Source organism: Methylophaga sp. F-2 (assembly GCF_056859315.1).
The window spans coordinates 346030-403700 of the sequence record NZ_JBSXOF010000018.1 but is presented as its reverse complement, the minus strand read 5'-3'; the positions used below and the strand labels follow the sequence as shown (position 1 = coordinate 403700).

Genomic DNA, 57671 nt, shown 5'->3' with positions numbered 1-57671 from the left:
GCTTGTCGTACATCACTATCGAACCACAAACGATAGTGGATTTAGGGGCAGGGACGGGACGTAACTTAGCATTATTGCAAAAGCGATATCCGCATGCCCAATTAGTCGCTGTCGATATCTCACCACAAATGTTAAAGCAGGCTGAAAAGCGTTATCGGCATGATCAAGGCATCAAACGCTGGTTACCGAAACAGAAACGTTTACAGGTCTTGGCGGGCGATGCCGAAGCTATCCCGTTAGCAGATAACAGCGTCGACCTTATTTACGCCAACCTGTCGTTGCAATGGTGTGATCCTAAACGCTGTTTTAGTGAAATATTTCGAGTGCTAAAACCTCAGGGGCTATTAATGTTTACCAGCTTGGGGCCGGATACCTTGACTGAACTACGTCAGGCTTGGGCTGAAGTCGATACCTACCCACATGTGAATTTATTCTATGACATGCATGATGTCGGTGATGCCATGACAGCCAGCGGCTTAGCCGACTGTGTGCTGGATATGGAGCCTTACACTTTGAGCTACAACGATGCGATGAGTGTGATGCGCGATCTAAAAATCCTAGGCGCACGTAATGTGAATGAAGGTCGCCGTCGTGGTCTGACAGGTAAGAAACTTATGCAAAAAGTGATTTCCTCGTATGAAACATTTCGCCAAGCTGACGGTTTACCTGCCAGTTATGAAGTCATTTTTGGTCATGCATGGAAATTAGCTCAATCAGGCCAATGCCGAACGGATGACGATAGTGTTTATATTCCGATCAGTGAGATCAAACGATTATGACCAGCACCCATTTTTTTATAACAGGTACAGATACTGAAGTAGGGAAGACCTTCATCAGTGTGGGTTTGGTATCTTTACTGCAACAACAAGGCTATAAAACAGTTGGCATGAAGCCGATTGCCAGCGGCTGTGAGTGGTTAGATGGGCAGTGGAAAAATGAGGATGCACTCGCATTAATCAAACAAAGCCAGACAGATTTAGCTTACTCACTGATCAATCCTTATGCCTTTGAACCAGCTATTGCCCCGCATATTGCGGCGGAGCGAGAAGGAGTAACACTCTCTCTTGCCAACATTAAACACAGCTATGAATTGATTGCTGAACAAGCAGACGCAGTCATTGTGGAGGGGGCCGGAGGCTGGTATGTACCACTAAACTCAGAAAGCACCATGGCCGATCTTGCTGTTGAGCTTCAATTGCCGGTGATTTTGGTGGTGGCGATTAAACTCGGTTGTATTAATCATGCCTTATTGACCGTGGCCGCTATTGAGCAACAAGGTCTCAAACTGGCTGGCTGGGTAGCGAATCATGTGGCTGAACAATCAGAATCAACTGAAATGATAGAGACCTTAACCAGCCGAATAGATGCCCCCTGCTTGGGAGTGGTGCCTCATCTTAACAACCATCAGTCGGCGGCCAGTTTCCTGCGACTACCTGAATAAAATCATTAAATTACTTTACACAACCTTCTTCCCAAAATAAGTAATGTCAGTCACTATTTTTCATTGCTAGTTCAAAAAATTGGCTTCATAAAACAGACTGTTAGGTTTCAAGGAGAGTTCGTGGAAGATTTTTACGGAAGTAAAACAATCAAAATAATCACCTTATCTATTGTGGTGCTTTTATTTGTTGCAATTCCCTTTGTGCAAAACCTAATAAATAAAAGACTTCCTGAAAATATTAGAGGGGCTCATGCAAAACTTACAAAGGACGTTTGGGTAAAAACTATTATCCTATTTGCAGGATCCGTAACCGCTGGGATGCTAGCATTCTTTAATGGTGGTTTTGATAAAGCCATTACGCAGGCATTTTTTGGAATATGTTTCTTTTCATCCCTTGGTTCAGCTTGGACCATCCGCAAAACGATAGTATTAATTGAAGAGGCGAAAGAGCTTTCACTAGATGGTAAGAGGGAATTAAGAATAAAAGATGTAGAAAATGTAAACAAAGAAAAAGCTATAAAAGCTACATATATTAGCTTTTTTGTCGGCTTATTGGGTTTCCTCTATGTGGAGCTATTGTTCGATACATATAGCTTTAGTTGGGTATGGTTTGTGGCCTTGATATCAACTTCATTCGCAATTCAATCTGCTATATGGAGTGAGATGGCAAATTTCGCTATTTCCAAATATGCCGCAGATCCAGAACATGGAGAATAAATCGCCTTAATCAGGACGCTCGCAAGCTCTCGCTATTACGCGGGCGTTACATGACATGAGTATGCTGAAAGATTTAACTGGTAACACTGCCACCGTTTCAAACGGTCATCTTAGCTACGAAATATATGATGCTAGATCGCAAACTTATTAATTGGATTAGATGTTCCATTGCAAATGAAATGGGAATTTCAGGCAATAATAGATAATTTAATCATTGAGAAAAATACTTCTAAAAGTGTTAAATGCCTTAGTGTTGACGGTTATCATTACTCATGTTTGAAATAAAAAATATAACAAGCACATTAATTCGTTCGCTATCGCTCACTGGGACGCTCCTTACGTCGCGCCCATTATGTATACGTTAGTGGGTATGGCAATGGACAAAAGCTGCACGCAAATAGCTTCGCTGATAGAATATGACCTAAATAGGGAGGGTAACATGGCTACAGCACTCGACGTCGCTCAATTCTTCATTGCCCATGGGGCGAATTCTGAAGAGGGTGGAGTTTCAAATCTGAAACTTCAGAAATTGGTTTATTACGCCCAAGGCTTTCATTTGGCTATTTTTGATGAACCATTATTTGATGAAGAGCTAGAAGCTTGGACGCATGGTCCGGTTTCACCGAGTGTCTACCATAAGTATAAGAGTAATGGCAGTTCTCCCATTCCAGCAGCTGAATATGAGCCAGGTGAGGCTTTCTCCGAAGAGCAGTTAGAATTCTTGGCTGAGGTACATGAGGTATTTGGGCAGTTTAGTGCCTGGAAGCTACGCAATATGACGCATGAAGAACGGCCTTGGTTGGAAAATGAGGAGCTTGCCTCACAAATTCCCAAAAACACAATGCTTGAGTATTTCAAGACGCGGTTAAAATAAAATGGCAAAAAAAAGACGTCGCATCCAAGAACCATCGAAAAACTCAGGTTCGAGAGTCTCCGCCCCAGAAACGCCTAACTACGATAATATGCCGCCAGTTTTTTCTTTGGAAAGGCTCCAAAATGGTACGTATTGTCTCTCAAGCTTGGATCAAGAGCATAAGGCTAGCTTTGCAGATGCAATGTACCGTCGTAGGAAGATGTTGTGGCGTGATATGAAGCAGGCAGATCGTCATGGACTTGGCACAGAAAAAATTCCGAAGAACCAGATCAAAGCGCCTATCCCAAGTTTTATAACCGAGGAACAGGAAAGTTTTCTCGCGCTTCGCTTCAATGGAAAAGCCCCCATGGTGGGCTACAGGGTGCGAAATGTTTTTTATGTTCTTTGGTTTGATCCGACTTTTGACCTATACGACCACTAACAAGGTCGGTCACGCGACGTTAGGAGGGTAGATGGATCGATTGAGAGAGCAATACCAAGAAAGAATTAACAGTGTCCTTCTTGATGGCTTTGATAAAGTGTTATTGGACTCTGCTTTTGTTAACCTTTTGACACCAAACCCACTTAGATTAAACAACTTTGCCTATGCTATGCGCGAACTCACAAGGCATGTTTTGCACCGATTAGCGTCAGGTGATGAGCTTCATAGCAGACCAATGGAGCAGACCAATGGGGTCTGTTAAAGCATCTCATCGAAATTGGAGTTCTAAATGAGCGAAGGTAAGTCAATCGAAGAAGTTGAATACGAACAAAGGCTTCGCCGACGTTTGAAGATTCTTCAAGAGCAATTTAAAGAAGGGAAGATAAGAATTGCTGAAGGGCTTGATGTGGAGAAGAGCCTTCTTGCCGTTCGCAACGGCCCAGATGGTGAGGTAGATCTAGACACTGTAGACGGTCTTGTAAGATCTATGGCTCTAGCAGTCACTGCCATTCATGATCGTGGGGAGCTAAAAAAAGAAGCTTCATTGAGCGAAATACAAAATATGTATTTTAAATTCATTGAAGACAATTTTGGACATTTTTTTAAGCTCATGAATCAAAGAGGAATGACTCCTCATGATGCAGGGATGGCAGCACAAAATAGCGAAGGTTCGATAAAAGAAATAACAGAAAATCTCGATAAATTTCTTGAGGTAATAGATCAGTTTTGGGAAGGCGTTGGCGAAATCGCACACATCCATGTCGAAGACATGCATCACAACGTAAAGGGTATTTTTGGCGGTGACCTTTTTCCTTCACATGATGAAAATATCGCATCTAAGTGCGGTATTTATACCGATACGATTGTTCTTCCAGATCCTTTCTTAAGATCTAAAATAATTTTCGAACATTATAGTCTCGCGGACAAAGCCTACTACTTCATGAAGCACGCAATGAACATCCTGCAATACAAGGAGCTGGCGTGTGCAGATGTAGAATATCCGATTATTGTTATATTGCCTGATATGGGCGTTTTACAAGAAGGCGAACGAGAGTTTTTCCATCGTTTAGGAAGAGAGGATTCATTAGTTCACGCGGGTAAATTGTTTGGTCGAGATTTTGAGTCTTTCGAAGAGCTAATGGACTTTTGTGGTTCATTGGACTCAATTGAAAGAACCGTCGCTGAAATATCAGACGGCAGTAGAGTCTTATTCGACACCGATTGGGATGAAAATATTGGAGACCAAATAGAAAAGGCAATGAAAAGTGAGCATATGCAGCCTTTAGGTCAAATTACTCCCGGAGTAGCGTTAGCGAGTCAAGCTCTTGGCCGCATGTCTGTAAGCAACGAAATGCTTGTTAAAGCAAGGCGCTTAAATGGCACTCCCATAATAGATGCTCCTACATCTTGGCAGTACCTAGTATGGAAGATGGAATACGATGCTGAAAGAGCTGAGTCAGAATTAAAATCTCAAGACCTCCATGTCGTTAGAGGCCTTAGTGATCTTTCGACTGGTGAGATGCAATGGATTGGAAACATCCCGCCAGAAGCACTAATAGAAATACGAAAAGAAGGCGCTATGGAAGAGATTAGAGGGATTTTAGGTAAAGGAGTAAATGATTTAATTGAAGTCAATCCTGACAATTTTCATCGCAGTCGAGATCAGATTTTCGACAATATAAATTCAGCATTTAGCCAACATCAAAAAAATCTAGATGATCTCAGTAGTAAAAAATGGAAGTTTGCTGGTAAAGACATTGGTTCGTGGTTAGTTGTTGGCTCACTTGAAGTGGCCGCTGCAGTCACTGGAGCTCCTGTTTGGGGTATGGCTACAATAGCAGCAGATCAAATGTTTGATGTGCCGAAATTAAAAGACATTCCAAAATCAATTAGAGATCTCGCAGAAGAAAACAAAAAAGTGAAGAAATCACCAGTAGGTCTTCTTTTCGATATTCATAAGAAAAATGCTTAACAAGATGTTGTTGTCGGACAAATTTTCCGCTGCGTTCAAAATTTGCCGCAAAGCGCGGCGTTCTATGAAATGTTCAATATTACAGATCTGCTCGGAAATGCCTTCATCAGCAACAGCTAATCTAAGAAGATAAAACAATAATTTAGTGTTTACTGGCGATTGAAATAAACACTTTTAAACCGTTATCGTTAGTTTTTTTGCACCTCAATATTATTCAACAAAAACAGGCTAGTTTTTGTAACTATCATCTTCAAAGTCATCGAGGCTATCGTAGTAGATGATAGCTAAATACTGAATCGGCATTTTGAGTTTTGTTTCTGGTCGATGCGGTTGCTCTGCATGAAACGTTAACGAGTCGCCTGGTTCAAGAATAAAACGCTCGTCTCCGACGGTGTATTCCAGTTTGCCTTCCAGCATATAAATGAATTCGGTGCCGGCATGTTCAAACGGATCAAACACTTCACTTTCTTCATTTAAGGTAATCAAAAACGGTTCAAATAGTTTTTTCGGACCGGTGTCATACGCCAGCAAATGGTAAGTATGACCACTTTTGGTGCCACGGCGAACCACTTCCATTCCCTCACCATTCTTCACATATTGAGCACCACCCATGGGCGTGTCGTAGTCGTGAAATAACCGCGAAAGCTTTACACCCAGAGCATTAGCAAGATGTTCCAGTTTCTCCAGGCTGGGTGACGTCAGTCCGTTCTCGATCTTACTCAGCATGCCACGGCTGACATTGGCTCGCATAGCGACATCCGCAATGGTTAATCCATTTTCAGTACGAATATGGCGCAGCGTATTTCCCAGGTGTTTATCTAACGACTGATGTGTCGCAGTTTCAGTCGTCACGATCGTTTGCTGTTTGCTCACGGCAAGAATACTCCGTCTTCTTTAAGGCTGTTTTGCCTGATTATACCTGAGGTTTTTTTATTTATCCCCACTAAATGTTTCCTATTGTGAAAAAAAGTTTACAAGGCTATTGACATGTTTTTTTCGACATGAGTAAATAGAACCATGTTTCATCACATGAAATATTGTTTACCTAGTTAGAGGTAGATTCGCATACTACTTAAGTAGTATTGAGCATTATGAGTGGAGGTTAAGAATGCCATTAGGGCTATTAAAATATGGTCTGAGTAGTGAACACCCGGCACCACGTTTTTTTAGGGACTGTACCGAGCCTAAGAAATCGTACGATGCCGTTATTATCGGTGGCGGCGGACATGGTTTGGCTGCGGCGTATTACTTAGCCAAAGACTATGGCATTACCAATGTAGCTGTATTAGAAAAAGGCTATATTGGTGGCGGCAACACGGGCCGTAATACCACCATCGTACGTTCAAATTACCTGACACCAGAAGGCGTTAACTTCTACGATGCCAGCGTCAAACTGTACGAAGATTTATCAGAAGAATTAGACCTGAACCTGTTTTATTCAACTCGTGGGCACTTCACTTTAGCCCACACCGAATCTGCAATGAGAACCATGCGCTGGCGTGCAGAAGTGAATAAACATGTTGGGGTTGAGAGTTATGTCGTCGGTCCTGAGGAGATATCCAAAGCGTGTCCGCAACTGGATATCTCCTGCAGTGGCCAAGCTCCTATTTTAGGCGCTTTGTACCATGCACCAGGCTCTGTAGCTCGTCATGATGCCGTGGCATGGGGTTATGCCAAAGAAGCGGATCGCATGGGTGTTGAAATATTCCAAATGACGGAAGTCACGGGTATTGATACCAAAGGCGGCAAAGTCGTTGGTGTAAACACATCTAAAGGCTATATCAGCACAAATCGTGTTCTATCTGCTGTGGCAGGGTTTACACCACGTATCACTGAGATGGTGGATTTGAAAACACCGATTGTGATTCATCCCCTGCAAGCTTGCGTATCAGAACCGATGAAGCCCTGGCTCGATACTATTTTAGTTTCCGGTAGTTTGCATGTGTACGTGAGTCAATCGTCTCGTGGTGAACTGGTCATGGGGTCATCACTGGATCCTTATGAATTCCATTCAACACGTTCATCACTGGATTTCGTGGAAGGACTCACCACACATATCACCGATATGTTCCCGTTTTTATCGAATGTCAAAGTGGTACGCCAATGGGCGGGTATGGCTGACATCACGCCTGACTTTGCACCGATTATGGGTAAAACACCACTGGAAGGGTTTTATCTGGATGCCGGATGGGGCACATGGGGATTTAAAGCCACGCCAATCAGTGGCAAAACCATGGCCGAGACAATAGCCAAAGATATGGCTCCTGATCTTATTAAATCATTCCGTTTATCACGTTTTGAAGACTATGAGCTGACCGGTGAAAAAGGCGCAGCTTCAGTTGGTCACTAAGTTAAGAGTAAGGCTATGAAACTACTTGAATGTCCCGTTAATGGTATCAGGCCGATGAGTGAATTCACCTACGGCGGAGAATATCGAAATATGCCCAACCCTGACACATGTTCAGATTCTGAGTGGGCTGCCTATGTGCACTATCGTAATGGAGCACCTGGTTTGAAAAAAGAATGGTGGTATCACACCCCCAGCGGTACCTGGTTTATCGCTGAACGTAACACGATGACTGATAAGGTCAACCGTACTTATCTTCTGGGTCAGGAGGAAGCTAAATGACCAGCCGTATTGCTAAGAAACGAGGTGAGTGGATTAACCGTGACAAGCCACTGACTTTTCAATATGAAGGTCAGACAGTGCAAGGTTACGAAGGCGATACCATTTCCAGTGCCCTGTGGGCGGCTGGTATTAATGTGCTGGGCCGTAGTTTTAAATATCACCGTGCACGTGGTGTATTGAGTTTTGCCAATCATGATGTCAACGCCATGATGACAGACGGCGTGGATACCAATATCCGTGCTGATGTCTGGCCTGTTGCTGATGGTATGGATATTAAAGCCGTCAATACGATTGGTGGTGTATTAAAAGATAAAAACAAATATATCGATTATTTATCACCGTTCCTGCCGGTCGGTTTTTATTACAAAACGTTTTATAAACCAAAAAGCCTGTTTCCGTTCTGGGAAGACAAAATCCGTAAGGCGGCTGGTTTAGGCGAAGTTAACTTTAACTACCCACGTATTATTAAACCGAAAAAGTTTGCCCACTGTGATGTGTTAATCATCGGTGCCGGTTTGTCTGGTTTATCAGCTGCGGTTAAAGCGGCTGAGCAAGGCCTGGATGTGATTGTTGTTGATGAAAACAAGCAGGCGGGTGGCAGCCTGACATACGACTATGCCGGTGACCAAACGACGACTGATACGCTGACAAGCCTGTTAGGTAAAGTGGAGTCAAACCCGAATATTCGTTTAATTACCGATGCTTATGCTGGCGGTTTTTATGGCGATAAATTGGTGCCATTAGTCGGTAAAGACGGTATCACTAAAGTCTGGGCGAAAACGGTGATCGTGGCTGCTGGTGCGTTTGAGCAACCACCTGTATTTCGTTACAACGATCTACCGGGCGTGATGATGGGATCGGCAGCACAACGTCTGATTCATCGTTATGCGGTTAAACCTTTTAATAAAGGCGTGGTGGTCACAGCGAATGACTATGGCTATCGTACCGCACTGGATCTGGCCTCAATTGGCGTTGAAGTCGTTGCTGTTATTGATATGCGTAGAAACGGCGCACCACGTGAACTGGCTCAGAAAGTCAGAGATCTAGGTATTCCTGTTCATATCTCAAGCTGTATTTATGAAGTGATCCCGACCTCAGACAAGTTAGGCGTTAAAGCTGTTGCTGTTAGCCCTTATGACGATATTAGTGCAGGCGCCGATAGTGGTCACACTGTGCGTTTGAGTTGTGATGGTGTAGCGATGAGTGCCGGTTGGGCACCAGCAGCTGCGTTGCTGTATCAGGCTGGAACAAAAATGCGTTATGACTATAGCGTCGAGCAGTTTGTCCCTGATGAGTTACCGGAAGGGGTATTTGCAGCAGGTAAGGTCAATGGCGTATTTGATTTTAAAGCTCGCCAACTTGATGGTCAGCGTGCAGCTGCAGAAGCAGCCGCTTTCCTGGGCAAAACGGTCGATGTAGTTACTGTGCCAAAAGTTGAAATGGCATCACCCAGTCATCCTTATCCGATTGTTGAGCATCCGAAAGGCAAAAACTTTGTCGACTTTGACGAAGATATTCAAGTCAAAGATTTCATCAATGCCGCCAAAGAAGGTTTTGACAATATCGAGTTGATGAAACGCTTTACCACGGTGGGTATGGGGCCAAGTCAGGGTAAACATTCCAATATGAATGCGATTCGTATTCTGGCTCGTATTCGTCAGTTACCGGTTGAGAAAATTGGTAGCACCACCGCACGTCCATTCTTCCACCCAACACCGATTGGTCATCTGGGCGGACGCGGATTCCACCCTCATCGTTATACCGCGATGCATGAATGGCATGTTGAGAATGGTGGTGTGATGATGGATGCGGGTATGTGGATGCGTCCTGCTTATTATCAATATTCGGGTCGTTCAATGACGGCCATGGAAGCGGTACAGCAAGAAGCGTTAGCCGTCAGAAAACAGGCTGGCATGATTGATGGCAGCACCTTAGGAAAAATTGAAGTCTACGGTGCCGATGCCACTGAATTTCTGGAACGCTTTTATACAGGCAAGTTCAGCAAACAGAAAATCGGCGAAAGCCGCATTGCTCTGCTGCTGGATGAAGCAGGTGTCATGCTGGATGACGGGCTGGCTGTTCGTGTCGAAGCTGAAAAGTTCTATGTATCAACGAACTCATCCAATGCCGCGACGGTTTACCGTGAAATGCAACGTAATGTTCAGGCATGGGGATTACAAGTCACTTTGGTGAATCTGACCGGCGCCATTGCAGCGATGACACTGGCCGGACCGAAGTCACGTGAGATTTTAAGTTCACTGACCAATGCCGATTTGAGTGAAGCCTCGTTACCAGATGGAAACATGATTGAAGCTGAGATTGCCGGTGTGAATGCCAAAGTCATGCGAGTGAGTTTTGTTGCTGACCTGGCTTTTGAAATTCATGTGCCTTACAAAGCGGGACTGCATGTTTGGAAACAAATCATGGCTGCCGGACAAGATCATGGTATTCGTCCATTTGGTACAGATGCACAGCGTCTGCTACGTCTGGAAATGGGACATCACCTGATTAGTCACGATACCGATGGTCTGACCAATCCATTTGAAGCGCATTCCGAAGCGTTACTCAAAATGGATAAGCCGTTCTTTATCGGCCAACGCAGCCTGAAAATCATCGCTAAGAAAACGCTGAACAAGAAGTTAGTGAACTTTGTACTGGAGAAAGGCTTTGCCAGGGAAATGCCGAATGAATGCAATCTGGTGATTGATAACGGCAACAACATCAAAGGCCGTGTCACCAGTATTGCATACAGCAGATATCTCGACAGAGTAATCGGTTTTGCTTTTGTTGCACCAGAACAGGGCAGTGTGGGCTCAACGTTTTCCATTCGTACCGATAGCGGTGCAATGGTTGAAGCGACTGTCGTCGAAGCCCCTTTTTTTCACCTACTTGATAAAGACGGAGAGTAAGCATGCAAGACGGCATTTTTAAAAGCCCGGTCGCTTTTGCTCAAGCCCCTTTGAAGCCGATTAGTGGCATTGTGAATGGCATGGAGACTGCAATAACCATGGCGGACAAGGCCATTGAATCTTCACGTTACGAGTTATTAAGTATTTGTGATGTGAGTGCATTAAATCGCTTTGGCGTGAAAGGACCTAATGCAGCGGAGTGGTTAGCCTCTGCCAACTTGACACTGCCAGAAGCAAAAAACAGTTGGACATTACAAGGCAAAAGAGAGCTGGTCTTAAGATTGGGGGGAAGTGAGTATCTGATTGAAGAGCCACTGAACTCTCATCTGGTCGCTCAGTTAAATGCCTTGCCTGTGAACAAAGCAGGTGTCCACAAGGTAATTCGCAATGATGCGTCGTTTATTGTCAGTGGCAAGCTGACATCAAAGTTATTTTCTGAAGTCTGTGCTATCGACCTGTCAGGAGATGCACTTGAAGAGAATCGTCTTGTCATGACTGTCATCGCCGGTGTATCGGTAACGTTGCTGAGACAGATGCTGAATGGCCAATCTGTTTATCGCATTTGGTGTGATGGTACGTTTGGACCCTACCTGTGGAAAACACTATTGGGCATCACCGAAGAATATGGTGGCGGTGCTATAGGGTTCAGTTTTTATTACGAGATCAATTGATACGACCAAGTGTTGATCATTCAAACAGAGGAAATGTTATGAAGTATGAATTCGACCCTAAGGCTTCGCCAGCTGACCAATTAGCCTATGCGCAGAAGTTTTTGGCTGAAAACAATGTGAAATATGTGTTGGCCCAGTTTGTTGATATCCACGGTGTGGCTAAGGTCAAATCTGTGCCAGCAGATCACCTGGAAGACATCATTAAAACTGGTGCCGGTTTTGCTGGTGGTGCTATTTGGGGAATGGGCATTAAACCTAATGGTCCAGATTACATGGCAATGGGCGACTTAAGCACATTGAGTTTATTGCCATGGCAACCTGGTTATGCACGCCTGATCTGTGATGGTCACGTTAATGGCAAACCCTACAGCCATGACAGTCGTGTTGTACTGAAAAAACAAATTTCCCGTCTGACTGAAAAAGGCTGGATTTTATACACCGGTTTAGAGCCTGAATTCTCTTTACTGAAAAAAGATGAGTTCGGTCATCTGCATCCATTTGATCCAACCGATACACTGCAAAAACCGTGTTATGACTATAAAGGCATCACACGTCAGAGCGCTTTCCTGGAAAAACTGACAGAGTCATTAATTGAGGTGGGTTTGGATATTTACCAAATCGATCATGAAGATGCGAATGGTCAGTTTGAAATCAATTACACCTATGCTGATGCACTGAAGAGTGCGGATGACTATGTCATGTTCAAAATGGCAGCCAGTGAAATTGCCAATGAAATGGGCATGGTGTGTTCATTCATGTCTAAACCGTTCAGCAACCGTCCTGGTAACGGCATGCACATGCATATGTCGATTGGTGATGGTGAGAAAAGCTTATTCCATGATGACAGTGATGAAACCGGCCATGGTTTATCCAAACTGGCTTATCACTTTATGGCGGGCATTTTGGCTCATGCACCTGCGTTATCAGCGATTGCAGCGCCTACCGTTAACTCATACAAACGTTTAGTGGTCGGTCGTTCATTATCCGGTGCGACTTGGGCGCCAGCCTATATCTCATATGGTAATAACAACCGTTCGACCATGGTTCGTATTCCTTACGGTCGTATCGAATTACGCCTGCCAGATGGTACTTGTAACCCTTATCTGACAGCGGCGGCAGCGATTGCAGCGGGTCTGGATGGTGTGGAGCGTCAACTGGAAGCGGGTCCAGGTTATGACATTAATTTATATGACTTAAGCCCAGAAGAACTGGAAGAAAAAGGCATTGGCATCCTGCCACAAAATCTTCATGAAGCTTTGACTGCGTTAGAAAAAGATGACGTGATTAAAGGGGCTTTAGGCGATGAGTTTGTTAAAGAGTTCTTAGAACTTAAACACATGGAATGGGTGGAATACATGCGTCATGTATCTGATTGGGAAATCAATCGTTACGTTGAATTTTATTAAAAGAGTCCCTTCCCAGGGAATGATGTTAGGAGAATAGTTATGTGTGGAATCGTTGGCCTGTATTTGAAAAACGATAAATACCAAGACCGTCTGGGTGAACTGTTTGCGCCAATGTTAATTGCGATGACAGAACGTGGCCCTGACAGTGCCGGCTTTGCTGTCTATGGTGATGAAGTGGATCAAGGTGTGAAGTTAACGCTTCGCAACGAAGATGAAAATTATGATTGGGCTGCATTGGCAAAAGACATTGAAGCCAAACTGAATACAAAAGTCGACTGGTTCCAAAACAGCAAAGTGGCGGTATTCAAAGTCGATATCGATGCTGAAACCGTTGAAAACTATCTGATGGAAAATCATCAGGACGTGCTGATCATGAGCTCAGGTAAATCTATCGAAATCCTGAAAGAAGTCGGTTTACCAGAGCGTATCGTCAATCTGTTCCACCTGGAAAACATGAAAGGCAGCCACATCATCGGTCATACACGTATGGCAACTGAATCAGCTGTAACCATGGCGGGTAGCCATCCTTTCTCAACAGGTATGGATCTGTGTCTGGTACATAACGGTTCTCTGTCTAACCACAACCGTCTGCGTCAGGAACTGAAACGTGAAGGCATTCACTTTGAAACTGAAAACGATTCAGAAGTGGCTGCGGGTTACCTGACATACCGTTTACAACAAGGCGATAGCCTGACAGAAGCGTTAGAGCATGCTTTAGACGATCTGGATGGTTTCTTCACCTTCACTATCGGTACTAAAGATGGCTTCGCTGTCGTGCGTGATCCGATTGCTTGCAAACCTGCGGTGATTGCAGAAACAGATGATTATGTGGCCATGGCCTCTGAGTATCAGGCTTTAACAACATTACCTGGCATTGAAAACGCCAAAGTTTGGGAACCAGAGCCTTCAAAAGTCTATGTTTGGGAACGTACCACGCACTAAGCAATGGTGTATGAGGAGAATATAAATGAGTACTAAATCTGTAGCAGAATCAGTGACCACATCCGGCGGCAAGCAAACGGTGGATTTGGCACAACAAACAGTTCGTGATTTGAATCAGGCGCTGCATGATCAAAACAAGGAACTGACCATTGCTGAATGGGAAGTATTAAACCCAAAAGGGGAGCATAACCTGGCTGTTGGTCTTGATCAGAAGCTCAAAGTCGATATTCATGGCCCAGTCGGTTACTACTGTGCGGGTATGAACAAAGAAGCCGACATCACTGTTCACGGTCATGCTGGTCAAGGCATTGCTGAAAACATGATGTCAGGCAGTGTCCGTGTGAAAGGTAACGCTTCATCAGCAGCCGGCGCGACAGCCCATGGCGGTTTGTTAGTGATTGAAGGTGATGCCGGTTCACGTTGCGGTATCTCGATGAAAGGTATTGATATTGTGGTGAAAGGCAATGTCGGTCATATGAGCTGCTTTATGGGCCAAGCTGGTTCACTAGTGGTCTGTGGTGATGCCGGTGATGCGTTGGGTGACTCGCTGTACGAAGTGCATATCTATGTCAAAGGCGCAGTGAAATCACTGGGTGCTGACTGCATCGAAAAAGAAATGCGTCAGGAACACCTGGATGAACTGTCGGCTTTATTAGAAAAAGCCGGTGTGGATGAAGATCCAAAAGCCTTCAAACGTTATGGTTCTGCTCGTCAGTTGTACAACTTCAAAGTTGATAACGCGAGTGCGTATTAATTGCTGATATTGCGAGGAAATAGAAATGACTGAAAAGAAAAAATACACGACTGTACCGCGCGAGTCAGCGACGTTTGATAAATTGACGATGGCTGAAATCCGTCGCGCTGCTGATACGGGTATTTATGATATCCGCGGTGCCGGTGCCAAACGTAAACTGCCCCATTTCGACGATCTGCTGTTCCTGGGGGCGAGTATGTCGCGTTACCCATTAGAAGGCTATCGTGAAAAATGTAATACCTCGGTGACCTTAGGTACCCGTTTTGCGAAAAAACCTATCACTATTGATACGCCTGTCACGATTGCCGGTATGAGCTTCGGCGCGCTGTCTGCCTATGCTAAAGAAGCGTTAGGACGTGGTGCATCAGCAGTGGGTACATCGACCACCACAGGTGACGGTGGTATGACACCGGAAGAACGTGGTCAGTCAAGCAAACTGGTTTACCAATACCTGCCATCACGTTATGGCATGAACCCAGACGACTTACGAAAAGCAGATGCGATTGAAGTGGTATTGGGCCAAGGTGCAAAACCAGGCGGCGGCGGTATGTTACTGGGTCAGAAAATTACTGAACGTGTTGCCAAAATGCGTACCTTACCAATGGGCGTAGACCAACGTTCAGCATGTCGTCATCCTGACTGGACGGGGCCTGACGATCTGGAAATCAAGATCAAAGAACTGCGTGAAATCACAGACTGGCAAGTGCCTATCTACATCAAAGTCGGTGCAACTCGTACTTACTATGATGTGAAGCTGGCGGTGAAAGCGGGTGCTGATGTTATCGTCGTCGACGGTATGCAAGGTGGTACAGCGGCAACGCAAGACGTGTTTATCGAACACGTAGGTATCCCAACCATGGCGGCCATTCCTCAAGCGGTTCAAGCGTTACAGGAAATGGGTATGCACCGTAAGGTTCAACTGATTGTGTCTGGTGGTATCCGTAATGGTGCTGACGTCGCGAAATGTATGGCTTTAGGTGCTGACGCGGTGGCTATCGGTACTGCTGCATTGGTGGCATTGGGTGATAACGATCCTAAATGGGAAGAAGAGTACCAAAAACTGGGTTCTACAGCGGGTTCCTACGATGACTGGCACGAAGGCCGTGACCCAGCCGGTATTTCTACCCAGGATCCGGAACTGATGAAACGCTTTGACCCGGTTGAAGGTGGTCGTCGTCTGGCTAACTACATACGTGTTCTGACGCTGGAAGCACAAACATTAGCGCGTGCTTGCGGTAAGAATGATCTGCGTCATCTGGAACCAGAAGACTTAGTGGCATTAACAGTGGAATCAGCAGCGATGGCACGTGTGCCATTAGCCGGTACAAGCTGGATTCCAGGCACACACACATTCTAAAAAAATGTTGTTGTGCCATTGATAGTTAAAAACCGGTGTTACAAAGACAATGTGGCTTATAGCGATCCTTACCCCGTCAATATAAGTTGCCTTGTCTGCGTAACATCGGTTTTTTTCTTTTTCTCAGCAAAACAGGAGGACAGTGTGTAAATCATTTTTAACCATTAGAAGAGAGAAATATAACCATGAATAATAAAATAAAAAATCGTATTCAAAATATGTATCTACGAGACTGCATCATGGCTTGGGCAGATGTGCTTTTTATCTGGCTGGCTGTGGGTTTCGTCCTCATTAGTATCTTAAGCATTCTGGAAGATCCGGTTATCCGATGGGTAATGATTATTTCCAGTGCTTTGCTCGTTCTTTTCAATACCGCTTCTGTCGGTGCGATGACTAAGCACTACGCAGAAGATAAAGAGTTTATCTACGGATTGGACATCAAACATCTCGATGAAAATAGAGCAGCGAAGCGCTAATTGCCGAGTGATTTTAATGAGGAAATCTTATGTCTACTTATGTACCAAAGGTACAGTCTAAAAAGGGGCAGTTGTTTGATAGTCTCTTTATTCTGATACTTGTCTATGTCAGTTTGTATATTCCTTTGTTTCTTGAATCTGATTCTAAATCAGCAAGTGACACCACCTCATCTCAGGTTATCTCCTGGGAATCCCTAAACGTCTCACCTGTTGAGCAGGAACAATGGCAGAAGCTGGGTTTTGATGAAACCTCAGCGGCTGAAATCATTAACGATAAGTTTGATTACACCATTGATCCGTTGATGCTTGGTATTACGGCTTTAGTCATTATTGGCTATTTCATCTTTATGCTGCGTGTCTCTGAGTCTCAATACCGTGAAGTGATTGCTGAAAAATTTGGTGATAAGGCTTCGCTTTCTGAACAGGAGGCACAACGATGAGCTATTGGGAAATCTTAAGTTACGCCGCCTGGATTATCTCAGCCATGCTATTGCTGTGGATTCTGGTGGATGCACTCAGTGTGTCTCGTCAGTTTGATGAATCGCTACTCATGAGTTCGCGTGAAGGCGCTGATGAACTGATGGCAGAGCTCGAGCGAGAGGAGGAGCAGTCATGAGTCAGCAATCTTCTTCTCAATCCGGGGAACAACGCATTTCAATGCTGAAGGTGTTGAACCCTTTCCATATCTGGGCGCTGGGTGTGGGTATTGTTCTGGTCGGTGAATTTATGGGCTGGAACTTCTCTGTTGCCAAAGGTGGTGCTTATGGTGCCTTGATTGCCTGTTGGGTCATTGGCTTACTCTATAGCTGTGTCGCGATGATCGATTCGGAAGTCACGTCGACCGTGGCGGCGGCTGGTGGTCAGTACACGCAGGCAAAACACATTATTGGTCCGTTAATGGCCTTTAATGTGGGCTTGTATCTGGTGATGGCCTATACCATGCTGGAAGCAGCGGATGCTTTGATAGTCGGCGACTTGATGGCGGCTGTGGCATCAGCAACGGGCTTCCATGATCTGAGTCCGCAACCCTTTGTGGTGCTGACCATTTCGTTTCTGGCCTGGCTGAATTACCGTGGCGTGTTTATGACGCTGACGGTGAATTTTGTCATTACTCTGTTTGCCTTTCTGGCGATTTTGGCCTTATTCATTGGGGCTGATCCGCTTAACCCCGGGCATATTCTGAAACACAGTGATCTGTTAACAGAATTACCGTATGGCTGGATTGGTGTCGTCGCTGCATTGCAGTTTGGCATGTGGTATTACCTCGGCATTGAAGGCACGTGTCAGGCAGCCGAAGAGGTGAGGAGTGCAGGTCGGGCGATTCCTCTGGGCACGATTGGTGGCATTTTGACCTTATTAGTGGCAGCGACACTGACCTGGTATATCTCGACGGGGCTGATGCCATGGCAATATTTAGGTCAGGCGACCACGCCGTTATATGACGCTGCTTCGATCATTGGTAATCCGGTATTACAGGTCGTGTTGTTTATCGGCACCATGTTTGCGGCCATTGCTTCGGCTAATGGTTGTATCAATGATGCGGCTCGTGCCTGGTTTTCCATGGGGCGGGACCGATATATGCCGACCTGGTTTGGAGCGATTCATCCGCGTTACCGCACGCCGTTCAGATCGATTATTTTCCTGATTCCCATTGCTGTGTCATTTGCATTCACAGGTTTACTGGATCAGGTCATTACCTTTTCGATTCTGTCCGGTCTGCTGGGTTACACCTTCATGTCTATCAATATGGTCAAGTTCAGAAAAATGTGGCCATTGGATGTGATCAAACGGGGCTATATCCATCCGTTCCATCCTATTCCTGCATATACCTTGCTGGGTTTATGTTCTCTGGTCTATTTCGCGACCTTTCTGGGGTACGGTGCGTCGTTACTGTCGATTATGGCGTTTTACATTGTGGCCTCGATCTGGTTTGTGAAACGACGTTATCAGTTCGTGAAGCGGGGTGATCAGTTCACCATGCCCTGGCCACGGCCCAAAGGTTATTAGGAGGAAGCAGCATGAAACATATTTTATGTGCAACGGATGGATCTCATAGTGCGATCAAGGCCGTCGATTTTGCTGTGGATCTGGCGAAATCGGTCAATGCTAATCTGACTTTTATCCATGTGGTCAGACCGACCAGTGACGATATTTCACATAGCTATTTTTGGGATTCGAGCATTCTCGATGCCGCTGATGCGCAAATCCAACAGGAATTACGCGAAGCCATGGTACGTGCCACATCTCAGGGACTAGAGAATGTGTTTTGTATAACGGCAGCTGGCCACGATATTGCCAAAGCCATTGTTGATTATGCTGAGAAACATGAGCATGACCATGTGGTGACTGGATCGGTTGGGCGCAGTGGCATTGCAAAAGTGTTATTAGGATCGATAGCGCAGCATATTGTGCAGCGATCCCACTGTCCGGTGACCATCGTCAGATAAGCCTTAGTCCCGCAGTACTGTCATGGCTGCGGGACTCTTTTTCTGAGGGAAAAGAGGAATATTGAATGAATGTAGATGCTATATACGCCATGATTTTTGTGTTGTTAGGGAGTACTTGCTTGCTGCTTCTATATCGCCATCATCATCGCCATGTGTTGGTATCAAGACAGCAGGTATTTGATGATTGCCATGAGGTTGTTCAGATGACGTCATCAACGCTTGATGGACAAGGATACGCCTCTGTTTTTGCCGATTGGAATAATGCCAGGGTAAAGCTTTCAGTGGAGGTGGATAACCTCACGGCAAGAAAGTTACCAGTGATGTGGATGCATATAACCTTGTATCGAGCACATAAAGACAGCAGTGGCGCGACCCTCGATATTTTAGTCAGACCACAAAATACCGAGAGTTTCAGTCCGTCATGGCAGTGGATAAAACCGGTGATGCCTTTAGCTGGCTGGCCGCAACATGCCCGTTATATGACAAAGACCCAGCCGCCACCATTAGCAGAGATAGATCAAGATATTAAAGACTTGTTTGCTGATTCTCGCTGCAAAGAGTTACTGATTACCCCGATGGCGATTCGGCTCACTTGCTTAGCTAAGCAATCAGACCGCGGCCATTATTTATTACTACGGGCCATTAATTTTGATGACAAACCCATTGAGGCAAGCTTGATAGCCGGTTTATTACACAAGTTAGATAACTTAGTGACTCACCTGGATGAGGTGCAAGATGAAGCAGCCTAGTCGCCTATTGCAGGGACCCGTTCATCCCTATCTGGTGCTATTGATTGCCATTGTGTTGCCCGGAGTGGGGCAGGTAGTGAATCAAAATCCCATGCGCGGTTTGACCATGTTGTTTTTTATGCTGGTGTTAGGTGTGGTGACCTATCAAATGGCCGCACCAGGTATTTCGGTGATAGGCCAGTTTGCTGGCGGGATTTTTATTTATGCATTATCGATTATGGATGCCTATATGTGGGCCAGAATTCGTTGGGAGCAAGCCAATTTCTCTCAATAGGTAAGGGTATAACCCCAAGGTAGTAATCCTTCTTTGGAATTTTTTTACCCCTGAAAGTAAGCAATACTTAACCTGAAGTTGGTTTTAGATGAAACCGTTTCTTCATGGTTATCCTCGGACTCTTTGCGATTTGAGACCTTTGGGTGAATGACTGATGAGATTCAGTCATTCACACCATTTTTTCAGTTGATTCAACCGATGTGTGAATCAAAAAAACAAGGATACATAATGAATCTGCCTTTAACACATCGACTTGAAGATGTTCAAAATACGCCTGACAAACGCCAGTTAATCATCGATAAAGTCGGTATAAAGTCACTGCGTTACCCGGTTTTATTTCAATCAACTACCGAAACACCTATACGTGTTGTGGCCGAATTTAATATGTATGTGCATTTGGCGGCTGATGTGAAAGGCACCCATATGTCACGTTTCATTGAATTACTGGAACGCCCTGACGCGATATTCAGCCTGAGCAATATGCCCGCATTTATGAACGATATGCTGGAATTATTAGGTGCCAAACAAGGCCACGTCAGCTTACGTTTTCCGTATTTCATCAGCAAAACCGCACCGGTTTCAGGTGTGAAAAGCTTTATGGATTACGATATTACGCTGACAGCCGATTACACCGACAAACTGGAACTGACCGTGAAAGCTGAGATCCCTGTGACCAGCCTTTGCCCATGTTCTAAAAAGATTTCAGATTATGGTGCACATAATCAACGTTCTTTGGTCAGTGTTGAAGCACGCATCAGTGAAGAGATGACGCTGGATGCCTTGATTCAATTGATTGAAGAGCAAGCCTCCAGTCAGCTTTACGGGCTGTTGAAACGCCCGGATGAAAAGTATGTGACCGAATTTGCTTATGACAATCCTAAGTTTGTTGAGGATTTAGTCAGAGATATTGCTGTCGCACTAGCTCAACAGGACACCGTGTCTGGTTTCCGTGTGGAATGTGAGAACTTTGAATCTATCCATAATCATTCTGCCTACGCCATTATTGACCAGTTATAAGGAGCTATATCCTCATGCCACAATCTAAGTTGACGTCTTATTCTCAACCCGCACAAATAGCCAGTGCAGAAGCGATTATTGAGGATATTCGACAGGGCAAAATGGTTATCTTAATGGATGATGAAAACCGTGAAAATGAAGGTGATCTGGTTATGGCGGCCAGTCATGTTACTGCCGAAGCAGTGAATTTTATGGCGATGCATGCACGCGGTCTCATTTGCCTGACATTAACTGAAGCACGCTGTCAGCAGTTAAACCTGCCATTAATGGTAAAACAAAATAAAGCCGGTTTTGAAACTAACTTTACGCTGTCTATTGAAGCGGCTGAAGGCGTCACCACTGGCATTTCCACACAGGATCGTGCGTTGACGATTCAGGCTGCTGTGGCGGCTAATGCCACACCGGAAGATATTGTCAGTCCTGGTCATATTTTCCCGGTCATGGCCAGAGCGGGGGGCGTGTTAACCCGTGCAGGACACACAGAAGCTGGCTGTGACTTGGCGGCATTGGCAGGGCTGGAGCCTGCTGCTGTTATCTGCGAAATCATGAATGAAGACGGCACCATGGCCCGTCTACCGGATCTTATTGAATTTGCTAAACAGCATGACTTAAAAGTAGGCACCATTGCCGACCTTATCGCTTATCGTCACCAGCATGAGCAAAATGTCATCCGCCTGAATGAACGTGAAATGCAAACCATGCTGGGTTCATTCCGTCGTCATGATTATTTAGATAAAACGACAGGTATGAAACATCTGGCACTGGTCTACGGCACGCCAGCTGCCGGTGATGAAACGCTGGTCAGGGTACATGCACCGTTTAATAGTCTGGACTTGCTGGATTACGACCGAAACGGACATACCTGGAGTGTGGCCGAAGCCATGCAATATATTCAGCAGCAAGGCTCGGGTGTGCTTGTCCTGCTGCATGGGGATGAAGAGGAGTGGCAGAGACTCGTTCAGTCAGATCGAAATTACGCCGAAGAGTATGTACTCAAACACTATGGCATTGGGGCTCAGATATTAAGAGATCTGGGCGTCACCGAAATGCGGCTGATGACCTGGCCGAGAAAACTGCCATCAATGAGCGGTTTTGGCTTGAGTGTCACTAACTATGTCTTACCAGATGACTTAGCAGAAAAACTTTCTGCATCAGCCGTTATATAAACGCTGTTGTTAGCTGGTTAGGTATCAATTAATAAGTAATAACAAAGGATTAATATGGCTTGGGTAGCATTAGTAGTAGCGGGATTACTGGAAGTCGTCTGGGCGGCAGGACTGAAATATTCAGAAGGTCTGACTAAGTTAGGGCCCAGTCTGTTGGCACTGGTCACCGTTGCCTTGAGTTTGTGGCTGTTAGGTGTAGCAATGAAAACCCTGCCATTAGGCACCGCTTACGGTGTCTGGGTCGGCATCGGAGCGATTGGCACGGTGATTTTCGGTATTGTGTTTTTATCTGAGCCAGCGACCATTGCACGTCTGTTCAGTATCCTATTAATTCTATCGGGTATCATCGGGCTGAAAATCTCTCACTAAACAGGCGGCAGTCTGCTTTTGTTTATGGGCTCACCTGAGTGGTTTCTCTATACCCGTTACTGTTAACCGATACCGTTAATAAGAGGCGTGGTATGTTACTGCTTGTTTTGACTGACAATGGTGTCAGCATAAGTTAGGTGAGGTTAGAGACGGTGGAAAACAAAGCCCAGCAGCCGATAACACTTTCTCTTTACAATCGTTTTTCATTACATCGCAGTATCGACTGGACTGGTGCTTTCTGGCTGGCCAGTGGTGTGCCAGCACTGGTGTTATTTTCGATGGGGGCGATTGCCGCCACAGTCGGTAAACCGGCCTGGTTAATCTGGATTGTGTCTATTTCTATCGGGCTTGTTCAAGCCTTTACCTATGCCGAAATTGCCGGATTATTCCCTCATAAAACCGGCGGTATCTCGGTGCATAGCTCGGTTGCCTGGGCAAATTACAGTAAATGGATAGCGGCCTTATGTATCTGGTGTAACTGGGTGGCATGGGGGCCGGTATTAGCCATCGGCTCTGCTTTGGCAGCAGGCTATATTTTGAATGTGACCTATCCGCCGGATGCGGTGATTAATACCTGGCAGATAACCTTACTCGATCTGAGCTTCCTTAAAGCGGGACTCTGTCTGCGAATCAATGCTGTGTTTATTATTGGCGCGGTATTGATGGTGTTGGTATTTGCCATTCAAAACGGCGGCATTTTACGCTCCGCCAAAGCCATGATGATTATTGGCTTGTCCGGGCTGGCCCCATTGATGCTGATTGCCATTGTGCCATTGATTACCGGTGATATGGTTATGAGTAACTTTTACCCATTAGCGCCGCTTGCCTATGACAGTGATGGTTATGTAATACCCGGTGTTTGGGATATTAAAGGCTGGTCTTTAGTGGCAGGCGCTTTGTTTATTGCGGCCTGGTCAACCTATGGCTTTGAAACGGCCGTGTGTTACACCCGTGAGTTTAAAGATCCCAGCCGTGATACCTACCGCGCTATTTTATATTCCGGTTTATTATGTTTATTTGCCTTTGTGCTGATTCCTTTTACTTTTCAGGGCCACATGGGATTAGGGCAAATGATTGAGCCACAGCACTTTAATGCTGCCGGTGAAGTGATTCAACCAGCTCAATATGACGGCATGCTAGCCGCGGATATTTATAGTGGCATGGGCATCGCCAATGCGCTTTATGGCATTGTAGGTAATAGCGGCATTATGGTGGATATGTTTGTGGTGATGTTGGTGCTGGCACTGATGTTATCGATTATGACCACGATGTCCGGGTCGTCTCGCACCTTATACCAGGGCTCAATTGATGGTCTATTGCCTAAATACCTGTCACAGGTAAATCAGCACGGTGCACCCACTAGTGCGATGTGGACTAATCTTATTGTTAACCTGATGTTACTCAGTCTGTCTGATTATGTGTTTTTGCTTGCTGCATCTTGCGTTAGTTACATCATTTTTAACTTTCTGACCCTCAATGCCGGTTGGATTCACCGTATCGACAGGCCCAACTGGAAACGCTCATATCGAACCCCAAAAGTCTTATTTATCGCCGGTATCGCCATGGCCTTTTTGAATATTACCTTTATGGCACTGGGAGCTAATATCTGGGGCGGTGGCACATTGATGAGTGGTTTGATTCTGGCCAGTCTAAGCATTCCACTGTTTTGCTGGCGGCATTACTTAATCGATAAAGGCCAACTACCGTCATCGATGCAAGAAGATATTCAGGCTGGCAACACCACAGAAACTTCCCGTAAAGCAGGCCGATGGCCTTATCTGGTTTTACTGTTCAGCGTGTTGCTGGTGGGCGGGATTCAGTTTTTAGTTAGTTAACTATCGGCTTGAAAGATATAAGGCATAAAAATTATTTATCCATTTTGCCGATTCCCTTGATCTCCCTGATTTCTAAATACTTCTATGAAAGCAATATATATGTTTCTTTTTTAAACGAGTTTGCTTTTTATACTTAAAAGCAACTTATATGTTGCCAATATGTAAAAAAGAAACTAATATGTTTCTCATTGGTAAATAGCAACTTATATGTTTCATTATGAATTCACTACTCGACCAGATCAAAAAACGCCGTATCGAATTGGAACTCAAGCAGCACGATATGATGCTGCGCATTGGTATATCGCGCCAGCAATATCAAAGATTGGAATCCAAAGGCAATCCACGCCTTGATACTCTTGAACTTATTGCCAAGGGGCTTAAAAGTGAATTACTGCTGATACCACAGGAAAAATTAAATGCTGTACTGGCGGTATTGGCTGACGATAACTCGTCACTGATTGGGTCTCCAAGCAAGCCAAATACGGCGGACAAAGAAAAAAGTAGCTCATTGGCTGACGATCCATGGCAGGGATTGCTGGGAGAAAATGAATGAGCACAGACAGCAGTGATGAAGTAAACGTATTACAGCTCTCCATCCACGGCGTACTGGTCGGCTATCTCGCTGGCTTTAAGAATGGCCGCAATGTATTGAGCATTGCAGACTCATTTAAAAATGATCCTGAGCGCCCGACATTCAGCCTCATCACTCACCCTTCATTTCCTAAGGCGGCTGAGCTCATGGCCGACCCATGGGTTCGGAATCAACGGCTACATCCAGTGCTTTCAAACCTGCTGCCAGAAGGCTCGTTGCGCGAACTCATTGCGCAAGGCCTGAAGGTGCAGGTTGATAATGAATTTCACATTCTCTCGTACCTTGGCGAAGACTTGCCGGGGGCAATCGAAGCTACGCCAATGGAGCCTGAAGATGTGCCTGATTACATCCTGAGCACTCACGGAAAGGCTAAGGCGGTTAAGTTCGATAAAGTTACCCAAGAAAACAAGTTTTCCTTGGCTGGCGTGCAAATGAAGTTTTCCATGAAGGAAAAGGATGGGCGCTATAACTTATCGAAGGGCAATGTCCTGGGTGATTGGATCATCAAAACGCCTTCAACCAAGCACAAGTTTGTGCCACTGAATGAATACACTGCCATGTCACTGGCGGGGATGGTCGGTGTTGATATTCCTGAGATCAAACTTGTTGACCTAGATAAGCTCGATAATCTGCCACAAATTAACTTACCGGATGAAAAGCAAGCTTTTGCCATTAAGCGATTTGATCGTGATCATGACCAGCGTATTCACATGGAAGACTTTGCACAAATTCTAGTGAAGTATCCACACGAAAAATACACTTCAGCCAATTATGAGAATATCGGCAAAGTCATTTATGACTTTTCTGGCGACGGCCTTGCTGACGTGCAACAGTTCGCAAGACGATTACTGGTGAATATTCTTTTGGCAAATGGTGATGCCCACCTAAAAAACTGGAGCTTTTTGTATCCTGATAAGTTGACGCCGCGACTTTCTCCTGCATACGATATCGTCACAACGAGTGTGTATATCGAAAATGAAACCAAATATGCGCTCAACCTCGGTAAAACCAAAGAGTGGTATACCGTCACCATGGCGCATTTTCAGTCATGGGCAGAGAAATCTGGCATTCCATGGCGAGCGATTAAACCTCACTTAGATGACACAATGGCAAAAGCTAGAGAGCTATGGCCTGAAGCGCTGAAAACACAAGCAATGGACGAAGTACACAAAGAAGGCCTTAGAACGCATTGGGCCAAGCTTCAGGACGATTTTATGATTGAAGCCAAACAGTGACGGTTCTTAGCTAACGGATAAGTAAGATACACCGCACATTATTGATAGATACGAATTAATAGGGGAGGAATGTTTGACGCTTTACTTGGGTGTCAATGCACATTCTCAGTTTGAAGTTTTGTCATTATCAAGTTTGCCGACCCCTTGATTTTGTAGTTATCAAGTTTGCCAACCCTTTGATTTCTCGTCAGTCAAGCTGTTCCATTTTCTTCTACCGTAAGTCCGATTTCTTATAACCAAGTTGGCTGACCCTTAATTTTGGACTGCCTAGACATTACCAGGCTTTCATCTTAAACAGACGTCCTTTTTCTCCTTCGTCATGCAGTTGATGCACGATTTCTGACTCATCAAAAACGGAAGGCTCCTCTTTCTCTCTATGCGGAAGATCGGAGTCAATCAGCGTTATTATGGATTGAATACCCATATCGGCATATTGGCGGATAACAGCTAGTAGATTTTCCTTTTTCCGATTATCAAGTGACTCAAAAACACCATCATGAAATGCAAAGTGAGGAAATTTCTCGCCTAGGTGGGCCCTAAGCACAGACAGATCAAAAGCTATGCATAACAATTTTCTATATGTATGCCCCATATCTGCACTAGTTGAGTTTCCTGACTCATCAAGAATTTCAGCCTTAAATTGCAAGTGCCCCTCGCTGTTAGGCGAAACACTTAACAATGCTTTTCTGTTAATCACATCATCTACAATCTCGCTAAAGTACAACCGTATCTGGGAAAAGAGGCTAGTTTTTTCCGAATTTTGCTTCTCAACATTACTTTCAATTTCAGACTGGAGATGACTACACTCTTCCGACAATCTTCTAATTTCGGCCCTTAATTCCTGCAATCGATGAATATGCTTCTTCTGTCTCTCCAGGGCCTCGATATCTGCGCGAAGCAAAACAAGCTCATTGGATAATCCTTTATATTTATTGAATACCTCTGTATCACTTAAGAAAGACAGCGTATCTGCTCGTTTTTTTCCAAGCGAATTAAGCTCGCCATTAATTTTTGATATTTCCGACTCAACCTCGGATTTTTCGGTTATCAGGTAACTGAAACGCTCTTCAGTTATTGACTTATTAAATTCTATCAGCTGATCAAAATCCTTTTTAACCTGCCCGGAAAATAAAATTCCAGCTTCTTGAAAAATTTTCTGTGCATCTTCAGTGTTGAAGATAATCTTATCTTCCTCAAGGGACTTTAATATCTTTTTTCTATTTTGATTTAGCGAGTATCTTCTCCGGTTTAACTCCGCTATTTTTTCGTCAAGCTCGTCGACCAGATATTTGGTCTTTTCTTTGTCTTGTTGTCTAAAATCAAATGAATCGAGGAGCTTTTGCTTTTTTTCAGCATCCTGCTGCTTAATCAACAATATGCCTTCGATTTTACTAACATCCTCAACCGATCCACCCAGCTCTTTTCTAACGGTGCTCTCTATATCTTCCTTCTTGCTTAGCTCTTCTTCCTTTTGATAATGCTTAACTAACAAATCGGCATCGAACCCAAGGATATGTGATAAGTAGGGTTTCCAGTAGGCATCTCGAGAACCGAACTTGCGTAACTTGAACACATCATTGTAGTCATCCTGAGATCGAATAAGATATCCAAGCCCATTTCGATACGTCCACGGCTTGATTGCCGAGAGGTCTAGCAAGCTATCGAGAAGTTCCTTTGCTCTAGCAAATGGAACATCAAGATGATCCCAACGCTCATCAGCAAGAGAAACATAATCTTGATGTTGTTCATTGTGTTTTTTAAAACTGATTTTAGAAGCCTGTGAAACACTCCGCCGAATTGTCAAATAGCTATTATCGTTTAACTTTACTTCGACGAAGAAGATAAAAGGACTAAAAATATCTTCATGTTTAAACAGGAAAAATTTTGGATCGCGCTTTGATAAAAGAGTGAAGTCAATAACCCTTCCAAGAGTGCTTTTCCCCAAATTATGGGTGTCTCTAGTTTTATTTTCAGGGAGACGAATTTCGCCATATATGACATTGAGCCCTGCTTTGAAAAATACCGGCTCAAATAAATCAGACCTATTTGTATAAAGCTTAGATAGTCTCATTGTTGTTTATATATTCTATTGAGTCCGTTTTTGGTCGATACTCTATCAACCCCATAAGAAATAAAAAGTTCAACGCAGGAAGAAAAAGTACATCTCCACCTATCACACTTTTCTTTGCATGAGAAAGGAGGTCGCTATAGTTGGCAATCCTTAGATCTTTCAATCTAACCAAAACAACCATCGCAACATTTATTACAGTGCGATCAGGATGTGAATGCTTAGTTGGACGAAGCATATTCTTCACTCCCAATATCACAGTTCCAATACATATAAAACAACATTACTCTAGTTAATCTTTTGTGTTTCCTGAGAACAGGATCACGAGCAAATAGCAAATCCACTAAGTGATTCATAACGCTGTCGAAGTTCTGGTGGTCTTTTCTTTTTGCTATGATTTTTAGCTGAAACTCATCAACTATGTTTTCGTAAATTTGCATTAGCTCATGATTTTCAGGCGCAGATAAAAAGTATTGAACTTGCGCAGTTTCTTTCAAATATCTTTTGCGTAGAGTATCTGCGTACTCTGCGGACATGTTGTTTATTTCGTTTTTGTCTGCATATGGAATCCGAGGTGCAGGCGGATCATCCTCAGTTATTAATCCTGTTTTCTTATGATCTGCTAAGGCGTAAACCACTTCTGACAAATCATCTGGGCTAACAACCAGAGGTGAATCAACCATATCTAGATTTGCCCTTTCTGCAACTTTAGGGAAGGTCTTTAACCACATCTCTAACTGCTCAACCCCACAAAGGCATATAGATGACTCAGGCAAATTGCATTGTGTGGATATGTAATAGCGAATTTCACTTTCTGCATTTGCAGCAAGGCGCCTATTCGCAAACAACATGTAGTGATCAAGTTGCTCCTCTTCGCGCAGTTTCTTAATTTTTAATATTTCCTTGCTTAACACGCTAGAATCGCCATCTACACTGTAAAAGTCGGCTTCCGAAAAGTGCTTGTTATAGCCATTTGTGTGTTTCGCCTGGATTATCGTAATGCCAGTCCATGGACTGGATTTACTAGGATATAAATCAGCAGTGCCTACGAACTTAGCATCTCTACCGCCATCGGGTCCTTTTGCAAAGCCCTGAGTAGAAATCCCAAGCAGCTCCTGACATAAAAAAACGACCAGTTGCTCAAATTGATCGTCGCTCAAATCTTCATAGGCATATTTCATGTTGTTTCGTCACCCACTGATTCTTGTCTAATCGGAGCGACGGTGAGACTCATTCCAATAGCACTCAACACAGACGTTAGCGTTTTTATTGTTGGGTTACCGTTTGAAGACAATGCCCTGTATAATGCCTCTCGAGATAATCCCGCTTTTTTGGCGATAGCCGACATGCCCCCATTATCTTCCGCAGTCTTACGAACTAATTCTAGCAACGAGCCAATCTCATCAGGCTTAGTAGTGGTCAAACCCATATATTTTGTCGTTGCAGCAGCTCTTGGCATTGATTGTGTACCGTTCAGTATTTACGTTTAGAATATCCAGCCGATGTATGTCGGCGTCACAAGTGTAGCTTAAAAGTTACAAAATAAACATGAAAACTCTGTCCTCAATTCATGCAGAATTGGCTCAGTGCAAATCAACAACATTCGGAATCAATAGAGCCAAGGTGTTTGATTATTATGTCGTCCCCTCTCTTGGCTTTTTGACAAAATTAAACCTGACTATCACTTTTTGTCATTAATCATTACAAGCTTTCTCAATTTAATCAATTGTTTAAATAACTAAAGTGCATATGCTTTGGTGTGATTAACTGACCAGCACAAACAGTTTCCCAAAGTATCAAGGCCTAACTTCTCCTTGGCTATACTCACTAAAAAGCAGCTCCCTCTGAGATTCGTACTACCTAGGAAGTAAGTCCTCTTAGTAATTGTTGAGAGGGGCTGTGGAACTGAAAATAGCGTTGCCAATACTCATAAAATAGGGAGAAATATAATGGCACGCGATCCTAAGCACGACATACTTTTTGAGCCAATTCAGATTGGTCCAAAAACATTGCGTAATCGGTTTTATCAGGTTCCCCATTGCATTGGTGCCGGTTCAGATCGACCAGGCTTCCAGGCAGCACATCGTTCGATGAAAGCGGAAGGTGGTTGGGCAGCGATGAATACCGAATACTGTTCAATCCATCCAGAATCAGATGATACCCATCGTCTCTCAGCACGTATCTGGGACGAAGGTGACGTACGTAATTTACGTGCGATGACGGATGAAGTTCATAAATACGGCGCTTTAGCTGGTATAGAAATGTGGTACGGCGCCGCTCATGCACCGAATATGGAAACCCGGGCAACGCCACGTGGCCCCAGCCAGTTTGCCTCAGAATTTGAAACTTTAAGCTACTGTAAAGAGATGGATCTTGATGATATCAAGATGGTTCAGCAGTACTACGTGGATGCCGCTTACCGTGCTCGCGATGCTGGCTTTGATATCGTTTATGTGTATGGTGCTCACTCTTATTTGCCTCTGCAATTCCTTAACCCGTATTACAACAAACGCACTGACGGCTACGGCGGTTCATTAGAAAATCGTGCTCGTTTCTGGGTGGAAACCCTGGAAAAAGTGCGTAAAGCCGTGGGTGATGATTGTGCGATTGCGACGCGGTTTGCTATCGATACGATTTATGGCCCTGACCAGATTGAAGTAGAAGAAGACGGCGTTAAGTTCATTGAAATGGCCGATGACTTTGTTGACCTGTGGGATATCACGGTAGGTGATATTGCTGAATGGGGTGAAGACGCTGGCCCATCACGCTTCTATCAGCAAGGTCACACTGTACCTTGGGTTGAGCATGTTAAACGTGTTTCCAAGAAACCTGTTCTGGGTGTGGGACGTTATACCGACCCTGAAAAAATGACGGAAATCGTCACTAAAGGTGTGGTGGATATTATCGGTTGTGCTCGTCCTTCTATTGCTGATCCATTCTTACCGAAGAAAGTGGAAGAAGGTCGTTATGACGATATCCGTGTCTGTATCGGTTGTAACGTCTGTATTTCGCGTTGGGAAATCGGTGGTCCTCCAATGATTTGTACTCAGAATGCGACGGCTGGTGAAGAGTATCGTCGTGGCTGGCATCCTGAGAAATTTGCCAAAGCGGGTTCTGAAGACTCGGTGCTGGTGGTGGGGGCAGGTCCTTCTGGTTCAGAAGCGGCTCGTGTATTGATGGAACGTGGTTACACCGTTCACTTATACGATAAGGCTGAAAAAGTGGGTGGTCATGTCAATCAGGTTGCCACATTGCCTGGATTGGGTGAGTGGAGTTATCACCGTGATTACCGTGAAACGCAACTGGATAAGCTGGTTAAGAAAAACAAACACAATGTGATTGCACTGGGTCAGAAACCACTGACCGCTGATGATGTATTGGAATACGGTGCAGATAAAGTGGTTATCGCCACCGGTTCACATTGGAATACGGATGGCACTAACTGTCTGACACATGCACCGATTCCAGGTGCGGATGCGTCTCAACCTGAGCAACTCACACCAGAACAAGTGTTATCGGGTGAGAAGAAAATTGGCAAACGTGTGGTTATTTTAAATGCAGACAGCTATTTCATGGCACCAAGTCTGGCTGAGAAACTCGCCACAGAAGGCCATGACGTTACCGTTGTTTCAGGTGTTCATCTGGGTAACTACATGCACTTCACTTTGGAATACCCCAACATGATGCGTCGTCTGCATGAGCTGGGTATTGAAGAAATTGGTGATCATTTCTGCACACGTATCGAGAAGAATCGCCTGGAAATCTACAACCTGTGGGGTGATGGTTCCAAACGTAGCTATCGTGGTCCTGGTGTTTTCCCACGTGAAGAAAACAAGACTCACCGTTGGTTGGAATTTGATTCTTTAGTACTGGTTACAGGGCGTTCTTCTGACAATGCCTTGTACAAAGAACTCAAAGAGCGTCAAGCAGAATGGGATGAAAACGGCATCAAAGGTATTTACCTGATTGGTGATGCTGAAGCACCGCGTCTGATTGCTGATGCCACATTTACTGGTCAGCGTATCGCAAGGGAAATCGAGGAAGACAATCCTCAGTATCCATTGCCGTACAAACGCGAAACGATTTCATGGGGCACACCACATATGCCGGGTGGTAACCACGAGATCGAATACAAGATCTAGACCGGAAAAGAAGTGTGCTGTCGATAACGGCAGCACGCTTTTCCAACCTCAGCAATCACTTATTCCTATTCCAAAAAAGCTTGCAGGTGTGTCATGAACGAAGCACAAGAGATTACTCGGATTTTATTTCAAGGTTTTCAGACCTCATCCATTTACCTTTTTTATGCGTTTGGTTATTCCGCAATCGCCGTATTTATTTATGGTTGTTACGTGCAGGTAAGAAAATACCGTCGTGGTAAACCTGATGCAGCCTGGGGCGAGTTTCTGGCGAGATTCGGTGACATGCTGAAAACCATGCTGACGCACCGTACGATTAAACGTCGTGACAGGGCGGCTGGCAAAGCGCATGCAGGAATATTTTTTGGCTTTGTTCTGCTGTTTCTCGGGACAGCCACCATCACACTTGAATACGATATTTTAGAGCCATTATTTGGCTTTAAATTCTGGTATGGCGACTTTTATCTGTGGTTCTCACTGGTACTCGACATTGCCGGAACAGCCGTTATCGCTGGCGTTTTATACATGATGTATCGCCGAAAATGGCTGAAATTACCTAAACTGGATTACAAACGTCCCGATCGTGAACCTACCGATCCTGACTACGACCGCAGTGCTTATCGTCGTGAAGACTGGGCATTTTTATGGGGATTTATCATCATTCTGATCACGGGCTTTTTGCTTGAAGCCTCGCGTCTGATTTGGCTGATGAATGATCCCACCGTCTGGGACTACCGCTGGTGGTCACCGATGGGCGCCCTGATTGCCAATGCCTTACATGGTCTGGGCATGGGACTAGAAGCGGCAGGGCATTTCCGTACCGGACTCTGGTGGTTCCATGGTTTTATTGCTTTGACCTTTGTGGCGCTGATTCCATTTACCAAAGTGAAACATATCTTTACGGCATCTGCGTCGTTGATGTTTCGTGACCCGATGACCGGTCGTCGCTTACCGATGGTGCCAGAAGAGCAGGAAGAGATTGGGGTTAAAACCATTACCGATCTGACCTGGAAAAACTTACTGAACCTGGATGCCTGTACTAAATGTGGACGCTGCCATGAAGCCTGTCCGGCCAATGCGGTAGGAGCGCCATTATCACCACGTGATGTGATTCTGTCATTGCGTGAGTTTGCCAATAACACCTTACAGAAAAAAGAGTTACCGGACGAAGCCGAGCTGGATGTGCATGGTAAAGATATCGGTCAGGTGTTTATGGAAACGCTGTGGTCATGTCGTACCTGTCTGGCCTGCGTGGAAATCTGCCCGGTGGCGGTGGAGCATGTGCCGATTATTGTGCAAATGCGTCGTAAATTAGTGGATGAAGGCAATATGGAGCCGATTCTGCAAAAAACGCTGCAATCCGTGCATAAAAACGGTAACTCGATGGGCGAGTCCAAACGTAAACGGGCGAAATGGACCAAGGATTTACCTTTCGCTATCAAAGATGCCCGTAAAGAGCCGGTGGATGTGATGTGGTTTGTCGGCGACTACGCGTCTTTCGACCCACGTAATCAGGTGGTCACAAAATCCTTTGCCAGATTAATGCGTCAGGCAGGTGTGGATTTTGGTTTGTTATATGAAGCCGAAATGAACGCCGGTAATGATATTCGCCGTGTCGGTGAAGAAGGACTGTATGAGTTTTTGGCAACCTCGAATATCAGCACATTAGAACAATGTGATTTCAAATCGATTGTGACCACCGATCCACATTCATTTAACACCATCCGTAATGAATACCCGGACTTTGGTGGCGAGTTTGAAATTAACCACTACACCACAGTGATTAAACAGTTGTTAGAACAAGGCAAATTGAAGCTGAAAAAACAGCTGGATCTGACGGTGACTTTCCATGATCCATGCCACTTAGGCCGTTACAACAAAGGTTATGACGCACCTCGTGATATTATCAAAATGCTTGGTTGTGACCTGGTGGAAATGGCACGTAATCGTGATAACTCATTCTGCTGTGGTGCCGGTGGTGGGCGTATCTGGATTCCTGATCCTGTCGGCATCCAAAAACCATCTGAAAATCGGATACATGAAGCTGGTGAGATTGAGGATCTGGATGTGTTTATCGTGTCGTGCCCGAAAGATCTCACCATGTTTGAAGACGCACGTAAAACCGCCGGTTATGAAGGCAAGTTTGAGGTGAAAGAGCTGATCGAGCTGATCACTGAGTGCGTGGAATTTGACGATGAGTCTGTTGATGAAGATGCAGACGCAGCTTAATGATTCGATGCCGGGCTCTGCGGCTGAGTTAATCTCAGTCGCGCTCGACAGTGGCGATATTTACAGCGCGGCTGCAGTGTATGGTCTGGCAGATTTTCATGACAAAAAATTGCTGGCAGAGCTGATAACGGCACAGCGTCGTGATGTACTTAAACTGGCACGCTGGCAGCATACTCCTGCCGATGTACTGGCTTTGCTGGCTGGCCTTGAAGATGATGCCGTGCGTTTACGCCTGGATAAAAACCCGGCGACTCAAACCCAGACCTTAAGCAATTTATACCGTGATGAAGTGGACATCAGCTTTATTACTCTGATTGCCAAACATGCTCACACCAGTGCGGATGTGTTGTGGCAGATTTTACATACCACTACGGCAACAGATTTGGTGAGAGCTGTGGTGAAAAATCCGAATGCGGATAGCAAGACTTTAGCCTTGGTTGCAGAAAAGTTTGCTGATCAATTTGATGCTGAACTTGCCAGTCATCCAGCGACATTGGGTGATTTATTAATGACGTTATATGCGCGTGGTAATGAGTTTGTTCAGGCCGCTGTTGTGGCTCATAAAGCGTGTCCGACCGCTATTTTTACTATTGCCGCGAAACTGGAAAGCAGTCTGATCCTGCGTCATTTAGCGACCAATCCACATATCGATAAACGACTCAGCGCCCGTCTGGCTTTGGATAAGGATTATTCCGTCAGGCGAGCCGCAGCGAGTCATAAAAATCTGCCGGTATGGGTTTTAGAAGAGCTGGTTGAAGATCAGTCGGAATATGTCAGACGCGTGGTAGCCGCCAGAGAAGACCTGACGCCAGAGATGATGAATTGTTTGCTGGCAGATACGGAGCACTGGGTCAGACAATGGTTGGCACTCAACCCAAAACTCACAGAATCACAGTTGTACAGCTTAGCTCAGGATGAGCATAAAGAGGTTCGCCGAGCTGTGGCCAGAAATCCGAAAACCAATTCGGCATTACTGAGCCAACTCGCTAATGATCAAGAAGTCTGGGTACGTGCTGCGGTAGCAAATCAGCCTAATACGCCGGCCAGCACCTTGATCATCCTTGCCGAGATGGACGATATCGACGTGCTGGGTGGTGTCGCCTCTAACCCAAAAACCCCGCAGAAAGTACTGCAGCGCTTGAGCTATTCCATCAGTGCTGATGTCAGGCGGGCGGTCATTCTCAACAATATGGCGATTCGCCAGACCTTACTGCCTCTGCTGGATGATCCGTATTACCTGAATCGCATGATGCTTATCCAAAGCAGAGCACTTAGTGCTGATGACAAATGGACCTTATATGACGATCCGGACCCGGCGGTTCGGTTCAGCCTTTTTACCTGGTTTTCCAGGCAATACCAGCAGTAACTCACTGCAAATAAAGCTGATGTAGACAGCAATTTAGGAGAAATAGCATGAAAATTTTAGTTGCAGTCAAAGAAGTCGCTTCACTTGACGATGACTTTGAAATTCGTGACGACCAATTGGACGTCGATGAGGACTTTCTGCTTTATGACCTGAATGAATGGGACGATTTTTCCCTGGAAGAGGCCATGAACATTAAAGAGGCCTCGGATTCAGAAGTGGAAGTGGTGGTGGTGTCTGTTGGTCCCGATCGTGTTGAGGAAAGTTTGCGTAAATGCCTGGCTAAAGGTGCAGACCGGGCAATTCGTGTGTGGTCGGATGAGATGGAAGGATCGGACTCGATTACCGTGGGCCGCATTCTGGCCGCGGTCGCCGAACAAGAAAAACCGGACATGATTTTTGCCGGTGTGCAGTCGTCTGATGATGCGAATGCCTCGACTGGTATTTCTTTATCGTCTTATCTGAACTGGCCTCATGCCGCCGTGGTGGCTGGATTGGACTACACACCCGGCAGCAATAAAGCCGTGGTCAGTCGTGAGCTGGAAGGTGGGATGGCACAGGAAGTAGAGATCAGCTGCCCTGCGGTGCTGACTATTCAACTGGGGATTAATACACCGCGTTATGCCTCTTTACGCGGTATCAAACAAGCCGCTGCCAAACCTATCGAAGAAATCAGCCTGAGTGATTTGGGATTAAGTGCCGAGGATGTGGGCGCCAATGCCAGTTTTGCACGGGTACGTCGTATGTATATTCCTGAAAAAGGCATGGCAACCATGATTGAGGGTACGCCCGCAGAACAGGCTGCAAAACTGGCTGAGATAATTAAAGAATACAGAGGAGAACTCTAATGAAAACGATTTTGGTGATGGCGGAAACCCGTCAGAATGAATTACGCCCGAATTCTCTGGAAGTGATCTCTGCTGCCCAGGAATTACGTCAGGCGGATGACAAGGTCATTGTGGCGGTAACAGGGCAAAACGCCGACAACTACACCAGTGCATTATCGCTCGCAGGGGTTGATGAAGTCGTGGCGGTGAAAACGGCAACAGAAGATTTTGATGCCGATATTCAGGAAGCCGTTGTCTCTGAACTGATGGAACAATACGCGCCATCTGTAGTATTGATGCCGCATTCTGTAGATAGCCTGGGTTACGCACCAACGCTGGCTCGTAAAGGCAATTATGGTTTTGCCAGTGATGTATTCGGGCTGGCTTATGATGGTAACGATCTAGTCGCAACCCGTGCCGCCTACAATCAAAAAGTGAATGTGGAAGTGGATTTTCCCGGCAAAGATTGTGTGCTGCTAACGATTCGTCCAAGTGTGTTTAAACAAGCGGAAGACGCAGGGTCACCGGCGATTTCATCTCTGGATATGACTTCGCTGACCAGTCGTAGTCAAAATTTGCGTTATGTTGAACCGGAAGGCGCAGATGATATTGATATTACGGGTGTGGACTTTATTATGTCTATCGGCCGCGGTATCGCAGAAGAAAATAATGTGGATACCTTCCGTGAATTATCTGAGCTGGCGGGAGCAACATTATGCTGCTCGCGTCCGATTGCTGACTCAGGCTGGTTGCCAAAGTCACGTCAGGTAGGGCAATCTGGCAAGGTAGTCGGTGCTTGCAAGCTGTATGTGGCGATGGGAATTTCCGGCTCAATTCAACATATGGCAGGGATGAAACATGTGCCCAGTATCGTGGCGGTGAACACCGATCCGGGCGCATCGATATTTAATATTGCCAAGTACGGCATTGTGGCGGATATCTTCGATATTGAAGAAGAATTGCGCACACACTTTGAATAACGTTATTTTATTCGGCATCGGGTAAGACTCTGACTTACCCGATGCTATTTATTTATATGAGGAAACAGATTTGGCAGATATACATGGGGCAGGTGTTCGCGACGATATTGACGGCAATGGCTTTCGAGTAGGTATCGTTGTCTCGCGGTTTAACTCTGAGATTTGCACGGCACTGTTAAATGCCTGTGTTGACCAGTTAAAAGCCAGCAACGTTCAGGAACAGGACATTCAGGTATTGTCTGTGCCGGGTGCATTGGAAATTCCGATGGTTTTACATGAACTGGCATTAAAAGGTAATTGTGATGGTCTGGTCGCATTAGGCTGCATCATTCGTGGTGAAACCTATCATTTTGAGATTGTGGCCAATGAGTCAGCACGTGCCTGTACCGATATTCAGATTGGCACAGGAATTCCGCTGGCCAATGCGATTTTGACCACAGAAGATGAGCAACAAGCAAAAGATCGCATGATTATCAAAGGCCGTGAAGCGGCATTAGTGATTATTGAAATGATTCAGACACTAAAGTCTTTGCACGCAGAGTAAATTTTTCTTAATTATTTTATTTATTATCAATGGATTATAAAAGGTAGAGCATAAAAAATCAGATGGTTTTTACCCATTAAGGAGTACTCCATCATGAGAATTTTTATATGCGGCTGATTTCGGTAAGTTTTTTACATTGAATTCGTTCTATGTAACCGGAGTTAGACCATGAATAATCCACTGCCCAAAGAAACTACCACACGGAACTCAGTACTCAATGTTCGCCATAAAGAACTTGGGTCAACACTGGATGGCGAAACATGGAATGGCATGCCCATTCCATGGAGCTACCATTCGGATGTGAATGATGAGGTTGTTGCGGTCCGTACCCGGGCAGGTCTTTATGATGTGTCTGGTCTCAACATTGTTAATGTATCGGGACCAGCCGCATTAAAAATTATCGACAAGTTGGTGACGATTGATGTCACTAAGCTCGAACCAGGTACTTCCCGACTTGCCGGTGAAGTTAATGAAGAAGGTGCGCTGGTCGATGACATCATGGTCATTTGTGATGATAAAGAACATTACCGTTTATCTCATGGCAGTGGCGCCACACAACAAACCTTAGCCGAACTCGCTAAAGGTGAGGATGTCACAGTTGAACAGGATTATGATGTACATATCCTGTCGCTGCAGGGCCCTCGTTCTATCGATATTCTGGATCCGGAACTGGATTTCGACCTCGCCGGATTACCTTATTTCAAACATATCAAGACGACCTTATTCGGTCGTGAAGTGATCCTCGCTCGCGGTGGTTATTCCGGTGAGCGCGGCTACGAAGTTTATTGTTCCGCGGCTGATGCTGTGTACCTGTGGGACATGATTCTGGAAAAAGGTCAGCCCTATGGCTGCATCCCGGCATCATGGGACTCACTGGATCTGACACGCGTTGAAGCGGCCTTACTTTTCTTCCCATTTGATATGCCTGAAGGCGATACCACACCGTGGGAAGTCAATATGGACTGGTGTGTCGATGAAGACAAACCCGGTGATTACATCGGTAAAGAAGCGGTGCTGAAGTTAAAAGGCAGAGAACGCTTCAAACAAATCGGTCTGGAATGTCGCTCAAAGCAAGCGGTAGAGGTCGGTTCTAAATTATTCATTGATGGCAAAGAAGTCGGTGTGGTGACCAGCTCCAGCTACAGCCAATATCTGATGAAGTCACTGGCAATGGCCCATATCAAACCGGAATACAGCCAACTTGGCACCACAGTAACCGTGGCTGACGGTGATGAGGTCAAAGCGACCATCGTCAAGATGCCTTTTTATGATCCTATGCGTGTTCGCACTCACCCTGAGTAAATTGAGGAATAGATGATGGAAAAAGGTTACTCAATTACAACCAAACCTATTTACGGCACCTTGGTCTGGCAAAAAAAAGCGACACATCATGTGGTGATCGTTGGCGGTGAAGGTGGTGGTAAAGCCTTGCTGAAGTTATTCCAGCAAATGGTGCCAAAACAACCTTTATCAGTGTTTTATCTGGCTGATGATGCAGCAAGTAACAAGTATGTGAGCATCGTTGAAGAGATGTCAGGTGAGTCAATTACTGTCTGCGACTCACAGGAAACCTTAACCGCGGCGATGAAGACTGAGCTGGACAATTGCTATATGGGCACACAGTTCTACGTTGCTGGTGAAGAAAAACTGATTTGGCCAGTCGCCAAGTTGCTGACTGAATATGGCGTCGATGACCGGAATATTTTTAAAGAACAGACAGGGTCTTTAGCTAGACGCGTGTTCTGCGTGCATTGCGAAACGATTAATGAGGACGTTCACCACAACATTCATCAATGTGTGAACTGTGGCCTGAATTTATTCGTTCGTGATCATTTCTCCCGTCATTGGGGTGCCTATATGGGCTTTATGGTCGATGGTGAAACACCCGGCGAGATTCCACCAGCACAGGAGGTTTACCCATGAGTGCTTTAAAAGTCAAAGTCACTTCCGTTGAGCAAGTGGCTGAACAAATCAAACATTTTACGATGGTAGCCGAAGATGGCAGCCCACTGCCTTATTTCTCTGGCGGCAGCCATGTGGTTGTATCGATGGATATCGATGGCCGGACCCATCGTAATGCCTATTCCTTAATGGGCCCTACCAACGATAACAGTGCCTACCAGATTGCGGTGCGTAAGCAGGAAAAATCACGTGGTGGTTCAGTGTTTATGCATGAGAAAGTGGAACCAGGCACCTTATTAGAAATATCGATGCCTACCAATTTATTCTCGATTCATCGTCTGGCGAAAAAACACATTCTGGTGGCCGGTGGTATTGGTATTACGCCTTTCTTGTCACAGATTACCGATTTAAATCGTCTCGGTCATGACTACGAATTACATTATGCTTATCGCAGTGCTGAACATGCGGCTTTCCGCAAAGAAATTGAAGCCTTATGCGGTGATAAAGCATTTTTCTATCCTGAAAATGAAACCGGCCGACTCAATATCACTGAATTATTGAGCAAACAGCCTTTGGGTTCACATGTGTATGTGTGCGGTCCGGATCCAATGGTAAACGGTTTGGAACTGATCGCTTCCGAGCTGGGCTGGCCAGAAACGTCTGTACATAGTGAGAAGTTCTTGGCACCAGCTAGTGGTGCGCCATTCACTGTCAGCTTATTGCAATCCAATACCGAGGTCGTTGTGCCTAGTGACCTCAGCATGCTGGAAGCGCTGGAGGAAGCGGGTATCGATGCGCCTTATATGTGCCGTGGCGGTGCCTGTGGTCGTTGTGAGGTGGAAGTCGTCGAATGTGACGGTGACTTAGTTCATCACGATGAATACCTGTCCGACGCTGAGCGTGTCGCTGCTAAGAAAATTTTACCTTGTGTCTCGCGTGCCAACTGTACACGCATGGTCATCAATTTGTGAGGAATAAACGATGAATATGGCATTTAATGAAGAAACATTTCGTGGTGATTTCACGTTTAGAAACTCGCCTGAATCAGTAAGACGTTTTCCTTACCCGTTTGAAGAAGACGAGTATATGTACAGCGTTAACATTGAGCAGCACACCTCGGGTGAGCCCGGTTCTGTATTTGAGCATCCTATTGATGTTGATGAACACTATGTAGCGGAGTGTAAAGAGCGAGCCATTGTTCTGAGTGAAGATCATACTCGCTGCGTTGCTTTGCCTCATATGATGGATGCTCAATGGGATACGCTGGAATTAGTGATGACATCACTTTCTGAAAGTTATCCGTCTGAGTTTCAGTTAACCATTGATGATGATAACTGGCATTGGGTCAATAAACCACTGGGTATTGAAGATCGCTTTGTATTTGGTGACGTGTCTACTTTACCGATGGAGCCGTTCGAATACGTAATGCGTCAGGTTCAGGGTGACTGGGTCATCATGGATCAACGTGATAATGATCTCTATGCCGACCTCGGTATGGTGACCGGACAGGCGGATTGGTCGGTCGCATTTGATGCCGGCATGTCATTTAAAGAATGGCACGCACCGGTGCCTCATGCACCTGAAATGGGGATTTTTGATCGTGCCCTAAAATACCTTTTACACCTGCAATACGGTAGCCCGGTTCGTCGGACTAACTGGCGTATGTGTGTTAACCCACGACTCGATACGTCATCAGAAACCTATGATGTCTGGGGCACGGATAACGTGTCGGCCACCAAAGAAAATGCCGGTGAAAAAGTCTTTTTACGGGTAGAACTGCAAGCCTTGTTCAGACTGCCACGCAGTAATGCGATTGCCTTCAGCATCCGTACTTATATGGTGAGTCTGGCAGACTTGGCGACTTACCCACGTTGGGCGAAACGTTTAAACCGCGTATTACGCAGCCTGCATCCGGATCTGGCGGAATACAAAGGCTTGAATAGCTTTAAACAACCGGTACTGGATTGGCTAGAACCATTGGATGATGGCGCCTTTTTGGAAAAAGGAACACATCCGGAATAACACTAGATTAGGGGTAATCATTTAGTTAAAGGAAGGGAAGATGAAAAAAACAGTTTTGATGGTGGCAATGGCGGCAGCATCAACGTTCTCAGCAACTAACACCCTGGCAGAAGAAACATCACCACATAGTTTTAGTTCCAACGTCGGAATTTTTAGCCAATATGTATTTCGTGGCATTACTTACAGTGATGAAAGACCTGCATTACAAGGTGGTTTTGACTATGCTCATGATAATGGGCTCTATGCGGGAATATGGGGCTCGACGTTAGAAGAGGATGACAACTCCGGTAACAGTCTGGAAGTGGATTTTTATGGTGGTTATTACCACCAATTAACAGACGATATTGGGATTGATGTCGGGTTGCTGCAGTTTTATTACCCTGATCACAAAAAGTATAACGGTGAAAATATTGATACCACCGAAGCCTACCTTGCAGCGACCTGGAAATGGTTTACTGCAAAATACAGTCGGACATTAACCGACTGGGGTGGTGTGAATAACAAATCAGCCGGTATTGATGGTTATGCTAATGGTGATACCAAAGGCACTGAATATATCGAGTTGAACTTCGCCTACCAATTACCGTGGGAAGTGAATCTGAATTTGCATGTAGGTCACCTGGATGTGAAAAACTACAGTGATTTCAATTACACCGACTATATGATTGGTTTGAGTAAAGACCTGACCATCGGTCAGTCAGAAGGTTGGACGGTGGGGATTAACTACACCGATACTGATGCGGATAAAGACTGGTGGACAGGTGTAGATGGTGATAACCGTGGCGATAATCAGTTTATCGGCTATATATCACGATCGTTTTAAGCGTTTCATAAGCGGCAGCAGAGGGTCAAGGATGACTCTCTGTTATTGCTCTGAAGTCATCTGTTCCAGCCCATCCATCATTGCTTGATAATTTTCACTACTGATATCAATGATGATGCCTTCCAGAGTTAATAACTCATCTGTTCCTGAAAAGACGCCTTTACCCCGTTCCATGACCCATTTGATTTTATTGCTACGCGTCTGGATGCGGTAAATGATTTGAAAGCTGCGCTGTTGATTAACTTGTTGTTGGACATATTCCCAGACACGTTGCTGATCAGCAGGATAAATCAGCTGCATATAATTGAAATGGAGGGAGTTGGTAATTTCATAAGGCTGGTATTCGGTCACTTCCAGGCAGCCTTCACTGACATAATCAAATGTCCAGTTACGATCATTTTTACAGCGATATAACATGCAAGGCACATTCGGCATGATCATATCGTTAGCGAGTCGGGCACTGGCTTTAAGGTCAGCAGACGTTTGTTTGATACGACTGATATCGGTCAGAGTGCCTATCACGCTGCTGCGTTCACTTTTTAGACGTGAGGTAGTGGTGGCACGCATTTCAAACCATTGAGAGCGGCCATTTTTAGCAATAAGACGTAACTCAAACTGACTGTGGTGACGTTTACCTTCGGTCAGGGCATTTATCCGGGCTTCGGCCAGTGGCAGATCTTCCGGGTGAATGAATTCGAATAAGGTTTTTTGCATGCATTCTTGCGGCGTGTAGTCGAGCATGCGTTCCCAGGCGGGATTAAGAAAAATGATTTTTTGATCAACGTTCATTTGAAACACGATTTGTTCAAGACGATCGATCAAGTAGTGATAAGTGTGATCGGTATCCAGCTTGGATGACGTCGGTTCAGAGGAGGTTGTGGTAGTGAACTGTAACAAGAACTGACCATGTTGCTGTAAAGAGTTAAGGGGAGACAGCGATATCTGAGCTGGAATACTGGTGCCGTCCACATACAGCATTCGTAACATCATGGTTTCGTTGGAACGTTGATTATGCTGACGGCTGATAAAGTCCGTCATTTGTTGGTGAGAGCTGGGGTGGATCAAATTAGTCAGTGGCAAGTCGATAATCATATCGCGCATGCCGTTCATCCCCAGCTCTTTTAGAAAGGCATTGTTGGCGAATTTAATGTTATAACCATCAATGACGGCAGCAGGTGTGGAAAGTTTGCTGGAGAGATCCTGGCCCCAGATAGCATCATCAAAGGCGATGGGCGAGTGTTGGGTTTGAGGGCGACGTTTTAACCGAGGGTAAAGCGTCATGGCTAAGGTAGCGGATAAAAACATGGCAAGCACAGCAGCGAGTGTTGATATATGTACTTTAAATGGGGCGGTGCTATCCCACCAGTACCCTAATACCAGTACAAAAATGCTGCTCAACATGATCAGGCTGAACAAGATGATATTCATGTTTATATCCTTATTTTATTGCCCAGCTTTTGATGAAAAGTTTGCAGCATGATGAAATTAAAACAGCGTCTTAGCGAAATTTTCTGCATTTTTTCCCGACGCACACTTTATACAAAGTGGGTGGTTTTGCTGATATGTATTGCTGCGACTATCTCATTGATGCAGGCTGGGATTTTCTTCCTTTTGGATTATATGCCTTCTGTGCAAATAGCTCTAGCCAAGGTCAATGAACAGAAATATTACTGGGAAAATCAATTAGTTCATATTGATTTGAAGGACAGTCAGCAGTCACAACGATTGTTCCATAATATGCAGTCCCATTTTCTCGATACCCAAGATCCTGCTGTGGTGTGGATGTTACGTCAGAAGAATGATGACATCGCCGAAGCGGTCAGGCTGATAGAGTCAGAACAAGCCAACTTTTCTCAATTGGCAACATTAAACCTCCGCGCGGCGGTGCAGTTACGCGGCGCTGACCGTTTAGCTTCTGCCTATAAAAACCTTGAACAGGCCCTGCATAAAGATATCGAAATTAAACGAGCCGTATTAACGCTGCTGGAATCGGTCAGTCTGGTGTTTGTGCTGAGCTGTATTTTGCTGTTGGTGCTGAGTACCAGAAAGGTCTTGGTTGAAAGGCTGGATAGACTTCTGGCCTTTATCTACGCCAAAAATAGTGAAAACAGTGAACTGGATGTGGATGATGAGTTTGCTTTGCTGGAGCATCGGGTTTCAGAGTTATCCGCCAAAATGGAAAGCTTTGAGACGGAAGTCGCCTGGGCACACCGAACCAGTGAGCACATTCGTGTATTAACCCGTGCCCAAAGTTTTTTATTACGCTTTATTGAAACCGTATCTGAAGATGTATTGAGTGAAAAAACATTACTTAAGATGCTGTATTCACTGGAGCGAACCATGGGCTTTACCAACACCGCTCTTATTTATACTGACGATGCCGCAGTCATTTCTACCGAACAAGTGATTTATTCACATCACGAACCTAACCCGATATCAGACAAAGTATTTGATGAACTGATTATGTCGGGCACGGCCTCGTTTCTGTCGCTTAATGCCGAATCAGAAGAAGTAGAGTGCTTGGGACTCAGTTTTACGGGGAGTCGCAATGAGGTCGGTGTGCTGGTGGTAGAAATGCAAAAAGGTCGCTTTCTTGAAGATGCTGAAATTAAAGTGCTGGAAATCACGGCGAAATTACTCAGTATGGTCACCAAGTTTCAGAGTCATGATGAAGAAGGGCGACGTCTGGCGATCCTCGAAGAGCGTGCGGCGATCGCCCGTGAGTTGCATGATTCACTGGCTCAGTCATTGTCATTTATGAAAATACAGATGGCCAGACTGCAATCCAATGTGATTGATGATAAGCAGCGAGAAGTGACCACCGAACTCAGGGAAGGCTTAGATAATGCTTATCGTGAGCTAAGAGAGTTGTTAACCACGTTCCGGGTTCACATGGACTTACGCGGACTGGGGTATGCCATTCAGGCGACCATTGATGAATTTTCACAGCGTTCCAGTCTCGCTATTACTTTAGATAATCGCTTGGTGAATTGCCGGCTAACGGTCAATGAAGAGTTTCATATTCTGCATGTTGTGCGCGAAGCCTTATCGAATATTGTCCGCCATTCTGGCGCCAAGCATGTGTCAATTTTGATGTTAGTGAATAACAAGGGGGAATTAGAGTTAACCATCGATGACGATGGGGTGGGGATGAGCAAACTATCTTCCACCTATGATCATCACGGGCAGGCAATCATGAAAGAACGAGCTAAGACTTTAGGTGGAGACATTGATGTCATGGCCAGACGTTACGGAGGGACACGGGTACGCCTGAAGTTTGTACCCAAACTGACCGAATAACTCGTCATAAAATTAAGAGAGAGAAATGAACACTATAATAAGAATATTAATTATCGATGATCACCCCTTATTCAGAAAGGGAGTAGGTCAGATTATTTCCGATGAACCTAACTTCGAGGTGGTGGGTGAGGCGGCATCCGGGCTGGAGGGTATTGAACTGGCTCAACAGTTAAACCCGGACTTAGTGTTACTGGACTTAAATATGAAGGGCATTGATGGCCTGGAAACACTGAGAAGGCTGAAACAAATGGATTTGAAATCACGTTATGTGGTGCTCACTGTGTCAGATGCTGAAGAAGATTTACTGGAAGCCTTAAAATCGGGGGCTGATGGTTATCTGCTCAAGGACATGGAGCCGGAAGATTTACGTTCCAATCTGGTGAAGGCAGCTTTAGGTGTGACGGTATTACAGGATAGCCTGACAGAAGTACTCAAAAAAGCGCTGATCGAGCCGGATACCAGAACGACCGCATCAGATGTGAGTCTGACTGACAGAGAAACAGAAATTCTGGATTGTCTGGCTGAGGGGATGAACAATAAAAATATTGCCAGAAAGCTGGGGATAAGCGACACCACCGTGAAAGTGCATATTAAAAATATCCTACGCAAACTCAATTTAACGAGTCGACTTGAGGCGGCTGTCTGGCGTCATCAGAATAGATAAAAAAATCGGTAGGCGATAAGCCTACCGATTCTTGAGCCTTTTAAAACGCTTTGGTTTAGAGTGGTTTGCGTTGACCCACAAAGAAACCAACACCTCTGGTCGGTGTGGTAAAGGTAATGGTTTCGCCATTGCCAAAATACAATACGTCACCCACTTTGGCGTGGACTTGTTTGCCTGATTCGTCGCTGATAATAAATTCACCTTCAGCCACATACTTCATTTCTTCGTAATCGTAGGTATAAACCAGTGGTTTATCACTTTTATTTAAATGAAAGAAGCCAGCACAAATAGTTTTATCTTTGCTGTCTGAAATCACTGTATCCCCAAATGTGGCGTTGACACCGTCAACACCCATTGATGGTTGTGGGTCTTTTACAGCTTGTTGAATATATTTCATATCTTGTCTCCAAATAGTTTTGTGTAAAAACACACAAGCTATTAAATCGACATGACTGCACGGCAACAATTATTAAGAAGGCTTAATCAAAAAGAAGTACAGGTCCTGTGAATAAGCGATAAACACTGGCTTTAAGATAGTAAAGCAACAAGCATTTGAAGAAATACAGGTTTTTTTCAACGCAATATTATTTAGCGTGTATGGCTACGGAGTAACGGCCTTAAGTCTAAGCCATTACATAGACTAGATGAGATCAGTGAGTATCTGGACGGGCTGATTAATGTTGTCATCTAGCGGTCAAAACAGCTAAAAACCACGTATTTATAGGCATGTACCACTTAAGTGTTAATTTCTAGGAAGAATAGACGGATAAAAAGGCAGGGAATAGATTCCTCTGTATGTGACTGAATTAACAGGCACATTTACTATGAGGACTGAAAACCATGTCGTTTGATATAACTACACAGTTTGCAGAGCAGGTGTCGCTGGCATCTCTTGTGCAAAACCTTGTTTACGCCTCTGGCACCGTTGGGGCAATTTTTGTCGTAATAGGACTGCTCTTAATTGATGCAGGCGGTGTTAGGAGGCGTAATGCATTTAATGCAACTATAGAAAAATTAGTCGGTTTTTTTATCGGCTTTACCACCTATTTTGTAATCGGCTTTGCATTCTGGGCTGCCCAGTACTATGTGATGGTCGATTACACATTAACCGATAGTATTAAGGATTGGTGGGCAGGTGGCATTTTAGCTAATGAGCTTGCTCAAAATGTGGATCCGGCAGTTTTTCCGGGCCTGAATAACTTCCAGATCTTTATTTTTTTCCTGGCGTGTTTTGCTGGGATTATCAATGTCTTATTACACTTCGCGGTGTCTGAAAGAATGAAGTCATCGGCGTATTACATTACGTCATGTGTCGCGACTTTAGTGTCTTCTGTATTGAGCTGGTGGACATGGGGCTCTGTCGGCCCACTCACCAATATGGGATTTCATGACTTCTTTGGTGTGGGCTTTGTGTATCTTTTCCCTGCCGGTATGGCCATGGTATTTGTGAATAAACTAGGTGCCAGACCCGGTATGTTCTCTGCGCATTCAAAAGTAGAAGAGTATCGTGTTCCCAGTCTCGCTTTAGTGACGGTGGGTGTATTTAGTGTGTTTGGCAGCTTGCCGATGGTTATCCTGTCTTGCCTGTTTTTCTTTGATCCGGGCGCTCATGCGGTCAGTGTCACTATGGCGGATACCAGTGTTGGTTTAGCGTTTAACAACTACGCGGCAGCCTGGGCTGGTGGGACATTGATGGGCGCTATCCTGGCTTACTCAAAACGTAAATACAGTTATTTACTGTTAGGCCCATTTGCCGGTTATGTGTCGGGCGCATCGGGTTTTGATGTCTATATTCCGTGGCAGATGTTCCTGGTAGCTTTTGGTTCACCTCTGGTGGCTTATGTTATCTATGAATTCCTGCAAAAACGGGAGATCGATGAGCATAAATTATTGCCATTATTTGCTGGTGTCGGTTCCTACGGTCTAATTATGACTGGCTTACTGCATATCGGTACGCCACGTGGTGGTTATGTCGGCATCACTGAAGGTGCCTATGCTTTCCAACACGGTGAAATTGGTGTGCTGATGCAAGTCGTCGGAATTGTTGTGTGTTTGGGTACCGGTATTGTGACCGCGTTTATCCTGTCATTTATTCTGGAAAGAACGATAGGTATGCGTATTACCGATGAAGAACAGGCGATTGGTCTGGATAAAGTCCATTGGGGCCTGGATTCAGATGTGTCACCTGAGGTAGAAGCAAAATAAGGGGTTTCTATTTCTTTCCCTAGCTCGTTAGAGCGTTTAGTGGCTTATTCTTATGGGTAAGCCACTTTTTTATTGTTATGAATAAAGCCTACTCTTTTTCTGTATTAATCACCCATTGCCGTTCACCTGTCGGACAGCAACGTGGTTCATCCGGTTTATGCATGGTGGTGGTGAGTGTAATCTGTCCTGGTGTTATCACGACATTACGTGGATTACCACCAAACACATTATCAACACTCCGATAATAGCTGAGCTGACCGTTTTCATAACGAAATAAGGCAACATCAAGGAAGTCACTATTACCGCCGCTGGGGTAGAGAATCCAGGCGAGCGCGTCATCCATGCCATCGCCAGTAAAATCACCATAAAAAATTTGTATCGGTTGATAGACATTATGACCATGTTGTTCTTGGGCCCAGCCAAGAATCAGGGTATTTGAACTCGATTCGGAGCTATTGTGACAGGGGGCTTTAGCCTGAGCGATAGGGATTACCAATGCTGTGATGAAAAAAACGAGCATGTTAAGTTTTAGCATGACTATCTCCCTTATACGGATAAGTTTTGGCTAACTTCATGTATGGCTTTATTCATGTCCTCAACCAATGCTGTAGCGCAATCTAAAGTCAGACCGCCTGCAAGAACATAAGGCTCACTGTTACCCTCGGCTATTATTTCCACACAATAATCGCGTTCTGCCTGTCGATGTCCCCAGTGTCGGCCTAACATCGAAGAAACGGGGACGCCATTGGGTCCAGGCATAATAGGATCTTCTGCTACAACCAAGCCGTTATGAACGACCTTAATTTCAGCGATAGAGGCTAGTGGCAGGCTAAAGTCATTACCTTCGATACTTTGTTTGGAAACGGATACCCGTGCTGGTTTTCGGTAACGTGCTCCGGGTAAAACAAAGCTACAGCCGACGCCGATAAAGATAAGCGACAGAATATAAAACCATACGGATGAAATCAGAATAAAGCTGAACAGGAAAAACACACCCACAGCAAATAGAAAAATGGCTGGCGTGCGTGTCGCTCTGGCAGGCTGAACATCAAACAGATAGCCACCAGTTGCTGGATCTTCTCGGCGGGTAAAGACGGATACGGATGGATTGCCCCAGGTTTGCAGAACGTTCTTTAAGTGCCAGCGCCAGATTGGAATGGCGAGCGTGACGCCTGCCAGTATTAACACAAAGAGTTTGCCGAAATATCTGCCGAATATTTCAAACACAAAAAAGAGGGCGACGCCAACGGTGTTGAATAAAAGAAAAATGATCACAAGCCACAGCAAAAGACGTTGCCAGAGGGGGCGATCTTTACTCATCAACTTATCGATAAATTCACTCATGAGCTAGCTACCTATAACGAGTCTGATGGATTATTTAAAAACGCTGATAGAGCCGTCTTGTTTGAATATCAACACCGCAGGCAAAATGAATTCTCCCGTTTGGACTTTGTTTTTAAGCACATCGGCTTCGGCCCAATCCGCGGTAATTTCACGGTTAACAATCACTTTTACTGGAATTTGCATGCCTGGTTTGAAGCCATCGTCGGTATCAGGCAAACCTTCAACATCTTCATAGCGTTGCGTGCCATAACAGAAATGACCTTCATTAGTGGAGTATTTCAATGCTTTTTCGGTCATGGTGTAGATGTATTCTGAGCCCGAATTCGTTTTTGATTTCCGTTCCTCCATATCCAGAAGGCCATCATCTACCATTGGTTGGAGCCAATCGCGTGGCTTAGGTCGTGCTACATAAGGGAACTGTTTGAGTTCTTTAAAACACAGATTGGTATCGAACTTAGCGGCTAAAGCTTCATCAATCTGGCTTTTCTGACCATCGCCACATGCGCTTAATAATAGAGATGAACTGAGAACAACAAAACCTACCAAATTCCTTGTATGCATTAGAGATTCCCCCTCAAAAAACTCTAAAGATAATTAATGTCAGTTGGGTGTTGCGTTAGAACGTCCTTTTTGTGCGATAAAAAGACTGAATCAAGTTTAGTCAGTGTTTGTGTGTGAATGAATATTTAACGGATTTTTTTAGTTTAATCAATACTTTGTTTGTTGTTGTCATTGATTCGAAGATGGATAAACACTTTGTTAAATAAGGCGTTTATCTGAGGTGACATTTCGAGGGGGTGAATGCGACGTTTCTGTGATTCAATATGCTTTATCTGCGCTATATAGAGCCAGGCATGAAGCTGACTCTATATGCTATGTCCCGACATTATGGAAACAGTATTTGTGGCTGATTGGCATGCCATTGATCGTATTTTGTCATCACACTGGCAAACAACTCACTTTGTAGGAAGTGATTTAACCAGTCTCTGACGAGAGGATAAGGTGCTGTGTTAAACCAGTCTTTATCAACTAAAGCAAACTGACGAACGAAAGGCAGCAGCGCGATATCTGCCATCGTCCATTTTTCACTCAGCAGGCAACCATTTTCTATTAATAACGATTCCAGATTTTGTAAGGTTTTTTCACCTTGCTCACGGTAATAGCTTTCTGGATGTTCTGGGTAACGGTCTGCATATTTATAGCGATCAAGGTAGTACTTAAAGTCACCATCATTATTGGCAATCAGTTCATCGCATTGGATTTGTTGACGCCGATCGAGCGTTTGATACCAGTTTAATGGATCGCGTTTATCCAGTGCCCAACGCATGATATCAATACTTTCATCAATCACTCTGCCAGTTTCAGTTTGTAAAACAGGTACGGTCGCTTTGGGTGAAACAGCCACTAATTCCGCGGGTTTATCTTTTAATACCACTTCACGAAGTTCGGTTTTTATTCCGCTGGCGGCTAGTGTAAGCCGGGCCCTCATGGCGTAAGGACAACGGCGAAAGCTATATAAAGTGGGATACTTCATGAACAGATTATTTCCAGCTTGAACAAAAACTCAGTATAGACAATCAGCGATGATAAATGTAAATTAGCAAATGCTAATATTGATATTGAGATTACCATGGAACATTCATTTACTAGATGGATCGTCATTTTCATACTGCTTTTTCCTGTGAGCTTTACTGTTCAGGCGGAAGCGCCACCCCACGCCGAGGCGGTGTTCAAAAACTACGCTCAGCAATGGACTTTTGATGGCAGTATTGAAGCCGTTAATCAGGCGACTGTCTCTTCTCGCGTTTCAGCGCAAGTGGCTGAGATCTTTTATGACGTAAATGACCGGGTGGAAAAAGGTGCGCTGATTTTACGGTTTAATGATGAAGAAATTAAAACCCGTCTATGGCAGGCAGAAGCGAATCTGCTGGCCGAACAGGCGCAGTTAAAAGAAGTTCAGGCCAGATATACTGAAGCCGCTGCTGAAGCCAAACGTATTAATGATTTGTACCAACGTAAACAAGTGACCCGTTCCGCTTTAGATAAAGCGGAAGCGGATAAAGCGGCGACGGCAGCTCGGGTCAATGTATTAAATGCCCAAATAAAAGCGCGGCAAGCGGAAGTCGAGCAGGCTAAAGTTGAGCTGTCCTATACCGAAGTGCGAGCACCTTATGCGGGTGTGATGACCAAGCGCTGGATTGAAGTTGGCGAGATGGCAACACCTGGACAGGCATTGATGTCTGGTTTATCACTGGATGATTTACGCGTGGTGTTTACCGTGCCACAGAAACAGTTAACTGAAGTGATGGCGGCAAAGCTGGATGTGCTTTTACCTACAGGCGAACACTTAACACAGCTTGATAAAACCTTAATTCCAGCTGCAGATACGCAGACTCACAGTTTTCATATCCGTTTGGATTTACCACAAAATCTCAATGATATTTTCCCTGGCATGACGACAAAAGTCACCGCTTATGGCAGTGAACAGCCGGCACTGGTGATTCCAAAACAGGCGCTGGTAAAACGGGCTGAAGTGGATGGGGTTTATGTGCTAGCGCAGCAACGGGTTGTATTCCGACAACTCAGAGTTGGGACGGAATACGATGATGACTGGGTTGAAGTCTTATCCGGTATCGATGCCGGAGAACAAGTGATTACTCAGCCAGATATGGCTTTATTGTATTTGCAGCAACAACATGACTGATATTAAGCCAACACTGGGAATATCCGGCCGTATTGCCGCGTTATTTCAGGACAATGCACTGACGCCGTTGATGGCATTGCTGGCTTTATTGCTGGGGTTGTTTGCATTGATGGTGACGCCGCGTGAAGAAGAGCCTCAGATTGATGTCACCATGGCAGATATTTTCATTGCTTACCCTGGTGCGTCAGCCAAGGAAGTGGAGAGTTTGATAGCAACACCAGCGGAGCAGGTGGTCAGTGAAATTTCTGGTCTGAAACATGTGTACTCAGTATCGAAGCCAGAGTTGGCTATCATCACTGCCCAGTTTGAAGTCGGTGAGAATCGTACCGATGCGATTGTACGTTTGTACAATAAAATATATTCCAATCTGGATTGGCTGCCTAAAAACTTAGGTGTGTCACAACCTATTATTAAACCCAAAGGCATTGATGATGTGCCTATTCTGACGCTGACGTTATGGCGTCAGGGCCAGCAGAATTCAAATCAGTTAAAACAGTTGGCGCAGTCCTTGGAAGTGGAACTGAAGCGGGTTGATGGAACACGGGATATTTATACTGTTGGCGGCGCTGATACCGTAGTGAATATCACCTTAGATCCAGAGGCAATGGCGGCTTATCACATTGATAGTCACCGTTTGAGTCAGGCATTGTCAGCCGCTAACCAATCTGCTGAAGCTGGGACGACAGTACAGAATAATCAAATGACAAGCGTTCAAGCGGGTCAGTTTATTGTTTCCGCTGACACGCTGAAGTCATTAATTGTCGGTGTATTTAATGACCAACCGGTGTATTTGACGGATGTGGCTGATATTGCTCTTGGTCCAGAACAACCCCGTCAGTATGTGTGGTTTGGCACCGGACCTGCCGCTGCAGACAAACAGATTAAAGCTCAGGGTGAATATGATGCCGTCACCATCGCCATTGCCAAACAGCCCGGAACCAATGCCGCCGATATTGCCGATGCCGTTCTGCAGCAGGTAACAGCATTAAAAGGCGTGATGATTGCGGATGATGTGCAGGTGACCGTCACGCGTAATTATGGTGAAACGGCGGATCAAAAAGCCGATACGCTGATCCATAAACTTATTTTTGTCACGGTGGCTGTGGTTTTATTGGTGTTATTTGCACTGGGCTGGCGAGAGGCCATTATCGTTGGCGTAGCGGTGGTGATTACCTTATTACTGATGTTATTTGCCTCGTGGGCATGGGGTTTTACTTTAAATCGGGTGTCGTTATTCGCCTTAATTTTTTCTATTGGCATTTTGGTGGATGATGCGATTGTGGTGGTGGAGAATATTCATCGTCATATTCAACAAGGAAAATTAACCTTAAAACAAGCGATTCCCATCGCTGTTGATGAGGTGGGGCAGCCAACAATATTGGCGACTTTAGCCGTGATCGCAGCCTTATTACCCATGGCCTTTGTCAGCGGTTTGATGGGCCCGTATATGAGCCCGATTCCGATTAATGCCAGTATGGGCATGCTGTTGTCATTAATGGTGGCCTATATCGTGACACCATGGATGGTGTTGAAGATGCTTTCACATTCTCGTTCCGCCAATCATGAGCAAGTCGCCGAGTCCCAATATAACGCCGTTTTTCAGCGTATTTTGAGCCCCTTTCTATTACATGAAAATGCAGCCCGCCGCCGAAAATTACTGTGGGGCGGACTTATTTTGCTGGTCATTGTGTCTGTAGGTCTGGCAGCAATGAAACTGGTTATTCTGAAAATGCTGCCGTTTGATAATAAGTCTGAAGTGCAGATTGTGATTGATATGCCTGAAGGCTCGCCATTAGAAAAAACAGCAGCAGTCACCCGTGCGTTGACAGATTATCTGACGACCGTTGCCGATGTGACCGATTATCAGGCCTATGTCGGCACAGCTTCGCCGATTAATTTTAATGGTCTGGTGCGTCAGTATTATTTGCGTAAGGCCTGGCATCAGGCAGATATTCAAATCAACCTCAGAGATAAACATCAGCGTGATGAACATAGCCATGCCTTAGCACTAAAGCTAAGAGAACCACTGACAGCGATTGCTAAGAAATGGGATGCGCGTATCAAGGTCGTTGAAGTGCCGGCGGGGCCACCTGTGTTATCACCCATTGTGGCGGAGTTGTATGGCTTGAATGAACAACAGCGACAAAATCAGGCATCACAACTTGTTAAGGTGTTTGAGCAAACCGATGGCATTGTCGATATTGATAGCAGCATTGAGGCGAAAGCCGACAGACAGATCATTAATGTGGATAGAAATAAAGCGAGCTTATTTGGCCTGAGTCAGCAACAGATTGTTGAAGCGATTCAGTTAGCGCTGACTGGCGAGGATGTGGGGTATCTGCACGATGATAATGTGAAATATGCCATACCATTACGGTTGCAATGGTCAATCGAGGATAAAGCGAATCTTGATGCCGTATTGAATATGAAGCTCATCAATCAACAAGGTGAGCTGATTCGTTTATCTGACGTCGTCAATGTGGTGGATGGTGAACATCAGCAAACGCTTTACCACAAGGACTTACAAGCCGTGACTTACGTCACAGCGGATATGGCTGGCAAGGTCGATAGTCCATTATATGGAATGTTTTCGGTGTATCAGCAATTAGAGAATATGCCGATTCAGCAATATTTGGTTTCAGTGCCAAGTCTGGCGCTACAAGATTCACTGAAATGGGATGGGGAATGGCAAATTACCTATGAGACGTTCCGTGATATGGGCTTAGCTTATGCCGTGGGCATTATTCTGATTTATCTGCTGATTGTGGCGCAGTTTCGATCTTATTTATTACCGTTGATTATTATGGTGCCGATTCCGCTGACCGTGATTGGCGTCATGCCTGGGCATGCTTTATTAGGCGCACCTTTTACAGCAACATCGATGATTGGCATGATTGCGATGGCGGGGATTATCGTGCGTAACTCTATTTTGTTAGTCGACTTTATTCGTCATGCGATGGCTGAAGGCATGACGGCTGAGAAGGCAGTGATTGCCGCTGCTGCAACCCGTGCCAAGCCCATTATTCTGACTGCGCTGGCTGCGGTGGTAGGGGCGGTATTTATTCTCGATGACCCCATATTTAATGGCTTGGCTATTGCCTTGTTATTCGGAATTCTGGTGTCGACCTTATTAACCTTATTGGTCATTCCGTTGCTGTATTACAGCTATATCAAGACTCGATAAGGGTCATAGCGCCTGTGAGCTCACCTTCGCGTAAACGTTCGGCCTGACGTTTTAAGGTGTGGCGAATAAGGACATTGCGATCCATTTCATCCATATGAGTGAAGGCCATACGTAATAAATAAGGTGTTTCAGCCGGTGCTTGTTCGATTTTGTCACAGCCAATCACCGTCGCCAGAGTATGAATGGTGCTGGCTGATGGCACTAACTGCATAAAAAGTTCAACATAATCTCTTGGTGGAATAGGGTTGGCCACTAATAAAGCAACGCCACCCCCACTTAAGTTAACGTCTGTCAGTTTGTCAGGATTGATCGGATTGTTATGACGTTCGATTCGCTGCGCTATCAGATTTACTTTGTCATCTAATAATCGTAAGGCACGTGCCATTTCACGATCATGCTGGCTGATTTGGTCCAGTAAATGTGAAAACACGTTTTGCATTGTGCGTAACTGTGCCCGTTCAGAATCACCATCATTATCTGATGATTGTGAAATACGTTTTGCGACTTCACCAACGTGTGTTTTTTCTACTGGTTTGAACTCAATTACTACCGAGTCATTGATTCGAAAAAATTCACGTCTGTCTGAACCTGAATGTTGCATCACTCTCTACCGTTATCCTTGAAAACCTAATGCCACTTAATCGGCTTGAATATAGGATTCTTTATATCATGTTCCGATTAAGTTGCCAGCATTAAAGGTTTTCAGAGGCATAATCAGCCAGTCTTGAACGCTCACCGCGAAGCAGCGTAATGTGACCACTGTGCTGCCAATATTTAAAGTGATCAACCACATAAGTCAGACCTGAAGTCGTCTCACTCAAGTACGGCGTGTCAATTTGAGCGATGTTACCTAGGCAGACAATTTTAGTGCCTGGGCCTGCGCGGGTAATCAAGGTCTTCATCTGTTTTGAGGTTAAGTTTTGCGCTTCATCAATAATTAAAAAGCGGTTCAGGAAGGTGCGCCCGCGCATAAAGTTTAATGAACGGATTTTGATCCAGCGCTGTAATAGATCGTTGGTCGCCTGACGACCCCATTCACCACCTTCTGTTTTATTTAATACCTCAAGGTTATCCATTAATGCGCCCATCCAAGGCGTCATTTTTTCTTCTTCGGTACCCG

General features: G+C 45.0%; 57 protein-coding genes (2 of these 57 only partly in view). 44 read left to right on the top strand and 13 right to left on the bottom strand.

Features of this window, described 5'->3' with window-relative positions; genetic code table 11:
• The 7 genes from bioC to AC13DA_RS08935 form a co-directional block, all read left to right on the top strand.
• Positions 1-779: the 3' portion of a malonyl-ACP O-methyltransferase BioC gene (bioC, locus tag AC13DA_RS08965; RefSeq protein WP_284450993.1), read on the top strand. 115 nt of this gene lie to the left of the window's left edge; 779 of the gene's 894 nt are visible here — the last part of the coding sequence; the start codon falls outside the window, past its left edge; it ends in the stop codon at positions 777-779.
• Positions 776-1441, top strand: a complete 666-nt coding sequence (gene bioD, locus AC13DA_RS08960) for a dethiobiotin synthase (RefSeq protein ID WP_284450994.1) — start codon at positions 776-778, stop codon at positions 1439-1441. The genes bioC and bioD overlap by 4 nt, the downstream gene beginning before the upstream one ends.
• A 120-nt stretch (positions 1442-1561) precedes the next feature.
• Entirely contained in the window at positions 1562-2158 is a 597-nt protein-coding gene (locus tag AC13DA_RS08955; protein WP_284450995.1) for a hypothetical protein, read from the top strand.
• Positions 2159-2597: 439 nt separating this feature from the next.
• A complete protein-coding gene (locus tag AC13DA_RS08950; protein ID WP_284450996.1) occupies positions 2598-3032 on the top strand; it encodes a Panacea domain-containing protein in 435 nt (144 codons plus the stop codon).
• 1 nt (position 3033) lies between these two features.
• Positions 3034-3453: a hypothetical protein gene (locus AC13DA_RS08945; RefSeq protein ID WP_284450997.1), complete on the top strand. Its 420-nt coding sequence runs from the start codon at positions 3034-3036 to the stop codon at positions 3451-3453.
• Positions 3454-3484: 31 nt separating this feature from the next.
• Positions 3485-3715, top strand: coding sequence for a pPIWI-associating nuclease domain-containing protein (locus AC13DA_RS08940; protein ID WP_284450998.1), 231 nt, complete (start codon positions 3485-3487; stop codon positions 3713-3715).
• A 27-nt stretch (positions 3716-3742) separates the two neighbouring features.
• Positions 3743-5425 (top strand): hypothetical protein, encoded by a 1683-nt coding sequence (locus AC13DA_RS08935; RefSeq protein ID WP_284450999.1) that lies wholly within the window; start codon positions 3743-3745, stop codon positions 5423-5425.
• Between the two features lie 228 nt (positions 5426-5653).
• Here AC13DA_RS08935 and AC13DA_RS08930 read toward each other — a convergent pair whose 3' ends face one another.
• On the bottom strand, positions 5654-6298 hold the full coding sequence (locus AC13DA_RS08930; protein WP_007146759.1) for a helix-turn-helix domain-containing protein: 645 nt from the start codon (positions 6296-6298) through the stop codon (positions 5654-5656).
• Between the two features lie 235 nt (positions 6299-6533).
• Here AC13DA_RS08930 and AC13DA_RS08925 point away from each other — a divergent pair, with 235 nt between their 5' ends.
• The 21 genes from AC13DA_RS08925 to AC13DA_RS08825 all read left to right on the top strand — a co-directional run bounded on the left by AC13DA_RS08925 (position 6534) and on the right by AC13DA_RS08825 (position 26253).
• The gene (locus tag AC13DA_RS08925) at positions 6534-7775 is read left to right on the top strand and encodes an FAD-dependent oxidoreductase (protein ID WP_007146758.1); all 1242 of its coding nucleotides are present in this window, start codon (positions 6534-6536) and stop codon (positions 7773-7775) included.
• Positions 7776-7790: 15 nt separating this feature from the next.
• The gene (locus tag AC13DA_RS08920) at positions 7791-8054 is read left to right on the top strand and encodes a sarcosine oxidase subunit delta (RefSeq protein WP_040576622.1); all 264 of its coding nucleotides are present in this window, start codon (positions 7791-7793) and stop codon (positions 8052-8054) included.
• Positions 8051-10963 (top strand): FAD-dependent oxidoreductase, encoded by a 2913-nt coding sequence (locus AC13DA_RS08915; RefSeq protein WP_284451000.1) that lies wholly within the window; start codon positions 8051-8053, stop codon positions 10961-10963. Before AC13DA_RS08920 ends, AC13DA_RS08915 begins: the two co-directional genes overlap by 4 nt.
• Positions 10964-10965: 2 nt before the next feature.
• The gene (locus AC13DA_RS08910) at positions 10966-11634 is read left to right on the top strand and encodes an aminomethyltransferase family protein (RefSeq protein ID WP_007146755.1); all 669 of its coding nucleotides are present in this window, start codon (positions 10966-10968) and stop codon (positions 11632-11634) included.
• 38 nt (positions 11635-11672) lie between these two features.
• A complete protein-coding gene (gene glnT, locus AC13DA_RS08905; protein WP_284451001.1) occupies positions 11673-13040 on the top strand; it encodes a type III glutamate--ammonia ligase in 1368 nt (455 codons plus the stop codon).
• Positions 13041-13079: 39 nt separating this feature from the next.
• Positions 13080-13982 carry a class II glutamine amidotransferase gene (locus AC13DA_RS08900; protein ID WP_007146753.1) on the top strand — a complete coding sequence of 301 codons (903 nt, stop codon included), beginning with the start codon at positions 13080-13082 and terminating at the stop codon, positions 13980-13982.
• Between the two features lie 25 nt (positions 13983-14007).
• Positions 14008-14736, top strand: a complete 729-nt coding sequence (locus AC13DA_RS08895; RefSeq protein ID WP_007146752.1) for a GltB/FmdC/FwdC-like GXGXG domain-containing protein — start codon at positions 14008-14010, stop codon at positions 14734-14736.
• Between the two features lie 25 nt (positions 14737-14761).
• The gene (locus AC13DA_RS08890) at positions 14762-16093 is read left to right on the top strand and encodes an FMN-binding glutamate synthase family protein (protein WP_284451002.1); all 1332 of its coding nucleotides are present in this window, start codon (positions 14762-14764) and stop codon (positions 16091-16093) included.
• Positions 16094-16332: 239 nt separating this feature from the next.
• Complete coding sequence (locus AC13DA_RS08885) at positions 16333-16569, top strand: hypothetical protein (RefSeq protein WP_284451003.1); 237 nt, start codon at positions 16333-16335, stop codon at positions 16567-16569.
• A 29-nt stretch (positions 16570-16598) separates the two neighbouring features.
• Positions 16599-17009, top strand: a complete 411-nt coding sequence (locus AC13DA_RS08880; protein ID WP_284451004.1) for a hypothetical protein — start codon at positions 16599-16601, stop codon at positions 17007-17009.
• On the top strand, positions 17006-17185 hold the full coding sequence (locus tag AC13DA_RS08875) for a hypothetical protein (protein ID WP_273179644.1): 180 nt from the start codon (positions 17006-17008) through the stop codon (positions 17183-17185). Before AC13DA_RS08880 ends, AC13DA_RS08875 begins: the two co-directional genes overlap by 4 nt.
• Complete coding sequence (locus AC13DA_RS08870) at positions 17182-18576, top strand: APC family permease (protein WP_284451005.1); 1395 nt, start codon at positions 17182-17184, stop codon at positions 18574-18576. Before AC13DA_RS08875 ends, AC13DA_RS08870 begins: the two co-directional genes overlap by 4 nt.
• Before the next feature lie 11 nt (positions 18577-18587).
• On the top strand, positions 18588-19016 hold the full coding sequence (locus AC13DA_RS08865) for a universal stress protein (protein WP_284451006.1): 429 nt from the start codon (positions 18588-18590) through the stop codon (positions 19014-19016).
• Between the two features lie 65 nt (positions 19017-19081).
• On the top strand, positions 19082-19765 hold the full coding sequence (locus AC13DA_RS08860) for a hypothetical protein (RefSeq protein WP_284451007.1): 684 nt from the start codon (positions 19082-19084) through the stop codon (positions 19763-19765).
• Positions 19752-20039 carry a hypothetical protein gene (locus tag AC13DA_RS08855; protein WP_284451008.1) on the top strand — a complete coding sequence of 96 codons (288 nt, stop codon included), beginning with the start codon at positions 19752-19754 and terminating at the stop codon, positions 20037-20039. Before AC13DA_RS08860 ends, AC13DA_RS08855 begins: the two co-directional genes overlap by 14 nt.
• Before the next feature lie 228 nt (positions 20040-20267).
• Positions 20268-21056: a GTP cyclohydrolase FolE2 gene (gene folE2, locus AC13DA_RS08850; protein WP_284451009.1), complete on the top strand. Its 789-nt coding sequence runs from the start codon at positions 20268-20270 to the stop codon at positions 21054-21056.
• A gap of 14 nt (positions 21057-21070) precedes the next feature.
• Positions 21071-22222 carry a bifunctional 3,4-dihydroxy-2-butanone-4-phosphate synthase/GTP cyclohydrolase II gene (gene ribBA / locus AC13DA_RS08845; RefSeq protein WP_284451010.1) on the top strand — a complete coding sequence of 384 codons (1152 nt, stop codon included), beginning with the start codon at positions 21071-21073 and terminating at the stop codon, positions 22220-22222.
• 54 nt (positions 22223-22276) lie between these two features.
• Positions 22277-22591: a quaternary ammonium compound efflux SMR transporter SugE gene (gene sugE / locus AC13DA_RS08840; protein WP_007146741.1), complete on the top strand. Its 315-nt coding sequence runs from the start codon at positions 22277-22279 to the stop codon at positions 22589-22591.
• Positions 22592-22743: 152 nt separating this feature from the next.
• The gene (locus AC13DA_RS08835; protein WP_284451011.1) at positions 22744-24426 is read left to right on the top strand and encodes an APC family permease; all 1683 of its coding nucleotides are present in this window, start codon (positions 22744-22746) and stop codon (positions 24424-24426) included.
• A gap of 217 nt (positions 24427-24643) precedes the next feature.
• Complete coding sequence (locus tag AC13DA_RS08830; RefSeq protein ID WP_284451012.1) at positions 24644-24979, top strand: helix-turn-helix transcriptional regulator; 336 nt, start codon at positions 24644-24646, stop codon at positions 24977-24979.
• Positions 24976-26253, top strand: coding sequence for a type II toxin-antitoxin system HipA family toxin (locus tag AC13DA_RS08825; protein ID WP_284451013.1), 1278 nt, complete (start codon positions 24976-24978; stop codon positions 26251-26253). Before AC13DA_RS08830 ends, AC13DA_RS08825 begins: the two co-directional genes overlap by 4 nt.
• A 274-nt stretch (positions 26254-26527) precedes the next feature.
• Here AC13DA_RS08825 and AC13DA_RS08820 read toward each other — a convergent pair whose 3' ends face one another.
• The 4 genes from AC13DA_RS08820 to AC13DA_RS08805 are packed head-to-tail and all read right to left on the bottom strand — an operon-like array spanning position 26528 to position 29780.
• Entirely contained in the window at positions 26528-28324 is a 1797-nt protein-coding gene (locus tag AC13DA_RS08820; RefSeq protein WP_284451014.1) for a DUF2326 domain-containing protein, read from the bottom strand.
• Positions 28311-28505 carry an ABC-three component system middle component 8 gene (locus tag AC13DA_RS08815; protein WP_482945906.1) on the bottom strand — a complete coding sequence of 65 codons (195 nt, stop codon included), beginning with the start codon at positions 28503-28505 and terminating at the stop codon, positions 28311-28313. Before AC13DA_RS08815 ends, AC13DA_RS08820 begins: the two co-directional genes overlap by 14 nt.
• Before the next feature lie 37 nt (positions 28506-28542).
• Entirely contained in the window at positions 28543-29502 is a 960-nt protein-coding gene (locus AC13DA_RS08810; RefSeq protein ID WP_284451015.1) for an ABC-three component system protein, read from the bottom strand.
• Positions 29499-29780 carry an addiction module antidote protein gene (locus AC13DA_RS08805; protein WP_284451016.1) on the bottom strand — a complete coding sequence of 94 codons (282 nt, stop codon included), beginning with the start codon at positions 29778-29780 and terminating at the stop codon, positions 29499-29501. The genes AC13DA_RS08810 and AC13DA_RS08805 overlap by 4 nt, the downstream gene beginning before the upstream one ends.
• 490 nt (positions 29781-30270) lie before the next feature.
• Between AC13DA_RS08805 and AC13DA_RS08800 the strand changes: the two genes are divergently transcribed.
• The 11 genes from AC13DA_RS08800 (at position 30271) to AC13DA_RS08750 (ending at position 43150) form a co-directional block, all read left to right on the top strand.
• Positions 30271-32463 (top strand): oxidoreductase, encoded by a 2193-nt coding sequence (locus AC13DA_RS08800; RefSeq protein WP_284451017.1) that lies wholly within the window; start codon positions 30271-30273, stop codon positions 32461-32463.
• Between the two features lie 93 nt (positions 32464-32556).
• On the top strand, positions 32557-34689 hold the full coding sequence (locus AC13DA_RS08795) for a heterodisulfide reductase-related iron-sulfur binding cluster (protein ID WP_284451018.1): 2133 nt from the start codon (positions 32557-32559) through the stop codon (positions 34687-34689).
• Positions 34655-36055, top strand: a complete 1401-nt coding sequence (locus AC13DA_RS08790) for a hypothetical protein (protein WP_284451019.1) — start codon at positions 34655-34657, stop codon at positions 36053-36055. Before AC13DA_RS08795 ends, AC13DA_RS08790 begins: the two co-directional genes overlap by 35 nt.
• 47 nt (positions 36056-36102) lie before the next feature.
• Positions 36103-36900, top strand: coding sequence for an electron transfer flavoprotein subunit beta/FixA family protein (locus AC13DA_RS08785; RefSeq protein WP_284451020.1), 798 nt, complete (start codon positions 36103-36105; stop codon positions 36898-36900).
• Positions 36900-37859 carry an electron transfer flavoprotein subunit alpha/FixB family protein gene (locus AC13DA_RS08780; RefSeq protein WP_284451021.1) on the top strand — a complete coding sequence of 320 codons (960 nt, stop codon included), beginning with the start codon at positions 36900-36902 and terminating at the stop codon, positions 37857-37859. Before AC13DA_RS08785 ends, AC13DA_RS08780 begins: the two co-directional genes overlap by 1 nt.
• Before the next feature lie 70 nt (positions 37860-37929).
• On the top strand, positions 37930-38403 hold the full coding sequence (gene ribH, locus AC13DA_RS08775; RefSeq protein WP_273179682.1) for a 6,7-dimethyl-8-ribityllumazine synthase: 474 nt from the start codon (positions 37930-37932) through the stop codon (positions 38401-38403).
• A 168-nt stretch (positions 38404-38571) separates the two neighbouring features.
• Complete coding sequence (locus AC13DA_RS08770; protein ID WP_273179683.1) at positions 38572-39705, top strand: aminomethyl transferase family protein; 1134 nt, start codon at positions 38572-38574, stop codon at positions 39703-39705.
• Between the two features lie 15 nt (positions 39706-39720).
• Positions 39721-40326: a dimethylamine monooxygenase subunit DmmA family protein gene (locus AC13DA_RS08765; RefSeq protein ID WP_284451022.1), complete on the top strand. Its 606-nt coding sequence runs from the start codon at positions 39721-39723 to the stop codon at positions 40324-40326.
• On the top strand, positions 40323-41276 hold the full coding sequence (locus AC13DA_RS08760) for a PDR/VanB family oxidoreductase (RefSeq protein WP_007146726.1): 954 nt from the start codon (positions 40323-40325) through the stop codon (positions 41274-41276). The genes AC13DA_RS08765 and AC13DA_RS08760 overlap by 4 nt, the downstream gene beginning before the upstream one ends.
• A gap of 10 nt (positions 41277-41286) precedes the next feature.
• Positions 41287-42327: a heme-dependent oxidative N-demethylase family protein gene (locus AC13DA_RS08755; protein ID WP_284451023.1), complete on the top strand. Its 1041-nt coding sequence runs from the start codon at positions 41287-41289 to the stop codon at positions 42325-42327.
• A 40-nt stretch (positions 42328-42367) separates the two neighbouring features.
• Entirely contained in the window at positions 42368-43150 is a 783-nt protein-coding gene (locus AC13DA_RS08750; RefSeq protein WP_007146724.1) for a TorF family putative porin, read from the top strand.
• A gap of 42 nt (positions 43151-43192) precedes the next feature.
• Here AC13DA_RS08750 and AC13DA_RS08745 read toward each other — a convergent pair whose 3' ends face one another.
• Positions 43193-44578, bottom strand: coding sequence for a PAS domain-containing protein (locus tag AC13DA_RS08745; RefSeq protein ID WP_284451024.1), 1386 nt, complete (start codon positions 44576-44578; stop codon positions 43193-43195).
• Between the two features lie 48 nt (positions 44579-44626).
• On the opposite strand from AC13DA_RS08745, the gene AC13DA_RS08740 reads away from it, so the two are divergent.
• The gene (locus AC13DA_RS08740) at positions 44627-46450 is read left to right on the top strand and encodes a histidine kinase (RefSeq protein ID WP_284451025.1); all 1824 of its coding nucleotides are present in this window, start codon (positions 44627-44629) and stop codon (positions 46448-46450) included.
• Positions 46451-46475: 25 nt separating this feature from the next.
• On the top strand, positions 46476-47114 hold the full coding sequence (narL, locus tag AC13DA_RS08735) for a two-component system response regulator NarL (protein WP_007146721.1): 639 nt from the start codon (positions 46476-46478) through the stop codon (positions 47112-47114).
• 55 nt (positions 47115-47169) lie between these two features.
• Here narL and AC13DA_RS08730 read toward each other — a convergent pair whose 3' ends face one another.
• A complete protein-coding gene (locus tag AC13DA_RS08730; protein ID WP_007146720.1) occupies positions 47170-47511 on the bottom strand; it encodes a cupin domain-containing protein in 342 nt (113 codons plus the stop codon).
• 443 nt (positions 47512-47954) lie between these two features.
• On the opposite strand from AC13DA_RS08730, the gene AC13DA_RS08725 reads away from it, so the two are divergent.
• Positions 47955-49319 carry an ammonium transporter gene (locus tag AC13DA_RS08725; protein WP_284451026.1) on the top strand — a complete coding sequence of 455 codons (1365 nt, stop codon included), beginning with the start codon at positions 47955-47957 and terminating at the stop codon, positions 49317-49319.
• A gap of 88 nt (positions 49320-49407) precedes the next feature.
• Here the strand turns inward: AC13DA_RS08725 and AC13DA_RS08720 are convergent, their stop codons facing one another.
• The 4 genes from AC13DA_RS08720 to AC13DA_RS08705 all read right to left on the bottom strand — a co-directional run bounded on the left by AC13DA_RS08720 (position 49408) and on the right by AC13DA_RS08705 (position 52197).
• Entirely contained in the window at positions 49408-49854 is a 447-nt protein-coding gene (locus AC13DA_RS08720; protein ID WP_284451027.1) for a hypothetical protein, read from the bottom strand.
• A gap of 11 nt (positions 49855-49865) precedes the next feature.
• Positions 49866-50663: a hypothetical protein gene (locus tag AC13DA_RS08715; protein WP_284451028.1), complete on the bottom strand. Its 798-nt coding sequence runs from the start codon at positions 50661-50663 to the stop codon at positions 49866-49868.
• Positions 50664-50693: 30 nt separating this feature from the next.
• Positions 50694-51224 (bottom strand): hypothetical protein, encoded by a 531-nt coding sequence (locus tag AC13DA_RS08710; RefSeq protein WP_284451029.1) that lies wholly within the window; start codon positions 51222-51224, stop codon positions 50694-50696.
• Between the two features lie 325 nt (positions 51225-51549).
• Positions 51550-52197, bottom strand: coding sequence for a glutathione S-transferase (locus AC13DA_RS08705; protein ID WP_284451030.1), 648 nt, complete (start codon positions 52195-52197; stop codon positions 51550-51552).
• A 96-nt stretch (positions 52198-52293) separates the two neighbouring features.
• On the opposite strand from AC13DA_RS08705, the gene AC13DA_RS08700 reads away from it, so the two are divergent.
• Both AC13DA_RS08700 and AC13DA_RS08695 read left to right on the top strand, forming a co-directional pair.
• Positions 52294-53367: an efflux RND transporter periplasmic adaptor subunit gene (locus tag AC13DA_RS08700; RefSeq protein WP_284451031.1), complete on the top strand. Its 1074-nt coding sequence runs from the start codon at positions 52294-52296 to the stop codon at positions 53365-53367.
• A complete protein-coding gene (locus tag AC13DA_RS08695; protein WP_284451032.1) occupies positions 53360-56551 on the top strand; it encodes an efflux RND transporter permease subunit in 3192 nt (1063 codons plus the stop codon). The genes AC13DA_RS08700 and AC13DA_RS08695 overlap by 8 nt, the downstream gene beginning before the upstream one ends.
• Here the strand turns inward: AC13DA_RS08695 and AC13DA_RS08690 are convergent.
• Positions 56538-57152: a PilZ domain-containing protein gene (locus tag AC13DA_RS08690; protein WP_284451102.1), complete on the bottom strand. Its 615-nt coding sequence runs from the start codon at positions 57150-57152 to the stop codon at positions 56538-56540. The genes AC13DA_RS08695 and AC13DA_RS08690 overlap by 14 nt on opposite strands.
• Positions 57153-57243: 91 nt before the next feature.
• Positions 57244-57671, bottom strand: the end of a protein-coding gene (locus tag AC13DA_RS08685) for a PhoH family protein (protein WP_007146710.1). Its footprint extends 982 nt past the window's final position; 428 of the gene's 1410 nt are visible here — the last part of the coding sequence; its start codon lies beyond the right edge, outside the window — the gene reads right to left on this strand; it ends in the stop codon at positions 57244-57246.

Coding starts and splice junctions, on each gene's coding strand:
- bioD (WP_284450994.1), top strand. CDS start 776: ATGACCAGCACCCATTTTTTTATAACAGGTACAGATACTGAAGTAGGG.
- AC13DA_RS08950 (WP_284450996.1), top strand. CDS start 2,598: ATGGCTACAGCACTCGACGTCGCTCAATTCTTCATTGCCCATGGGGCG.
- AC13DA_RS08945 (WP_284450997.1), top strand. CDS start 3,034: ATGGCAAAAAAAAGACGTCGCATCCAAGAACCATCGAAAAACTCAGGT.
- AC13DA_RS08940 (WP_284450998.1), top strand. CDS start 3,485: ATGGATCGATTGAGAGAGCAATACCAAGAAAGAATTAACAGTGTCCTT.
- AC13DA_RS08935 (WP_284450999.1), top strand. CDS start 3,743: ATGAGCGAAGGTAAGTCAATCGAAGAAGTTGAATACGAACAAAGGCTT.
- AC13DA_RS08925 (WP_007146758.1), top strand. CDS start 6,534: ATGCCATTAGGGCTATTAAAATATGGTCTGAGTAGTGAACACCCGGCA.
- AC13DA_RS08920 (WP_040576622.1), top strand. CDS start 7,791: ATGAAACTACTTGAATGTCCCGTTAATGGTATCAGGCCGATGAGTGAA.
- AC13DA_RS08915 (WP_284451000.1), top strand. CDS start 8,051: ATGACCAGCCGTATTGCTAAGAAACGAGGTGAGTGGATTAACCGTGAC.
- AC13DA_RS08910 (WP_007146755.1), top strand. CDS start 10,966: ATGCAAGACGGCATTTTTAAAAGCCCGGTCGCTTTTGCTCAAGCCCCT.
- glnT (WP_284451001.1), top strand. CDS start 11,673: ATGAAGTATGAATTCGACCCTAAGGCTTCGCCAGCTGACCAATTAGCC.
- AC13DA_RS08900 (WP_007146753.1), top strand. CDS start 13,080: ATGTGTGGAATCGTTGGCCTGTATTTGAAAAACGATAAATACCAAGAC.
- AC13DA_RS08895 (WP_007146752.1), top strand. CDS start 14,008: ATGAGTACTAAATCTGTAGCAGAATCAGTGACCACATCCGGCGGCAAG.
- AC13DA_RS08890 (WP_284451002.1), top strand. CDS start 14,762: ATGACTGAAAAGAAAAAATACACGACTGTACCGCGCGAGTCAGCGACG.
- AC13DA_RS08885 (WP_284451003.1), top strand. CDS start 16,333: ATGGCTTGGGCAGATGTGCTTTTTATCTGGCTGGCTGTGGGTTTCGTC.
- AC13DA_RS08880 (WP_284451004.1), top strand. CDS start 16,599: ATGTCTACTTATGTACCAAAGGTACAGTCTAAAAAGGGGCAGTTGTTT.
- AC13DA_RS08875 (WP_273179644.1), top strand. CDS start 17,006: ATGAGCTATTGGGAAATCTTAAGTTACGCCGCCTGGATTATCTCAGCC.
- AC13DA_RS08870 (WP_284451005.1), top strand. CDS start 17,182: ATGAGTCAGCAATCTTCTTCTCAATCCGGGGAACAACGCATTTCAATG.
- AC13DA_RS08865 (WP_284451006.1), top strand. CDS start 18,588: ATGAAACATATTTTATGTGCAACGGATGGATCTCATAGTGCGATCAAG.
- AC13DA_RS08860 (WP_284451007.1), top strand. CDS start 19,082: ATGAATGTAGATGCTATATACGCCATGATTTTTGTGTTGTTAGGGAGT.
- AC13DA_RS08855 (WP_284451008.1), top strand. CDS start 19,752: ATGAAGCAGCCTAGTCGCCTATTGCAGGGACCCGTTCATCCCTATCTG.
- folE2 (WP_284451009.1), top strand. CDS start 20,268: ATGAATCTGCCTTTAACACATCGACTTGAAGATGTTCAAAATACGCCT.
- ribBA (WP_284451010.1), top strand. CDS start 21,071: ATGCCACAATCTAAGTTGACGTCTTATTCTCAACCCGCACAAATAGCC.
- sugE (WP_007146741.1), top strand. CDS start 22,277: ATGGCTTGGGTAGCATTAGTAGTAGCGGGATTACTGGAAGTCGTCTGG.
- AC13DA_RS08830 (WP_284451012.1), top strand. CDS start 24,644: ATGAATTCACTACTCGACCAGATCAAAAAACGCCGTATCGAATTGGAA.
- AC13DA_RS08825 (WP_284451013.1), top strand. CDS start 24,976: ATGAGCACAGACAGCAGTGATGAAGTAAACGTATTACAGCTCTCCATC.
- AC13DA_RS08820 (WP_284451014.1), bottom strand. CDS start 28,324: ATGAGACTATCTAAGCTTTATACAAATAGGTCTGATTTATTTGAGCCG.
- AC13DA_RS08815 (WP_482945906.1), bottom strand. CDS start 28,505: ATGGTTGTTTTGGTTAGATTGAAAGATCTAAGGATTGCCAACTATAGC.
- AC13DA_RS08810 (WP_284451015.1), bottom strand. CDS start 29,502: ATGAAATATGCCTATGAAGATTTGAGCGACGATCAATTTGAGCAACTG.
- AC13DA_RS08805 (WP_284451016.1), bottom strand. CDS start 29,780: ATGCCAAGAGCTGCTGCAACGACAAAATATATGGGTTTGACCACTACT.
- AC13DA_RS08800 (WP_284451017.1), top strand. CDS start 30,271: ATGGCACGCGATCCTAAGCACGACATACTTTTTGAGCCAATTCAGATT.
- AC13DA_RS08795 (WP_284451018.1), top strand. CDS start 32,557: ATGAACGAAGCACAAGAGATTACTCGGATTTTATTTCAAGGTTTTCAG.
- AC13DA_RS08790 (WP_284451019.1), top strand. CDS start 34,655: ATGAGTCTGTTGATGAAGATGCAGACGCAGCTTAATGATTCGATGCCG.
- AC13DA_RS08785 (WP_284451020.1), top strand. CDS start 36,103: ATGAAAATTTTAGTTGCAGTCAAAGAAGTCGCTTCACTTGACGATGAC.
- AC13DA_RS08780 (WP_284451021.1), top strand. CDS start 36,900: ATGAAAACGATTTTGGTGATGGCGGAAACCCGTCAGAATGAATTACGC.
- AC13DA_RS08770 (WP_273179683.1), top strand. CDS start 38,572: ATGAATAATCCACTGCCCAAAGAAACTACCACACGGAACTCAGTACTC.
- AC13DA_RS08765 (WP_284451022.1), top strand. CDS start 39,721: ATGGAAAAAGGTTACTCAATTACAACCAAACCTATTTACGGCACCTTG.
- AC13DA_RS08760 (WP_007146726.1), top strand. CDS start 40,323: ATGAGTGCTTTAAAAGTCAAAGTCACTTCCGTTGAGCAAGTGGCTGAA.
- AC13DA_RS08755 (WP_284451023.1), top strand. CDS start 41,287: ATGAATATGGCATTTAATGAAGAAACATTTCGTGGTGATTTCACGTTT.
- AC13DA_RS08750 (WP_007146724.1), top strand. CDS start 42,368: ATGAAAAAAACAGTTTTGATGGTGGCAATGGCGGCAGCATCAACGTTC.
- AC13DA_RS08745 (WP_284451024.1), bottom strand. CDS start 44,578: ATGAATATCATCTTGTTCAGCCTGATCATGTTGAGCAGCATTTTTGTA.
- AC13DA_RS08740 (WP_284451025.1), top strand. CDS start 44,627: ATGATGAAATTAAAACAGCGTCTTAGCGAAATTTTCTGCATTTTTTCC.
- narL (WP_007146721.1), top strand. CDS start 46,476: ATGAACACTATAATAAGAATATTAATTATCGATGATCACCCCTTATTC.
- AC13DA_RS08730 (WP_007146720.1), bottom strand. CDS start 47,511: ATGAAATATATTCAACAAGCTGTAAAAGACCCACAACCATCAATGGGT.
- AC13DA_RS08725 (WP_284451026.1), top strand. CDS start 47,955: ATGTCGTTTGATATAACTACACAGTTTGCAGAGCAGGTGTCGCTGGCA.
- AC13DA_RS08720 (WP_284451027.1), bottom strand. CDS start 49,854: ATGCTAAAACTTAACATGCTCGTTTTTTTCATCACAGCATTGGTAATC.
- AC13DA_RS08715 (WP_284451028.1), bottom strand. CDS start 50,663: ATGAGTGAATTTATCGATAAGTTGATGAGTAAAGATCGCCCCCTCTGG.
- AC13DA_RS08710 (WP_284451029.1), bottom strand. CDS start 51,224: ATGCATACAAGGAATTTGGTAGGTTTTGTTGTTCTCAGTTCATCTCTA.
- AC13DA_RS08705 (WP_284451030.1), bottom strand. CDS start 52,197: ATGAAGTATCCCACTTTATATAGCTTTCGCCGTTGTCCTTACGCCATG.
- AC13DA_RS08700 (WP_284451031.1), top strand. CDS start 52,294: ATGGAACATTCATTTACTAGATGGATCGTCATTTTCATACTGCTTTTT.
- AC13DA_RS08695 (WP_284451032.1), top strand. CDS start 53,360: ATGACTGATATTAAGCCAACACTGGGAATATCCGGCCGTATTGCCGCG.
- AC13DA_RS08690 (WP_284451102.1), bottom strand. CDS start 57,152: ATGCAACATTCAGGTTCAGACAGACGTGAATTTTTTCGAATCAATGAC.